The following is a 53,344-nucleotide window of genomic DNA, read 5'->3' on the forward strand; positions in this document are numbered from 1 at the left end:
ACCGGGGCCCTGGCTCAGGCCCCGGACGCCGGAACGCCTTCTCCTGATGCCGGCACCCCCACCGGGGTGCTCACCAAGGCTCCCGTCCTCAAGCGCCAGGTGGAGGCACAGTACCCACCCGAGGCCCTCGCGCAGCAGCTCGAGGGCACGGTGATCATGCTCATCGACATCTCCGAGACGGGTGCCGTCACGGAGGTTCAGGTGACGCAGTCCGCGGGCCAAGGCTTCGACGAGGCGGCTGTGGCCGCCGTGCGCCAGTTCGAGTTCGAGCCCGCCGAGGTGGACACCGTCCCCGCTCCGGTCCGCATCGAGTACTCGTACCAGTTCGTCTGGCGTGCCCCTCCGCCAGCCGAGGGTACCGAGCCAGGCCAGGCTCCCGAGCCTCCTGTGAACTTCAGCGGCCGCGCCTTGGAGCGGGGGACTCGCCGCCCGCTGATCGGCGCCGAGGTGGCCCTGCCGGAGCTGCAGCTCACCACCAGCACGAATGAAGAGGGCCGCTTCTCCTTCCGAGGCGTCCCCCTGGGAAACCACGAGGTGCTCGTCGTCCTCAGCGGGTACGACCGGTTCCGCACCCGGGAGACCCTCGCCGAGGGCCAGGAGACGCAGGCGACGTACTACGTGCAGAAGCGCATCTTCAGCCAGTACGAGACGGTGGTGCGCAGCGAGCGGGAGCGCAAGGAAGTCACTCGCACCACGCTCCAGTTGGCCGAGATCCAGAAGGTGCCGGGCACCCAGGGAGACACGCTGAAGGTGGTGCAGAACCTGCCCGGCGTGGCGCGGCCCGCCTTCAACGGCGGCCAGCTCGTCATCCGTGGCACCAGCCCGCAGGACTCGGGCGTCTTCCTGGACGGGCAGCGGATTCCCCTGCTGTACCACTTCGGTGGGCTCACCTCCGTGTACAACTCGGAGCTGCTGGACTCGCTGGACTACCTGCCCGGCAACTTCTCCTCCTACTTCGGCAACATCACCGGCGGCGTCATCAACGTGCGCAGCCGCGCCCCGAAGATGGATCGCTTCCACGGCACCGCGAGCGTCAGCCTCCTCGAGTCCAACGCCGTGCTCGAGGGCCCCATCACCGACAACCTGGGCATCGCCGTGGCCGGCCGGCGCTCCTACATCGACCTGGTGCTCAAGCTCGTCCCCGAGAATGAGGAGGGCCCCTCCATCCAGGTGGCCCCGCGCTACTACGACGCCCAGGTGAAGCTGCACTGGACGCCCCGCAAGCAGCACACCTTCACCCTGCAGGCGCTCACCTCCAATGACACGCTGGGGCTGCTGTTCGACCGGCCCGCGGACCAGGATCCCAGCATCAACGGCGACTTCAAGATCACCACCGGCTTCAACCAGCTGCGGCTCGGCCACCAGTACAAGGGCGGGGCGCTCACCGTGGACAGCCAGGGCCTGGTGGGCAACACCCTCATCGAGTTCACCCTGGGCGACCGCTTCCTGCGCATTGCCTCGCTGGACCTGGATCTGCGCTCCACCGCCGAGTACAGCCTGAGCGAGGCGCTCACCCTGGCGGGCGGTCTGGACATCCAGTACGCCAACGCCCACGTGAAGGCGCGTGTCCAGGCGCCACCCCGCGAGGGTGAGCCGGTGGGGCCGGGAGTCACGGATGAGATCCTCACCTCGGACGGCGCCTACTACCAATACTTCCCGGCGGTGTGGGCCGAGGCGCGCTGGCGCCCGCTCGAGGGCCTGCTGCTGGTGCCGGGCGTGCGCAGCGAGAGCTACCTCTTCGAGGAGCAGAGGGTGAACAAGCGCTCACTCAACCCGCGGCTGGCGGTGCGCTACGCGCTGACGGACACGGTGACGCTCAAGGGCGGCGCGGGCCTCTACCACGGTCCCCCGCTCCAGGAAGAGCCCAGCACCGCGTTTGGCAACCCGGAGCTGAAGGCCAAGCGCTCCTTCCAGTACGGCGTGGGCACCGAGTGGCAGCCGACGCCCGAGTACTTCATCAGCGGCGAGCTCTTCTACAATGACTTGCACCGCCTCATCGTCAGCTCGGACAGGCTGGTGGAGCGGGGCGGGCAGCTGGTGCCCGAGCGGCTGAACAATGTCGGCACCGGCCGCATCTACGGCTTCGAGCTGCTGGCCCGGCGCGTCCTCACCGAGCGCCTCTTCGGGTGGGTGGCGTACACCTTCAGCCGCAGCCAGCGGCGCGACACGCCAGAGGGGCCTGAGCGTCTGTTCGACAGCGATCAGACGCACGTGCTGACGGCCATCGCCAGCTACAAGCTGCCGGCCGGGTGGGAGGTGGGAGCGCGCTTCCGCTTCTCCTCCGGCAACCCGCTCACGCCCATCGTCGGAGCGCGGCGAGATGACTCCACGGATGTCTTCGTCCCCGTCTTCGGGGGGGTGAACTCGCAGCGGCTGCCCAACTTCCATCAGCTGGATGTCCGCATCGACAAGAACTTCATCTTCGACCAGTGGAACCTGAACGTGTACGTGGACCTGACCAACGCCTACAACAACCCGGCGAAGGAAGGCATCCTCTACAACTACAACTACTCCGAGTCGGCGTTCCTCGAGGGCCTGCCCCTCCTGCCGATCCTCGGCGCCAAGGGGAGCTTCTGACATGCGCGCGCCCGTTCTTCTCTGCCTGAGCCTGGCGGTGGCCGCGTGCGGTCCGGCATTCGAGCTGCAGCAAGAGATCCGCCGGGTCCGGGTGCTGGCCATCAAGGCCGAGCCCGCCGAGCTGACGCTGAACCCGGATGCCCCCGCGCTGCCGCCCCCCACCGTGTTCACCGCGCTGGCAGTGGCCCCGGATGACCGGACTCCAGACGTGGCGCTCGCGCTGTGCCGGCCGGGCAATGCCTACAGCAGTGAGCTGGAGTGTCCGGGCAAGGATGGCGCCTCGCTGCCGCAGGGTGAGCTGTCACTGCAGGATCCAGATGTGCAGCAGATCTTGCAGGAGACGGCGGACGCGGGTGGCGGCGGAGCGCCCCTCGACTTCAATGATCCGCAGACGCGTGCCGTGCTGGAGAAGGGCGTGCCGCTCTTCATCGGCTACAAGGCCAGCGATGGCACGGACACTCCCGAGGGTGAAGAGCTGGGCGTGCGCCGGTTGACGCTGCGGCTCACCGCCACGCCCAACCAGAATCCGCGCATGGAGGACATCCTCCTGGACGACGCGCCACTCGCAGGCCCGCTGGCGCTGAGCACCGAGCTGGTGCTCCGGCCCAAGCTCGCCGAGGGAAGCCTGGAGCGGTACGAGACGGAGGAAGGGCCTCGGACGGAGCAAGTCTTCTACAGCTGGTACGCCACCGGCGAGGGCGAGGTGAAGCAGCTGCGCTCGCTGGAGCCGGTGGATGGCAAGCCGGGCGAGCCCACGATCACGTACCTCACGCCTGGCACGGCCCAGCGCGTGACGATCTACGTGGTGGCCCGGGATGGACGTGGCGGTGTGGACTGGCTGTCGCGCACGTTGGACGTGGGGCCGTAGCTCAGGCGCCGGTCGGCTCCAGCGACTGGAGCTCGGCGGAGGCCCGGCCGAGGCCCTCGGCCACCGAGGTGAAGGCGTCCGCTGTGCGCACGCGCTCCTCGCCAAAGCGATCCGCGTAGAGCTTCCGCACCGCGGGAATCTGCGAGGAGCCGCCCGTGAGGAACACCGCGTCGATCTCTCCCGCCCCCGCGCACCGATCCAGCAACCCCTGAGTCACTTGCTCCAGCTCGGTGAGCAACGGCTGGCAGAAGGCGTCGAATTCCGCGCGGGTGATGCGCTCGTGCACCTGGATGCGCGCCTCCTCGAAGTCCACCGTGGCCTCCTCTTCCCGCGAGAGCCGCACCTTCGCCGCCTCGATGGCCCGGAAGAGCCGGTAGCCCAGGTTCTCCATCACCAGGTCGTACAGCGCCTCCGCCGTCTCCGGCTTGTCGCTGGACTCCAGCATCAGCCCCAGCAGCTCCTGCGTGGACTTCTCCCGGATGAAGGACATCTCGTGCCAGGACAGCAGCTTCGCCATCACATGCTGCGGCACGGGCAGTCGCTTGTCCGTAAAGCCGCGCACTTTGTAGGTGGTGCCTGCGCCGAACCAGGGCAGCAGCTTGTGGCGCATGATCTCCGCGTCGAACTTGTCACCGCCGATCCGAACGCCCGTGGAGCCCACCACATCCGGCCGCCGATCCAGCCGCCCCCGGCGAGAGGGCCCCAGCTTCATCAGCGTCAGGTCCGTGGTACCCGCGCCGAAGTCCGCCACCAGCACCAGCTCGTCGCGTGAGAGCTGCGCCTCGTAGGCGAGCGCCGCGGCGATGGGCTCGATGAGGAACTGGATGCGGGTGAAGCCGGCCAGCTCCGCCGCCTTGCGCAGCCGCTGCTCGGCCAGCGCGTCCGCCTCGGGCTCCGGAGAGAAGAGGGCCGGGCGCCCCAGCATGACCGCCTCGGGCGGGCTCCCCAGGTGCGCACCTGCTGCCTCGCGCACCCGTCGCAGCAGGACCGCCACCAGCTCCTCGATGGTCCACGTGCGGCTGTGCACCTGCGTGGCGCGGAAGGAGCGGCTGTGCAGGAAGGACTTCACCGACTGGATGAAGCGCCCGGCGTTGTCCTCCAGGTACCGGGTGATGGCCTCCTCGCCTGTGTACGTGGTGCGCTCGTCCTCCGGGAAGAAGAGCACCGAGCGGAAGAGGCGAGGCTCGGGCGTTCCCAGCGCGATGGGCAGCACCCGGCCGTCTGGCAGGGCCGCCGCTGTGTTGCTCGTTCCGAAGTCGAGGCCGCAGACGTGCATGGCTCTCGCGCCATACCGCTGAACCAGGCGTGAAGGTAGCGCCTTCTCGGGGGACAGCCAGCAGAGCGGGCCGAGGGTACCTGCCCGGCTCGGGTTGGCGCTCGAAGCCCAGGCTCCATCTTTGCCCTGTCCACCTGATGACAGGAGAGAACATGAGAGTCGGAACAGGAGGGTTGTTGGCCGGGCTGGCCGCCTTGCTCCTCACGGCGGGGTGCAAGGAGGGCCGACCCGTTGGAGAGCCGCGAGAGGGGGAGCAGGCCTCCGCGGCTCAGAGCGTGGAGCAGGCCCAGAAGCAGTCCGAGCAGGCGTTCGATCAGGCTGAGGAGGCTCAAGGGAAGGCCAGCGCTGAGCAGCGGGATGCCGCCCAGGCTCAGCGGGACGTGCAGGAGGCCCAGAAGAGCCTGGCGGAGGCCCAAGGGCGGGCTCGGACGGAGGCCCAGGAGGCGCAGACGGCCCAGCAGCAGGCCCAGCAGCAGACGCAGGCGGCCCAGCAGGCGGTGACCCAGTCTCAGCAGAACGCGCTGGATGCTCAACGGCAGCAGCAGAGCGAGCTGGCGCAGCCAGCCCAGCCGCAGGCAGGGGCGTCGCCGCCCGCGGTTCAGGCTCCGGCCCCCTCGACCCAGGCGCAGGGTGAGCAGGTCATCGTCGGCGAGGTGCTCACGGTCAACGATCGGGAGCTGCTGGTGAGCAGCCGTGGCGAGCCACAACGGCGGCTCCAGGTGCAGCCCGGGACCGTCATCCTCGTGGATGGCCGTCAGGCGCGCGCCGCGGACATCGAAGAGGGCAGCCAGGTGCGTGCGTCCTTCCATGACCAGGGCGGTGAGCCGACCGCGACGCGCATCGAGGTGACCACGTCCGTACGGCCGGCCATTCCCGCTGCGCCCGAGAGTGGCGAGTCCACGCCAGGGGCTCAGCCTCAGGAGGCTCCGTTCCAGGAGAACTGAGCAGGGGCGGCTTCAAGCTCGTGGGGTGAGCCCTGGCAGCTCACCCCACCGCATGCACTTCGAGCAGCTTCTCGGCCACCGCCGCTCCCTTCCATCCCAGGACACGGGCGTCCTTGTTCGCGAAGGCCACCACGGTGAGGAAGAAGTGCTCCAGCTCCTCGCGCTCCCGGCGGGACAGATCCTGGTGGCTGCGCAGGTGCTCGGCCCGTGCTGCGGACACGGGCACCATGAGGAGCCTGTCGTTGCGCTCGCGGCCCTTGCCCTTCTTCTTCTTCTGATCCACCTGGAGGACGCCGAGCGCGCGGCACGGCAGCACCACCCCGGGCCAGGTGGCCACGTCCCAGTACACCATGGCATCCATCGGATCGCCGTCCGGCCCCTGGGTGCTGGGGATGAAGCCCCAGTCGAAGGGGTAGCGCAGCCCCCGCGTCAGCGGCCGGCTGATGGTGAAGGCCCGCAGCTCTGGCTCGTACTTCAGCTTCACCGTGGAGCCGCGGGGGGACTCGACGACGACATGAAAGGCGCCCTCTTTGCCGCGCAGGGGCAGCCGCGAGAGATCCGAGACCTTGTCCACCTGCGGCTCCAACATGGGAACAGAGCCTCCGGGGGAGAGGTGGACACGGCCGTACCGTGGAGCCAGCCATCTCTCAGGAGAGTCGCGGTGTCCCTGCGCCTGCCCGCTCGGAGGGCACTCAGGAGCTGCAGCTGACCGCCAGGTGCTTGCCCCAGGCGGGCGGGGGAGCCGCCAGCGCCTCGTGCTCGGGCTGCTCATCAAAGGGATGGGAGAGCACTGCTCGCAGCCGCTCCACCTCGCTGAAGTCGCCCTCCTGCGCGCGGGTGATGGCTGTCTGGGCCAGGTAGTTGCGCAGCACGTACTTGGGATTGGCGCGCTCCATGCGAGTGCAGCGCTCGGCATCCTCGCTGCCCTCGGAGAGCAGCCGCGTGCGGTAGGCCGCTGCCCACGCGTCGAAGGCCGCCGTGTCCAGGAACAAGTCCCGAAGCGGCTCGTTGCGGGCCTCGGTGGAGGAGTCGAAGCGCCCCAGCCTGCGGAAGAAGCGCGTGTAGTCCACCCGGGCCTCGGTCATCCGGGCGAGGAGCGTCTCGAGGAGCTCCAGGTCCCCGGCGCGAGCCTCACGCAGGCCGAGCTTCTCTCGCATCCGCGCCAGGAAGTGGGTGCTGAAGCTGGGAGCAAAGGCTTGGAGCGCAGCCTCCGCCTCTTCCTGGGGGATGAGCGTGGCGAGCGCCTCGGCCAGACGGGCCAGGTTCCATACGGCGATCCGCGGCTGCTTGTTGAAGGCGTACCGCCCGAAGTCATCCGAGTGGTTGCAGATGAAGCCCGGCTCGAAGTCATCCAGGAAGCCGAAGGGCCCGTAGTCCAGGGTGAGCCCGAGGATGGACATGTTGTCCGTGTTGAGCACGCCATGCGCGAAGCCCACTGCCTGCCACTGCGCGACGAGCTGCGCGGTGCGCTCCACCACCTCCGCGAAGAAGCGCGCATGCCGGTCCTTCGTACCCTCCAGGTGCGGGAAGTGCCGCGCGAGCACGTAGTCCGCCAGCGTCGCGACGTGCTCGCGCTGCTTGGTGTGATGGAAGTACTCGAAGGTGCCGAAGCGCACGTGGGAGGGTGCCAGCCGGATCAGCATGGCGCCCGTCTCCACCTCCTCGCGGTACACCTTCTCGCTCCCGGCGATGATGCAGAGGGCGCGCGTGGTGGGGATGCCCAGCCCATGCATGGCCTCGCTGCACAGGTACTCGCGGATGGTGGAGCGCAGGACCGCGCGTCCGTCCCCCCTGCGCGAGAAGGGCGTGAGGCCCGAGCCCTTCAGGTTCAGCTCCCACCGCTCGCCCGTGGAGGTCTGCAGCTCGCCCAGCAGCAGGGCGCGCCCATCCCCCAGCCGGGGCACGTACACCCCGAACTGGTGACCGGCGTAGACGGCCGCGACCGGCTCCATTCCGGGCAGGGGCCGCACCCCGCCAAAGGCCTCCACGAACTCGGGGCGCTGGACCTCGGAGGCGTCGATCTCAAGCAGGCGGAGCGCCTCCGGACTGACGCTCACCAGGCGCGCGTCCTCGAGCGGCTGGGGAGGCACACGCACGCTGAACCCGGCAGGCAGGTGAGCATACGAGTTGTCGAAGCGGAGCTGCTCGAGCGAAGGCATGACAGGAGATTACAGCGAGGCTCCCAGCGGCGCATCCCGCAGAGGCTCCACCTGGAAGATCCCCAGGAGCGCGAGCACCCTAGCGCTGGAGGTCCAGCAGCCGGGCGGTGAGCTCTTTCGCGGCACGCTCGCCGGACTCCACGGCCCCGTCGATGTAGCCACAGCCCTCTACCGCTGTCTCCGTCCCCGCCCAGTGCACCCGGCCGCAGGGAGTCCGCAGTGCATCGCCAATGGCCGTGAGGGTGCCGGGCCGAGGCAGGCCTACGTAGCAACCGGTGCTCCAAGGCTCGGCAATCCAGTCCAGATCCGCGTAGGCGGTGGGCTCGAGGGCCTGGGGGCCGAAGAAGCGCGCGAAGCACTCCAGCGCTGCGCGGCGGCGTTCCTCGGCAGGGCGTCCTGTCCAGGCGCGCGCCGTGTCTCCCAGGAAGAAGCCCACCAGGGCCGGGTGGTGCCCGTTCTGCCCCGTGTCATCGAAGCACAGTCGCACCGGCCCTCCATCACTCACGGCCTCGCCCGACAAGCCGGCCTCGCGCCAGAAGGGCCGGGAATAGGTGGCCACCCCCTTGATGACACTGCCCATGGGCAGCTCCGCGTGGGCGCGGCGGCGAGCGGTGGGGAGCTCCGCCCCGAAGTCCATCCGCTCGGCGAGCGCGGGCGGCACCGCGACCACCGCATACCGGCCGCGCCAGCTCCTCCCCTCACCGTGCACCACCACGCCCTGCGCCTCCTGGAGCACCGCGCGCACGGGCGCGGAGAGCACCACGCGGGCGCCCAGGGGCTCAGCCAGGCGCAGGGCGATGCCTTGTGCGCCGCCCTCAATTCGTTCGGCCTGGGCGCCGTTCTCTATCTCGGCCAGCGGCATCAGCCCGCCATTGGAGTGGATGTAGAAGAGGAAGTGGAGGAAGGACAGCTCGCTGGGCTCGGCCCCGAAGATGGCGCGGGTGGCGACGTCCAGCGCCGCCCGGGCGCCCCAGCTGGGGACGTGGCGCTGCTTCCAGGCCTCGAGGGTGAGCGCGTCCCACTCGGCGGCCTTGGGTGCAGTGTGGGGGCGATCGCGTGGCACACGGCGGGCGAGCCTGTCCAGCCGCCAGATGTTGCGCTGCAAGTCCAGCAGGCTCAGCAGCGGCAGTGCCGGCACCTTGCCCCGGTACGTCCGGCGCTCGCCGCGGAGCTCTAGCACCTTGGTGCCGTGGTGGAACTGGGGGAAGCGTCTCAGGCCCAGCGCCTCGACCATTCGCAAGGCGTGGTGCTGGTGGGGCCCTACCCACTGCCCTCCGAGGTCCACCACATCCCCACCCACCGGCTGGCTCAGGGTGCGCCCCCCGACACGCTCACGGGCTTCGAGCACCAGGACGGAGGCGCCCGCCAGGGTGAGGGCTCGGGCGGCGGTGAGCCCCGCGATGCCCGCGCCGATGATGATGACGTCCGCATCCGGCTGCACCATGTTCCCTCCGGGGGATGCACTGTAGACGGTTGCCGGATTGACGGGGGGGGCCAGGAACTCCTAGGGAGAGGCTCGTGCAACCCATGGACCTCATCGAACGGCTGCGTCAGCTGTCTCCCAGTGCGGCGAACGTGCTCCTGAGCGCCGCGCTGCCACAGATCATCCCCTCTGCCAGCGGGCTGGGCATTCGGGTGGAGGAGGTGACGGACACGCGCGTGCGGCTGTCCGTGCCGCTCAAGCGACGCACGCGCAACCATGTGAAGGGGCTCTACTTCGGCGTGCAGATGACGCTGGCGGAGCTGACGGGAGGGTTGCTGCTCCTGCGGCGGTTCCCGCCCACGGAGTATCGCTCGCTCGTCAAGCGGGTGGAGGCGGACTTTCGGGCCCAGGGGAGGAGCACGGTGTATGCCGTGTGTGAGCCGCCTCCGGAGGTGTTCGGGACGCTGGCAGAGGCGCTGCGGCAGAAGGGAGACAAGGCCGAGGCGTGGGTGCCCGTGCAGCTGCTGGCCGAGGATGGCACCGTCGTCACCGAGGTGCGCTTCCTGGACTCGGTGAAGAGGTTGTGAGCCGGGCTGTGAGCGGTTTAGTGGCCCTCCGCGATCCATCTCGGACGCTCCAGCGTCATGAAGCAAGGCGGCTCGTGTCAGCGCTGCTCGCGTTGGTGGCGCTGACGTGGATGGCTGGCTGCGCGACCAGTGGTGCCGGGGGCCGACACTCTGCCTTCCAGACCACAATGGTCCCGTCCGACCTCTCCCAGGATGGCGGTGGCGGTGGCTTCTGGGCGGAGAGGGATGACTTTCAGCTCCTGCAGCAATCGGCGGGACTGGAGGAGGACTCCTGGCACGAGGCGGGAGAGGAGCTGGAGACCGAGGATGCGCAAGCGCTGTGGGAGGCGCTGGCTCGCACGGGGACGACCCTCCAGAGCTTCGGCCCGGGCCGCTCCCTTGCCTTCGTGCTGCGTCAGGTGCGCACCCAGGATGAGGACGTGCCTTATGCCGAGCTGTTGCAGCGCCTGCGCCCCTTTCGCTTCCTGGTGGTAATGAGGCCAGACGGCTACCTGGTCAGCGCCCTCACGGGAAGGCCCCTCCAACGCATGTGGAAGGGCCGCGTGGAGCTGCGCGGAGGCAGGCTCATGGTGGGCACCTTCGAGGTGGGTGCCTTCTACCGGGACAAGGGCGGCGTCTTCTATACCGTGGACGACTCGCTGAGCCAGCCTGGAGCCATGGTGGGAGAGCTGGGCCTGGAGCGGGACTGGTTCAACGCTGCTCTCGATGGCGGCGGGGATGCGCTGGGGGAGATGGCGCAAGCCCTGGCCCACTTCGTCAACGACCCCATTCGAAGCCTCGAGGGGCTTGAGCAACTGCCGTCGGCGGTGGCCGCCCTCATTGCGTCCTCGCCCGACTACTTCGCCCGCTACTCCGCCCTGCCGGTGCAGGAGCAGATTCGGGAGGCCGCCCGGCTGGCCACGCACCTGATGATGCTCTACGGCAGCGCGGCTGGTACAGCCACGCGCATCGGCACGGCGGGGACAAAGCTGCCGGTACTGTCCCTCAGTGCGGAGGGGGCCTTGGCGATAGAGCAGGTGGCGGTCCCCGTGGGCGCCACGGCGGCGGCGGTGGGGACAGGCGCTGGGGCCGTCTACGTCCTCATGGAGTCCACGAAGGATCCAGGTGAGGGCGGCGGGGCTCAGGCCTCCGGTACTGCGAAGGGGGCAGGAGGTGGCTTCAAGCCCTTCGTGGAAGGCAACTTCCGTGAAAACCTCGCGCGCCTGACGGGAAGAATGCCCGAAGACGCGCACGCCCACCATGTGTTCCCTCGGGCGCTCGAAAAAAATTTCAAAGAGGCGGGGATCAATATCCACGATCCGAGGTTCGGTACATGGTGGGAGAGGTCCAGCCACCTCAAGAAGGCACACGACTATACTCAGCGTTGGCGGGAGTTCCTTTTCAGGAGGCCCCCTCCCTCGTTCGAGCAGATCCTTCAGTTCGGAAGAGAGCTGGCACGTGAGTATGGATTCCAAGTCAACTACTAAGGTTTTCCCCGGCTTCGACAAGCTCTTCTGGTTTATCGAGGCAGGGAGCAGGAGGCCATTCAGGGGAGAGATGGCCCTAGGGACGGATGTCCGCGGCTTGACTCGTGCTGAAGTGCACCCATCCCACCCAGTCACAGTGGAATGGGCGATGGGGAGTGCCAAGCCGGGTGAAGTGATGTGGACGACGCACGGAGAACCTATCGTTGTCTCCGATTCTGTCGTGCAACTTCTGCGATCACACGGGTTCACCGGGTGGTCTCTCTATGAGGTCTCCGTCCGGGACAAGCAGGGTCAGTTGAGCCCAGGCTATAGCGGCCTCGCTGTCACAGGCCGGTGCGGAAACATCGAGTGGGAGCAAGGAATCGAGGTGCCGCGGATTCGCCCTGCCGGCATCTTCCCCGTGTGGAAGGGGCTCTTCTTCAATCCTGCGTCGTGGGATGGCTCCGACTTCTTCATGGACGCGGAAGGCGCCGGGTATGTGTTCGTGGTGGAAGGCGTGAAGAAGGCGTTCGAACGGGCGAAGATCCGGAATGTGAAGTTTGAGTCTCTGGATCAATTCGAGAGGTCGTGGAAGATCTGAGAACCACCACGGGGCGGGTGTATGGGGACGGCAGATCAGCTCCATGTTGGACGTCGTGCGCGAATGGCTCCGTCGTCACCGAGGTGCGCTTCCTGGACTCGCCGAGTGTTGACTCCGCCACCGCCAGTGCCTTCAGTTTGACAGGGTGGACCGTCTAACACTCCTGCGTCACATCACATCAAAGACCACGCTATGGGTGAGATCAGGATTTGACTGGCTACGCAGCCGGATACACCAGGAAGTGGGAGACTGTTGGGGCTCAGGCCACCCGCTGGAGGAAGCGGGTGTAGCGCTCCTCCAGGAACTGCTCGCGAGGCCACTGATCGCGCCGGGTCGGCTTGTGGAGGGGCCGCCCGTCAAAAGACTTCAGGGCGTGCTCCAGCGTGGGGCCATCGTGTGCCTCTCGCAGCTCGCGGGACAGTTCAATGTGTCCATCCGGGCGGATGCCGAGCAGATCCGCGTCGAACGCGCCGTGATGGAGATGGCACAACGCAAGCCCATTGGGTACTTCGGGGACGCCACGCTCGTCCCGGTCCGGGAGGATGTGTGCGCCCTGAAGGAGCTCTGAGCGAGGCAGGCGGCAGATGGCACAGCGGTGCTCGTAGGCGTGGAGCACGTGAAGCCGGAAGGTCTCCTGATGGAGGCGTTTCTTGGCCTGGACCGTGATGTAGCCGCGCCGGATGCGATCCGCCGTCGCATCGTGGAGGGCCGTGCCGGGAGGTTCCACGCTCAGCGCTTCGTCCGCGACCACCTCGCAGGTGAGGGTTCGCGCGTCGAAGCGGGAGACGTAGGCCGGCCAGATGGGCCGGTACATGCCGGGGTCCACACCATAGAAGTAGATGAGGGGAGCCTCCAAAGCCAGGGCCTGGGCGAGGAGCTGGTTGGAGTGGTTCTCGGGATCTTCTCCCTTGAAGCGGTAGAAGAAGGCTCCGTCCTCCGAGGCAAGGTCATCGTAGCGGGCGAACCGACCTTGGCGCGGAACGATGGTCTTGATGGACAGCGCGCCCCCGCGCATCTGCCGCGGACGGAAGATGCCTTGGGCCTTCGTGGCGAAGTAGAGGAGCTCTCCCCGGAAGGAGAAGCCTTGCGTCACCACCTCCCATGGGAGCACCGCGCCGTGGAGCCGCGTCAGCTCCGCGAGCCGCTGGAAAGCGGCCTGCCGGATGGGCCAGTCAGGATCGGAGCTGGAGAACGCGGATGCGGGCATATGCAGGAGATGGACACAGCATACCTCTTCACCAGCACGTCCTGCACGGTCCACCAAGGAGCCGTTCTCCTGCGGCATGGCGATAGGTTAGGTATGGGGCCCAGCTTGTCCCGCGCGCGCTTGAAGTTGGCAGCCTTGGCGTTGGGCCGCAGCGAGGGCAAGATGAGGCAGGAAGCCCATCTCGCTTTGGGCTCGTGGGCGAGGCCGCATCTCGTGTACCAGCAGCGTTCAAGATAGAGCCGAAGCGCACTGCTCCGGGATATGGAGCGCTCCCATGATTGAGCGCTATCCACGGATCCGTTTCTATTGGGAGGTTGAGGGTGAGCGCCATCCCTGCATCCGGGAGAGCCTCAGCATCTGCTTCTACATGCGGCGCCCCCATCTGGAAGTCGCCCCAGCGGTCATGCGCGCGCTGGAGACCTACCGCAGAGCCATTGCTCCCCAAGCGCTCTCCTGGTACCCCAATCGAGAGGGTGACTGGCAAGAACTCAATGAAGATGGCTGGGAGCTCAGTCGCCGGAAGATGTCTCACCCGTTGGGGGCCCACCTCTGGTTGCGCAGCGCGCCCCAACTCATCACGAACTACGAGTTCAGGTATCACGGCCTGGCATTGGAGGCTTCATCCTGCGCCGTGGCGTTCTGGTTACCTACCGAGTACCTGGAGGACCGCGGCCCTGAGCAGGTGAAGAAGCTGGCCCTTGAGCTAGGTTCGGAGTTGCCCTTCAACTCGGGCCATGCTGGCCTCTCCTTCTACTTCATCGAGGACATGCCCGGTGTCTCCGATCCCTTGCGGAGCCTGTGTTTGCGCTATCCAGGCATGGATATGCCTGCCATGGAGAGGCTTCCCATGAGGCTCGGCACACGTCTCAAGGGCGTCTCCTGGCTGACGTTTCTTGGCTCGTCCGTGTTGGACAGCCTCGAAGGCGCAGCGGGACTGCGCGCCCGCCTGAAGTTCCCAGGAATCCAGGTGGAGGAGCTGAGCTCGGGCAGGGCCGCGGTGGCGCTGGGGGAGTGGCCCGAGGCGGGAGACGTAGAGCATGGGCACACCCTCCCCGCATACCGCGAGCTGGCACGGGTGCTGGAGCCGTGGCTCTATCAAGCCCCTCGGTCCCCTTGGAGTGGCTTTACAGATGAGGACGCTCTGAAGTGGGAGCGCCGCTTCCTCTGACAGGATCTTGCAGGGTCAGCACCTCGCAGCCCTCCCGAGTGACCAGGACGGTGTGCTCGAACTGGGCAGAGAGGCTCCCGTCCTCCGTCACCACCGTCCACTTGTCCGGCAGCACCCGCACCTCCGGGCGGCCGAGGTTCACCATGGGCTCGATGGTGAGGACCATCCCCGAGCGCAGCGTGATGCCTGTTCCTCGCTTTCCCACGTGGGGCACGTGGGGGGGGCCGTGCATAACGCGGCCGATGCCGTGCCCGCCGAACTCGTGCACCACGCTACAGCCCTCTTTGCGCGCCAGTTCCTCGATCGCTGCCCCAATGTCCCCCAGCCGCGCGCCGTGACGGACGACGGCGATGCCAGCGTCTCGGCATCGGCGCGCCACATCCACCACATGCCGCGCCTCGGCGGACACCTCACCGATGAGGAACGTGGCCGAAGTGTCCCCGTGGAACCCGCTCAGGCACGTCGTCACATCTACGTTGATGATGTCTCCAGGAGAGATTCGCTCATCCGCGTGCGGGATGCCGTGGCAGACCACGTGGTTGCGGCTGGTGCACACCGTCGCGGGGAAGCCGTGGTAGCCCAGTTGGCTCGGTGTGCCGCCGCGCCGGGCCGTGTCCTCCCGCACCCACGCGTCGATGTCGGCCGTGGAGATGCCGGGCGCCAGGCGCGCCGCAACGTACGCCAGAGTCCCGGCTGCTGCCTGTCCAGCCAGGCGCAGCCGATCAATCTCGGTCCCCTTCAGCAACGGAATTCCCATGCGAGCCAAGGTGGCACCCGCTCAGCCGCGGCGTCCAATGCTGTCTCGGTATGGAGTCCGCTCCCCGCCCTGAGCTAACCTCTCCCGCCGTGAGCCTGACGCACATCCAGTCCTTCGTAGCTGTGGCCGAGGAGGGTCACGTGGGGCGTGCCGCGCTGCGGCTCCACCTCACCCAGCCTCCGCTCAGCCGCCACATCCTCGCGCTCGAGGAAGAACTCGGCACGCCGCTCTTCGAGCGGACCCCCCGCGGCATGCGCCTGCTGCCCACGGGCGAGGCGTTCCTGCAGCACGCGCGCCGCATCCTCTCCGAGGTGGACGCAGCGGTGCACACCGTTCGGGGTGTCGCGGTCAGCGCGGCTCTTCCAGCAGGAAGTCCGCCACGTCCTTCCACAGCTTCTCGAACTGAGGCCGCCGGAAGCCCGAGCCGGAGATGAGCCAGTCCACGTGCGGCGGCTGGTGGGTCGGCTGATCGAAGTGCCCAATGGCATCCAGGTGGTCCGCCCGCACGGCCCCAATCACCCGTCCGTGCACCTGTGAGCGCGTGGGCACGATGCCGTCACACGCCTGTGGTGCGGGCAGTGCTCCAAAGGCCTGGATCAGCGCTGCCGTCTGCTCCGCCGTGTGCAGGGGCGTCTGGTTCAGCGGCAACCGGTGGGTCTGGTTGTAGAGGAACGCGTAGACCGTGTGGGTGAGCTGCGCGTACGGATCCAGCCCCACGGACAGGCGCGTGCGGAACGAAGGCGGGCGCGCCTGCGTCACCACCGAGCCGTAGCGCACCCCGGGCCGATCCGTGCACCCGGCGTTGAACAGGTCGATCCCCTCGGGCGTGAGCTGGGGAATGAGGGAGGTGTCGTTGCCCACGTCCCCCAGGAAGCGCGAGACGGCCTCGCGCCGATCCGCCGAGAAGTCTCCCAGGAGCTGATCGAAGAGTTGATCCAGGATCGTCTGCTTCCAGCCCAGCTGGTTGTCTGCCCGAGACAGCAGGTGCCCCAGCCGGAAGGCCACCGTCAGCGGCAGCCGCCCGAAGCGCAGCACGTACACGGTGAAGAGGGAGAGCAGCTTCAGGATCTGTTGCCCGAAGAGCCCCAGGAAGAAGGACGCCAGGGGCGTGCCCGCGTGGGGCGTGGACACTGTTACCACCGAGCGGACCCGGCTCGCATAGGGCTCCAGCTCCAGCCCCTCGCGCAGAGAGGCGCCCGGGTTGACGAAGAGCCGCGCGTCCAGGCCCCCGGTGGAGTGTCCCACCAGGTGCAGGGGCCCGTCGTCCGCGCTGGCCGTCTCCTGCACCCCCTTGAGCAGATCCGCGGCCCGCTGTCGGATGGAGGCGGTGGGGTGGGAGAGGATGGCCACCACCTCGGCCTCGATTCCCCGCCGGGCGAACTCCGCCTTCAGGAAGTCTCGGACGTGGCCGAAGTAGAGCAGATCCCCCAGGTTGGTGAAGCCAAAGAAGCCGGGGACCAGATAGATGTGGTGCTTCACGGACATTCCCATGAACCTTCCGGCCTCTTGGGCCGCGACTCAAGTCCCTTGTCTTCCCGGCTGCTTGTTGACGTGGGCTCCATCTCACGAAAGAACGGGCTCCTCCTCACATTTCACGCAAGGACGCCTACACGTGGACCGCCTCCTGCTCGCCCTCGGACTGCTCCTGGCCCTCCCCGCCCGCGCGGAGGAGGGGATGTGGACCTATGACGGCTTCCCTTCCGAGGCCGTGAAGAGAGCTTATGGCTTCGCTCCGACGCAGGCGTGGCTGGACTCGGTGCGGCTGGGCTCGGTCCGGCTCGCGGGCGGGTGCTCGGCCAGCTTCGTCTCTCCCACCGGGCTGGTGATGACCAACCACCACTGCATCCGCAGCTGTGTGGAGGACCTGGCCTCGCCGCAGAAGGATCTGCTGGCCGCCGGCTTCTTCGCGCCCGAGGCCAAGGACGAGCTGCGCTGCCCCAAGGTGGAGGCCAACCAGCTCATGGAGATGACGGACGTCACCGCGCGGCTGAACACGGCGACGAAGGGGCTCACCGGCGCGGCCTTCAACACCACCTTGAAGAAGGAGACGGCGAAGGTAGAGGCCGAGTGCGCCACCGGGCCGGATGTGCGCTGCGACGTGGTGACGCTCTTCAACGGTGGCAAGTACCACCTCTACAAGTACCGCCGCTTCCAGGATGTGCGCCTGGCCTTCGCCCCCGAGTTCCCCATGGCCAGCTTTGGCGGCGACCCGGACAACTTCAACTTTCCCCGCTTCGGCTTCGACGTGGCCTTCCTGCGCGTGTGGGAGAACGGCCAGCCGGCCAGGACGCCCCATTACCTGCCCTGGGCGAAGCAGGGGGTGAAGGAGGGAGAGCTCGTCTTCGTCTCCGGCCACCCCGGTGGCACCGAGCGCAAGAGCACCGTGGCCGAGCTGGAGTTCCAGCGGGACGTGGCGCTGCCCTACACCCTGCTGCACCTGGCGGAGCTGCGCGGCATGCTGCGCGAGTTCACCCAGGGCTCGCCGGAGCGCTTCCGCATTACCCGCGCGCCCCAGCGCTCGGTGGAGAACGCCCTCAAGGCGCTACGAGGCCGGCACCAGGCGCTGGCGGATCCGGCGCTGCTGGCGCAGAAGCGCAAGGCAGAGGCGGAGCTGCGGACTCGGGTGATGGCCCACTCGAAGCTGAAGGCCTCCACCGTGGGAGCCTGGGAGGAGGTGAGCCAGGCGCTCGAGCTGTACCGCCCCCTGCTCCCCGAGTACCGGATGAAGGAGGCGGGGGATGGCTTCATGTCCGAGCTCTTCACCCTCGCGCGCCACCTGGCGCGTGCCGCTGAAGAGCTGCCCAAGCCCAACTCCGAGCGGCTGCGTGAGTACACGGAGGCCCAGCTCCCCTCGCTGCGCCAGCAGCTGTTGCGCGATGCCCCCATTCCCCCGGAGCTGGAGGTGGCGACGCTCACGTTCAGCCTCAACCGGATGCGGGAGACGCTGGGCGCGGATGATCCCTTCGTCCAGAGGGTGCTCGGCCGCGAGGCGCCAGCGGATCTGGCGCGCGCGCTGGTGACGGGCACGAAGCTTCACAACCCGAAGGTGCGCCAGGCGCTGCTGGAGGGGGGGAAGGCCGCGGTGGAGGCCTCCCAGGATCCGATGCTGGTGCTGGCGCGCAAGGTGGACGCCGAGATGCGGGTGGTGCGCAAGCGCTATGAGGACATGGTGGAGGCGGTGCTCAAGCGCAACGGAGAGCGGCTGGCCCAGGCGCGTCTGGCGGTGTACGGCACGAGCGGCTACCCGGATGCCACCTTCACCCTGCGGCTCAACTACGGCGTGGTGAAGGGCTGGGAGCAGAACGGCCGCACGGTGGCGCCGTTCACCACCTTCGGCGGCGCGTGGGCACGCCACACCGGCAAGGATCCCTTCAAGCTGCCGGACTCATGGCTGGCTGCGCAGAGCAAGGTGCCGCCAGAGACGCCGCTGGACATGGCCACCACCAACGACATCATCGGCGGCAACTCCGGCTCGCCCATGGTGAACAAGGACGGGCACGTGGTGGGCCTCGTCTTCGACGGAAACCAGCCCTCGCTCGGGGGTCGGTACGCCTACGTGCCGGCGATGAACCGCACCGTGTCCGTGAATGGGGTGGGGATCCTCACCGGGCTCGAGCACGTCTACGGCGCCCGGCGCCTCGTGGAGGAGCTGCGCGCCTCCCAGGTTCCGTAACGGCCTGGCAGGAAAGCCGCGCCGCGTGGAACGGTAGCAGTGAGCGGGCCCTGTCCCGTGTCTTCTCTTCGCCGTGCACCATGCCTGCCTCTCGCCGCCTTGGACGGGGCCTTGTCATCCACCTGATGGGTTGCTGCGGCGTGTGTGAAGCCCCGGACACCGAGGGTTGTGCACTGCGTTAGCGATGATCACCTCTGATGGAGGTCAGCAGCAGCGGTTCATTGGAGCGGGGGAGGGAGGCTGTATGGCGGAGTCACCCGAACCCGAGAGCCCTCAGGTCGTCGCCATCATGTTCACGGCGATGGCGGTGGTCGGTGCACACACCCTGGGGGATGAGTCCCTGGAGCTGGCGCTGGGCGAGGAGCACGGCCGACTCGTCCGGGAGCTGCTGCCCCCTCAGGGCGGGCGCGAAGTGAAGGTGCTGGAGGATGGCTTCCTGCTCGAGTTCGATTGCGGGCTGCCCGCCGTCCGCTTCGGATTGGCGCTCCAGCAGGCCGTGGCGGAGCGCAACCAGCTGGCTCCTCCCGAGCGGCGCATGGAGCTCCGCATTGGCGCCCACCTGGGCCCGGTGCTGCACCGGGATGGTGATGTCTTCGGGGAGGGCGTGAATCTGGCGGCGCGAATCGAGGCGCTCGCCCAGCCCGGCTCCCTCTATGTCAGCGAGGCCGTTGCCCGGGAGGTGCAAGGCCACCTGCTCCCCTCTGCCGTGCGGCTGGGACGTGCGGCGCTCAAGAACATCCACCTCCCGGTGGCGGTGTTCCGTGTCGAGCCCCGCGCGAGGCGCCACCGCGCCACGCTCTTCGCTCGCGTCCGCTCATTCGTGGCGCAGCTTCATCGTAGGAGTTGAACGCCCCTCCCCCAGCGATAGGGTAGAGCCATGTCCGAACTCACGCCCGAGCTCACACTCATTGTCGCCTCGAAGAACTACTCCTCCTGGTCGCTGCGGCCGTACCTCGCGCTGGCCCACACCGGGCAGCCCTTCCGCGAGGTGATGGTGCCGCTGGATGAGCCCGACACCGCCGCGAAGATCGCCCAGCACTCGCCCAGCGGGCGCCTGCCGGCCCTGCGCCACGGGGCAATCTCCATCTGGGATTCGCTGGCCATCTGCGAATACCTCGCGGAGACGTTCCCCCAGGCGCGGCTGTGGCCGCAGGACAAAGAGGCGCGCGCGGTGGCACGCTCGGTGGTAGCGGAGATGCACTCGGGCTTCTCCAACCTGCGGCAGAACATGACCATGGACATCCGAGCCCGGAAGCCGGGCAAGGGGCGTGCGCCGGGCGTGGCCGAGGACATCGCCCGCATCCAGGCCCTGTGGAACGAATGCCGCACCCGCTTCGGCCAGGGGGGGCCGTTCCTCTTCGGGCACTTCACCATCGCGGATGCCTTCTACGCCCCCGTCGTCAGCCGGTTCGTCACCTATGAGGTGGAGCTGGATGCGGTGAGCCGCTCCTACCGCGATGCGGTGCTGGAGCTGCCGGCGCTCAAGACCTGGACGGAGGCCGCGCTGAAAGAGCCGCCCGTGAAGCGCTACCAGTAGCCCAGCGCTCTACAGTCCGAGCGCCTTGAGCTGCGTGTCGAAGGCAGGCGCATCGGTGAAGAGGTGGCCGCGGATGCCGAGCGCGTTGGCGGCCTCGACGAACTCGGGCAGATCGTCGAAGAAGGCGGCCTCGTGCGGCGCACAGCCAGCCCGCTCCAGGGCGAGCTGGTAGAAGGCGGGCTCCGGCTTCACGTGCCCCACCTCGCAGCTCATCAACAAGGCGTCGAAGCGCTGGAGCAGCGGCAGTTGAGGCCGCACGTACGCCACGTGGAGCGCGTTGGTGTTGGACAGCAGCACCAGCTTCACCCGCCCGACCAGCCCCTCCACGCGAGGCAGCACCGCCTCGTGCACGGTGAAGTGGCTGCTCCACAGCGGGGCGAACTCCTCCATGGGCAGCTCCACCCCCAGCGCCCCACACACGTCCCGGCGGATGCCCTCCGCGTCCAGCAGGCCCCGGTTGGCCGCCGTCCAGCCCGCGCCCGTGAGCCGCTGGGCCACCTCGTGCGGCGGCAGCCCCGCGCGCTGCCCCAGCCGCAGGAAGAGCCGCGCGTTGTCGTGGAACACGAGGACGTTGCCCAGATCGAGGATGATCGCGCGCGGCGGCGGCATGGCCCCTTCTATATCCGGTAGCTGCGCGCCACCTGCTGCATCTGCTCGGCGACTTCCTGCAGCGCGTGCGTGGCCTTGGTGGTGGCCTGCAGGCTGAGGACGGTCTCGTTCATCATCGCGGACAGGTCCGTCACCGCGCTGAAGATCTGGGAGATGCCCGCGTTCTGCTGGCTCACCGCGGCCGCGATCTGCCTCACCGCCGACGAGTTGTCCTGGACGATGGTGGTCAGCTCCTTGAGGTTCTCGCCGCTGGCGCGGACCTGCTCCAGCCCCTCTTCCATCCGCATGTAGCCAATCTCCGTCATCTTCGCCGCGGAGAGCATGGCCTGACCGATGTCGCCGAGGATGTCCCGCACGCGCTCGGTGGCCTGGATGGACTGGTCCGCCAGGGAGCGGATCTCCCGCGCCACCACCGAGAAGCCCTTGCCGTGCTCGCCACTGCGCACCGCCTCGATGGCGGCGTTGAGCGCCAGCATGTTGGACTGGTCCGCCAGCTCCTTCACCGTCTGGGTGATGCCGCCGATCTGCTGGCTGCGCTCGCTGAGCTGGGCGATGCGGTGGGCCATCTGCTCCACCTGGACGCGCAGCTCCTCGAAGCCTCCCAGGCCGCCGGTGATGGCGGCCTCACCGACACGGCCTACCTCCTCGGCTCGGGCGGCCACGCTCAGCACCGCGTCCGCTTTCTCCGCGGCCACCAGGGACGTCTGTTTGATCTCCTGCGCCGTCACCTGCGTCTGGTGGAGCGCGGAGGCCTGGCGAGCGATGTTCCGCTCCTGCTGGCGGTTGGCCTGCTCGAGCTCGGACACGGTGGCCTGGAGCACCCGCATGCCGTGCTGAAGGCCCGCCGTCGTGCCCCGCAGGTGGTCCACCATCCGGGCGAAGGCATTCGCGAGATCTCCCACCTCGTCGTCCCGCTGGCTGGGCGGCAAGGGCTGCGTCAGATCCCCCTGCTGGATGATGCGGCCCACCATGGCACTCAGGGCCCGCAGGGGCCGGGTGATGCGGCGGGCCAGCAGGTAGGAGCCCCCGGCCGCCAGCGCCGTGAAGAGGGCCGCCAGCCCCAGCCCCAGCGCGTCCGCGTTGGCCAGCACCCGGTACGCCTCCGCTGGATCCACGCGCGCCACGAACCGCCACCCATCTCCCACGTCCCGGACCTCGGTGCTGTTGAGCACCTCCACGGTCACCATGCCCGAGCCGCTGCGAGGGGGCCCACCCTTCGAGTCGAAGATCAGCGTGCCGTCCGGTCGCCGCACCTCGAGGACGAAGCTGTTCTGGGAGCGCTTCCGGGCACGCGCGAGCGCTGGCTCCACCACCTTGCCGAGCCGCTCCCAGTCATAGGCCGCCAGCAGCACGCCGAGCTTCTGGGGCGCGGTGAGGCCGTAGACAGGCAGCGCCAGCGGCAGCACCCGGGCCTGGAAGGCCGGATCCTCCGCGGCGGAGAACCCCTCGCCCGTCACCTGCTCCTCCTGGGCCGCGCGGAACCAGGGGCTGTTGAGCACCTGGAGCTCCCGGCCCTGCCAGGCCTCGCGCAGCTCGGGGAGGCTCGCGGAGACGGCCTGTCCTTCCATGTTGAAGAGGACCAGCCCTCTGAAGGTCGGCGAGCGGCGGGAGAAGGAGGCAAGCTCCAGGTCACTCCGGGTGAAGTCGCTCTGCTCGAGCGACTCTCGCAGGGTGTGGTCCTCCGCCCAGCTCCGGACATCTGACTCGCGCTCGACCAGCGTGGCCTCCACCAGATCCTTGAGGCCCGCCGCCTCCCGATCCAGGGAGTCCTGCACCTGCTGCTTCATCCACCGGTGGAACTCGGAGGATTCGATCCAAGCAAAGGCGAGCAGCGGTACCGCGGCCATCAGGCTGCAGTAGAGCGTCAGGTGCCCGCGTAGCTTGAGAGTGCCAAGGAGGGGGAGTTTCATGGTGCTCAAGCCCGGAGGCGGCTGCAGCGCCGCCCCCGGCATGCGTCCGGGACTCCACGTCCAGGATTCCACAATGGAGCCCCCGAGCGTAGCAGAGCCCCACAGTCTCCCCGCTATCCCCGTCTAAAGTACTGGGACACGGCCGGGGAGCTCTCGGGCCGGCACGTTGGAGAAGTCGGCGTCCAGATCCAGCACCAGGCGCTGGAGGGCTCGCTTGCTGAGCGCCTTTCGCAGCCGGCCGAGGAACTCGGGGGGCGCGGCGATGATCAATCGCTCGAAGGCATGGGAGTCCACGCCGCGATCCAGGCGCCCGGACAGCTCCCGGGCGAACCGCTCATGCTCCAGCTCCCGGCGCCCATCCGGCTCCGTCTCGGGAGGGGGGCCGTGGAGCGTGCCCGCGTTGGGGTTGTCCCGTTGCTCCTGGAGATCCGAGTTGTGCGCCCGACTCTCGTCATGGCGGAACTCCTCCAGCAGAAGCCAGTCCTCGCCCCGCTCATCCGCCGAGAACAGCCGCATCCGGCTCGCATTGCCCACCAGGATCCAGAGCTTATCCGCCATCGTCTTCCTCCTTTGGTAAAGATGGGATGCGGAGTGCCGCGGCGCCCGGCAAGCTTCCGGGCGCCAGTGGCGCCTGTGTCGGGTGCCGGGGGAGCGACCACACAGGGCCTTTTCCGTGCCCGGCCGCCTGGCATATGCCCAAGGGGCCGGGGGGTAGGCCCCCGCCGCTGGAGGCCTCATGCGTGAGATGGCAGAAGCAGCGGCCGGTTGGTTGGCAGGCAGGCTGGGGGAGATGGAGGAGGCGCTGGCGGCACTCGTCGAGGTGAACTCCTACACGGAGAACCCCGAGGGGGGCCGGAAGGTGGGCGCGCTCCTGCGCGAGGTGTTCTCGCTGCCGGGGCTGTTCGCGGAGGTGGTGTTCAGCCGCCGGTATGCGGACCACCTGGTGTTCCGCTCCCGGGGCCGGGACGGGCTCCCGCCGGTGGCGCTGGTAGGACACCTGGATACCGTCTTCCCTCCCGGCAAGTTCGAGGGCTACCGGAAGGACGGGGCGCTGCGCCGGGGCCCGGGCGTGCTGGACATGAAGGGAGGGCTCGTCGTCATCGCCTGGGCGCTCAAGGCGCTGGCCGCCTCGGGGGGGTTGGAGGTGCTCCCCCCTCTGCGGCTGGTGGTGGTGTCGGATGAGGAGGTGGGCTCGCCCGAGGGCGCGGGCGTCATCCGCAGCGCCATTGGGGGAGCCCAGGCCTGCCTCGTCTTCGAGTCCGGCCGCGCAGGGGATGCCATCATCACCCGGCGCAAGGGGACTGGCGCGGTGAAGGCGGTGGCGCATGGCAAGGCCGCTCATGCGGGCAATGCCCACCAGGAGGGAGCCAATGCCCTCTGGGCCCTGGCACGGTTCATTGATGCGGTGCAGCAACTGACGGACTACCCACGTGGGTTGACGGTGAATGTAGGCAAGGTGGTGGGAGGGCAGGGGAAGAACACGGTGCCGGACCAGGCCGAGGCGGATGTGGACCTGCGCTTCTGCACGCGCAAGGAGGGGGAGGAGCTGCTGCAGCGCTTCCACGAGGCGGGAGTGCAGGCGGCCTCGGGCATCTCCGGTACGCGCATCGAGCTGTCCGGCGGCGTGTCCCGTGAGCCCCTGGAGCGCTCCGAGGCCTCCGCGGCGCTGATGGGGGCCTATGGCACCTGCGCTCATGCCTCTGGACTGGGGACGGCCGAGGCCCCGCTGATTGGAGGAGGCTCGGATGCCAGCACCTCGTCCGGTATGGGGATTCCCTCCATTGATGGGCTGGGGCCTCGCGGCAAGGGCTTCCACACGGTGGAGGAGTACATCGAGGTGGACACGCTGATCCCCAAGGCCCAGGCCCTGGCGAGGTTCCTGGCCTCGCGAACTGCGTAACCTTTCCTCTGGGTAATTCCTTGGAAGGGCGCGGCGGGGTAGAAACGGGGATATGCGTACCTCAGGCGTCCCTCTCTCCGCCCTGCTCGCGCTCGTGCTCGCGCTGGCTGCCCCGTCCGCCCGTGCCCAGGAAGATCAGGGCGGCATGGGGCTGGATCTCTCTGGTGGCGACACCTCCGATCAAGAGACTCCCGCCGAGGGCGAGGAGCAGCCAGGTGCCATCGGCCTGGACCTGAGCAGCGACACGGCGGGCTCGGAGCTGCTGCCGCGCGTGGTGCTGCTGGGGCTGGCTACGCCGGAGCGGGCCGGGGCCGCGGTGGCTTCCCGCTGGCTCAGAGGGCTCTACCTCGCCATCCGGACCAACGAACAGTGGGTGCTGAGCGCCCCGCTGAAGGAGGTGCGCGAGAAGCTGTCAGACGGCTACGCGGCGGCGCTGCGCTGCGGAGAGGCCTCGTGCCTGACGGAGGCCGCCGACACGCTCGATGCGGATCTGCTCGTCACCTCGCGCCTGGCGCTGGAGGATGACGGGTGGACGCTGCGGCTGTGGACGTATGATCGCGACCGCAACAGGGTGGAGACGGACGTGCTCACGGGCCGCTCACCGCGGGACGCGAAGTTCCAGAAGGCGGGCGCGGAGCTGCTGCGAGATCGGATCCGGGGACTGGCACGGCAGCGCGCCATCCTCCAGGTGAAGGTCAACGTGCCTCAGGCGGTGGTGCGCGTGGGTGAGAAGACGCTGGGCGTGGGCAACGTCGAGGCCCGCGTGGGGCCAGGCGACGTGAACCTCATCGTGGAGGCGGAGGAGTTCTCCACGTACGCGAAGACGATCACCCTCAAGCCGGGCGAGAAGAACACGGTGGAGGTCTACCTGGAGTCCTCCGGCCCGGCGCCTGACGGCCCTTCGGAAGTCGTGGCGGAGGCGAGGAGGGAGAGGGAGGGCCCCTCGAAGCCGACCGTCTTTGGCCGGCCCGCGCTCTACACGGCGGTGGTGGGGGTGCTCGCGATGGGCGCGGGCGTCATGGTGGGCATGCAGGCCAAGAAGATCGCTGACCGCGCTCCGGACGCGGACGGTAACGGCATCGCGGACATCACCCGGCGCGAGCGCCTGGACGGGCGGGACAAGGCCAACCTCTCCACGGCGTTGCTGGCCGGCGGCGCCGCGGCGGCAGGCGGCAGCGTGTTGTGGCTCGTCCTGATGCCCACCCGGAGCGAGCCTGCGAAGGCGGCGGCCCCGAGCGTGGCGCCCGGCGCGTCCAGTGGTGGTACTACGTCGCTCCATCTCATCGTTGGCGGGAACTTCTGAATATGAAGGCGCTCTACTTCTCCTTGGCTCTGTTGCTGTGTGGCGTCCTCTTCGGAAGCGCCTCAGGTTGTGTCGTCGACTTCCCGGATGAGCTGCCCTACGCCTGCGAGGCGAACGAGGACTGCGGCGTGAGCCCTCGCGTCTGCGCGGCGCTCCCGGATGGGCGGAAGTACTGCTGCCTGCCCGAGGCGGAGCTGTGCAACCGCCTGGATGACGACTGCAACGGCGCGGTGGACGATCTGACGAACGAGTTCTGCTACACGGGGCCCGAGGAGACGCGCAACGTGGGCGCCTGCCGCCAGGGCAAGGCCTCGTGCGGCAGCGGCAACATCCTCTGCGGGGGCGAGGTGCTCCCCACGGAGGAGCTGTGCAACGGCAAGGACGACGACTGCGACGGCACCGTGGACGAGGGCTTCGACTTCCAGACGGGCCGCAACAACTGCGGCCGGTGTGACCAGGTCTGCACCGATGTCCAGGACTGCGTGTCAGGCCAGTGCGTGCGGCGCCGGGAGACGACGTGCGCCGACACCATGGACAATGACACGGACACGCTCGTGGACTGCGAGGATCCGGACTGCAACAGCCTGCCGTGCGGCGACGGCTGCACCTGCCTCGGTGGCAAGAAGGCGGAGACGAGCTGCGCCAACGGGGTGAGTGACGAGGGGGACGCCCCCGTGGACTGCGCGGACACGGACTGCGACTCGCGCTCCTGTGGCGACGGCTGCCTCTGCCTGAGCGGCACGCGGGGCGAGGGCGACTGCCTCAACACCGTGGATGACGAGGTGGACGGCCAGACGGACTGCGCGGACTCGGACTGCGCGGACAAGTCGTGCGGAGATGGGTGCGTCTGCCGGGGCAATGTGAAGGCGGAGGACCTGTGCGACGACGGCCTGGACAATGACGGGGATGGGACGATGGCGGCCCCGAAGACGGACTGCCAGGACTCGGACTGCAACACCAAGGTTTGCGGCCTGGGCTGCGTCTGCGCGAACCTCGTCAAGAGAGAGGTGGTGTGCTCGGATGGCCTGGACAATGACGTGGACGGAGTGCCGGGGACCCCGAGGACGGACTGCCAGGACTCGGACTGCAACAACCAGACCTTCTGCGTCGCGGGTGAGCCGGGCTCGCAGTGTCTGTCGAGCAGGTGCCAGGAGATCTTCTGCGGCGACACGCGCGACAACGACGGGGACGGCATGACGGACTGCGCGGACGCGGACTGCAACGGCAAGTCGTGCGGCTCGAGTCCTCCCCGCACGTGCAACGCAGGCACGTGCCAGTAACGGGCCTGCAGCCATGAAGATCCTCCTGGCCGTGGTGGCCCTGCTAGGGGCCGTGCTCCTCGTCAGCCAGCTTGTCTTCCGCTCGCGTGGGGCGGTAGCAAGGCGGTGGGTGGCCCAGGAGGGCGCGCTGCTGCTGGATGTGCGCTCCGAGAATGAGTTCGCTGCCGGACACCTGCCGGGAGCTGTGAACGTTCCCGTCACACAGCTCTCCACGCAGCTGGGAACCCTGGGCGACAAGGGGCGCCCCATCGTCGTCTACTGTGCCAGTGGAATGAGGAGTACGCGCGCCTCCTCCCTGCTGCGCGACGCGGGCTTCTCCCGGGTGCTCAACCTCGGAGGCATGTCCGCCTGGTAGGGCATGTAGGTGTTCGGCCACGGACGCCCTGGGTGCTGGCTTGCCTCCTCTTGAGAAAATGAGGGGATGATCGGGTTGCTGGATCGCCAGCCGATGGAGAGCTTCGCCTCCCATGGGTGGCGAAGACCCTATTGCGCAGACGGTGCTGTCCAGCGTGGCCTCCCCAGGTGACGCGATGCGGAGCCTTCAGGAAGCTCAGGAAGGAGAAGTGCTGGGCAACTACCAGCTCGAGCGGCTCCTGGGCGAGGGCTCCATGGGGAGCGTCTTCCAGGCCCGCCATGTCCGGCTGGGCCGGCAGGTGGCGCTCAAGGTGCTCCGCCCCCAGCACGCGCGGGATGTGAGCTTCGTCCGGCGCTTCTTCCAGGAGGCGCGCTCCGTCAACCAGATCAACCACGAGCACATCGTGGAGATCTTCGACTTCGTCGAGGATCCGAGGAGCGGCCACGTCTACTGTGTGATGGAGCTGCTGCGGGGACAGAACCTCGCGCAGGTGATGAAGGAGGAGAAGCTGACGCTGATGCGCATTCAGCGCATCGGCGTGCAGGTGTGCGCGGCGCTGGGTGCGGCCCACAAGGTGGGGGTGGTGCACCGCGACGTGAAGCCCGACAACCTCTTCCTCATGCACCGCGGCGGCCAGGCGGACTTCGTGAAGGTGCTCGACTTCGGGGTGGCGAAGATCCTCACCTCCGAGGGCACGGGCAACACCCTGGACGGCACCATCATCGGCACGCCCACGTACATGGCGCCCGAGCAGGCCGCGGGGCTGCCCGTGGATCAGCGCGCGGACATCTACGCGGTGGGCAACCTGCTCTACGAGATGCTGGCTGGGCACCCGCCCTTCCAGGCCCCTGCCTTCGGTCAGCTCGTGGTGCAGATCATCACCCAGCAGCCGCCGCCGCTTCCCAAGTGCCTGGCCTCGGGCGAGCCGATGCCGCCAGCGCTGGCGGAGCTGGTGCTGCGCTGCCTGGCCAAGGAGCCCGAGGATCGGCCTCAGCAGCTCGAAGAGGTGACGACGGCGCTGCTGACGCTGGGCGCGAAGGCACCGGCTCCTGTGTCCGGGGACGAGGAGGAAGAGATCCCCACTCGGCGCACGTGGATGAAGCCGGAGGCGTGGTGGCTGCGTCCGCGCCTGCCGGTGCTGGTGGGGAGCATGGCCATGGCGATGCTGGCTGGCGCGCTCACGTGGAGCGGGTTGGAGCGGCTCCTGCGACCGGACGAGGTGCAGGCGTCGGCTCCGGTGACGCTCACGGTGCGTACCGTCCCCGAGGGGGCGAAGGTGATCCGTGCGGACACGGGCGAGGCGCTCGGCGTCACACCGCTGGTGAGGGAGCTGCCGCGCTCGGAGGCTTCCCTGGGGTTGCGGGTGGAGCTGGCAGGCTACGTTTCCCTGGAGCGAGAGGTGCGGCTGGACTCGCCCACTGTCATCGACGCTCCGTTGGCCAAGGCGAAGCTGACCCTGCCGGCACCTGCCCCGGCAAAGGCAGCCCCGCGCAAGGAGGTGAAGCGCGATGAGCTCATTGATCCATTCGCGCAGTGAGTGCTGGCGTCTGTCCGTCCTGCTGTGCGCGCTGTGGGTGCTGGCACCCTGGCCCGCGGCAGGCGCGGAGCCCGCCGCGGAGGCGAGGGCGCAGGCGCGCGTGAAGTTCAACGACGGCAACGCCGCCTACGAGCAGGGCGACTTCCGCAGGGCGCTCGAGGCCTTCGAGGCCGCCTATGAGCTGGTGCCGTTGTCCGGCTTCCTCTTCAATGTGGCGCAGTGCCACCGCCAGCTCGGAGACTTCGCACGCGCGGCCTCCTCCTACCGGCGCTATCTGGCTCTCTCCGAGAAGGAGCCTGCGAACGCAGCGATGGTGAAGGAGCTGATCGCGGAGATGGACGCCAAGGCGAAGCAGCAGACCGCGAGCCGAGCCGCGCCCAGGAAGCACGTGGCGCAGGCGAAGGCCGTGGCGAAGGATCGCCCTGAGGCCCACCCCGCCAGGCCTCTCGAGGAGCAAGGGGGGGTAAAGAAGGAGGGCGGCGGGCTGAAGGAAGCCGAGCAGAGAGCCCTGGAGCCCCGCAGGTCCCGCTCGGTGGGGCAGAAGTCCTTGCCCCCAGCAGCAGTGCCCAGCACCTCTGTGCAGGAGGAGCGGGAGCCGCTGACGCGCAAGTGGTGGGTCTGGGCGGGGGCAGGGGCTGCAGCGGTCGTAGCGGGAGGAATCATCTACGCCGTCACGGCGCCAGATCCGCGGCCGACGACGCTGGGGACCATTCCCGGGCGGTAGACTCGGCCGCACGCCAGGTGGCAAGTCCGTGCACCCGTTCGTGCGAGGGGCTCCCCTCGCACGGGTATGGGGAGCGCGCGGTGCTCAGCTCGCCTGCGCGGCCGCGACCCGGGAGCTGAGGCTGGCGCCGAGCCGGTCGATGCGGGCGTAGAAGCCAGCTGCATCATGGAAGGTGAGCCGCACGTCTCCCAGCTCGAGCCGAGCACCTGGCATGAGAGGCGTGGGACGGCCGGGCTCCAGCTCCACCCCGTCCAGCTTCACTGGAGTGGACTTGGGCACGGCCTCCACCATCCACTGCCCATACGGGCTGGTGCGCAGCACCAGGTGCTCGCGAGAGACGGTGGCATCATTGATGACGAAGGCGTTGTGCGAGGCGCGCCCCAGCGGCAGCACGCTGGCCGTCTCGCTGATCGCCACCAGCTCGAAGCAGAGCGCATCCCCCGCGGGGAGGCAGTCGCGCAGATCCGACACCGGGAGCTGGGTGGCCGCGACGTTCTGCCGGCCAGTCTCCGGCACGTTCCACGCACCGGCCTCCCAGACGAGCCAGGGGTGCGGGTAGCGGGCCCGGAACTTTTCTTTGAGCACCAGATGCTGACGGACCAAGAGGGAGAGGAGCAGGGAGCGCGCCATGAAGGAATGGTAATCACCGTCCCCCACGTTCGCGCAGATTCTCTGGCACTCAGGTGTCAACGAATGGTCGAAGTGCAGCGACCGGGCGAGCATGTGGGCGTGCGGAAGTGCACAGAGCTACAGCTTGCGAGCAATGGCCTGGGCGAGCCGTGTAGGTGCGGCCGGATCGAGGCTGAGGAAGAGGCTGGGCTCGGTGGCCTCGAGCTCCTGCAAGCGGGTGCGGCCCTCATTGTCGGTGGCCACATCCACGCGAGCGTAGAGCAGGGGCTGGCCCACGGCGGCGAGCACGTCCTCGGCCAGCCGCAGCTCCTCGGGCACGGGCTCGAAGAGGTGGGGCGCCTGGAAGCTGCGGGGAGAGTCCTTGAGGCCCGGCGGGCGGCGCACGGCATGGCTGAAGGCGCCGTCGAAGAAGAGGTAGGCGCGCTCGCCCTCGGTCTCGAAGGCGGTGAGGTAGGGCTGCACCATGAGCTCGGCTTCCGCGGCCAGGGTGTCCAGGCAGGCCTGTGCGGCCTCGAGCTCGGAGCGGTGGAAGCGGTACGTCTTCAGCGCCCCGGCGGAGACCACGGGCTTGAGCACCACGGTGTCCCAGCCGCGCTCGCGCAACACCGCGTCGAGCGCCACGGTGCTCCCTTGGGGGACCCAGACAGTGGGAGTGAAGGGGATGCCACGGGCCTCCAGCTCACGCAGGTAGGCCTTGTGCGTGTTCCAGCGCAGCACCTCGGGCGGGTTGTAGAGCCGGGTGAGCTTGCCCACCTTGGAAGCCCAGGCGACGAAGGCCTCCCGGCGCAGGTGGCTGTCCCAGGTGGTGCGAATCACCGCCACCTTCGCGGTGCGCCAGTCCATGGCCGGGTCGTCCCAGATGCAGGGGCGAGCGTCGAGCCCCAGCGCCGTGAGGGCGGAGAGGATGGGTGAGTCGTAGGCGTCGAGCTGAGGCAGACCGGCGTAGGTGACGATGGCGACGTCCAAGGGGCGGAGCTCCGGGGGCACGCAGTGGGCGGGGGCGCTTCTTAAGCATCCGGCCCTGGGCGTTGTCCACCGCTCTGGTGTCGTGCACGGAGCTTCATGGGCAGCCCATGCTTGGGGCGCAGGGTGACGGAGGGCAGCAGCTCCACCTCACGCTCCGAGGTGCGCTCCAGCCGGAAGTGCCTGGCCAGGGTGGCCAGCGCGAGCCGGGCCTCCATCATCGCGAAGCTCTGGCCGATGCACAGCCGGGGGCCGCCTCCAAAGGGGAACCAGGCGAAGCGCGGCAGCCGTCGCTCCAGGCCGTCCGCCCAGCGCTCAGGGCGGAACGCCAGCGGCTCTTCGTAGAAGCGCGGATCTCGATGCACCGTCCAGGGGTTCAGCCACACCATGGCGCCCGCGGGGATGTGCCAGCCCCCCAGCTCATCTTCCTCCACGGACTCCCGGCTCAGCGACCAGGCGGGGGGAAAGAGCCGCAGGGACTCCCTCACCACGCCTTCGGTGAAGGGCAATGCCGGCAGGTCCTCCACCGTGGGTGCTCGGCCGCCCAGCACGGAGTCCAGCTCCTGGTGCAGCGCGGCCTCGGCCTCCGGGTGCCGGGCCAGCAGATCCCAGCAGAGGGTGAGGGTGATGGACGTGGTCTCATGGCCGGCCAGCATGAGGGTGAGGGCCTCATGGCGGATCTGCTGGTCACTCATCCTGCTCCCGTCCTCATCCTGGACCTGGAGGAGCATGGACAGCAGGTCTCCCCTGTCGCCCCCGGCCTGGCGCCGCTGGTGGATGATGCCGTCGACGATCCGGTACAGCTTCCGGAGCGCGGTCCGGTAGCCGAGGTTCTCCGGTGTGGGGATCCAGCTGGGCACCACCAGCGTCTGCACCTTCGAGAAGTGATCAATCACCTTCGCGAACGCCGGCCCCACCCCCTCCGTGGCCTTGTCCTCCACCTCGAGGCCGAAGAGGCACCGGACGACGATGCCCAGCGTGAGCTCCATCATGTCCTCGGAGATGTCGCGGGAATCCCCGTCGCGCCAGCGAGCCAGGAAGCGCTGGGAGTGCTCGCTCATCACCTGCCCGTAGGTGGCGAGCCGCTGACGGTGGAAGGCGGGCTGCATGAGCCGCCGCTGCCGGAGCCAGAACTCCCCGTCGCTGGCCAGCAAGCCATTGCCAAGCGATTCCCTCAGGAGCACGCGCTGGAGCTTGTCCTTGATGTAGTTCCGCTGGCGGGTGACGAGGACGTGCTCGATGTGCTCCGGGAGGTTGAGCACGTAGGTGGGCTGGCGCAAGAAGGAGAGGTACGCCACGTCACCGTAGCCGCCCCAGGCGCAGTCCTCGAGGAAGGCGAGCGGATCCTTCGCGTAGGCGAGAATGCTCCCCAGCAGGGGCAGGGGGCGGGGACCTTTGGGGCGCGGCTGGGGCATGGATCAGCTTACCGGCTCGCCCGCGGTGAGGGCGGCGCCTCGGTCCTCGCAGGCTTCCCACATCCGGAGGAAGGCCTCGGCCGAGGAGAAGAGCGGGTCGAGCTGCGCGTCCGTCATTCCCACGTGGACGAGATCGCGGATGAAGTCCGGCAGCAGGCCGATGTGGGCGAGCCCATCGGTGTTGAAGTCAAAGGTCCGGGAGCCAGCGCGCGAGGGCTCGAAGGGCACGCGCGAGCGGTACATGTTCCCCGTGTAGGGCAGGGGTGGCCGGTTGCGCTGCAGCTGCTGCTGCACGGGCCGTCGCTTGGCACGGCGCTTGTCATCGTGCAGGCCGAAGGCGGCGTTGGGGCCGTAGCGGGGGCCGGGCTGCTGGTTGAGGCCGTTGAAGTCGGTGCCCACGGCCACGCCGCCGGAGCCCACCTCGCGCAGCAGGGAGAGGGCGTACTGGTAGGACTGGGCCCACGTCTTGGACGAGCGCGCGCAGTCGTTGGGGACGGTGCTGCCGGGGAAGTCCTTGAGCTCGTGCTGGTTGGTGATGGGGGCCAGCAGCCCGCCCAGCGAGAGGATGCGCCGCACCTGCTCGCGCGTCTTCATGTACTCGTTGGCGCGCTTGGCCTTGATGCTCGTGTCTTCGGGGGCCAGGGCCTGCTCGCGGAAGGCGCAGTGCGAGGCGACGACGGGGTAGCGGGACTGCTCGGCGAGGGAGAGGACGTCGTCGGTGCAGTGCTCGGACATGTGCTCCACATCGAGGATGAAGCCCTGGCGCATGGCTGCGTTCAGGAAGGACTTGCCGGTGGCGGTGAGCCCGAGCTGGTTGGCGTGGCCTTTCCCCGGGGCGTTGAGGGAGTAGCCCTTGGGGTAGTGGGCTCGCTGCGTCACCTCGTAGAAGATGATGGCGGCCTTGGTCTGGGTGTCCAGGTCCTGTCCCAGCCGGAAGCTCAGGCCGGAGTGGCCCTCGACGTTCAGGAAGGAGCCTCGCAGGAAGTGGTTCACGAGGTTGAACTTGTCGTCGTAGACGGCGGCACCGCCGAAGCTGTTATTGGCCAGGTGCAGCGGGGTGATCATCCGGAAGCCCTGGTCTCGGAGCCACTGGAGGATGCGGGGGAGCTGCTCGGGGGCGAGGGGCTTCTTGTTGAGCGCGGCGCGGTCACCGAGGAGGCTGTCCAGCGAGTCCACCTCCACGCCAGCGATGACGGCGAGCTTGCCGGACTGGATGAGCTGGCGGGCGTGAGAGGCGCTGAGGGCCAGTCCCATCCAGTCGGAGTGGCGCTCGGTGAAGCGGCGCAGCTCGCGAATCTGCTTCTCGATGGAGCTCTCGTCCTTGTCAGGGTGGTGGGTCTGCTCGGCGAGCATCTCGTTGTTCACGGCCACGCTGCACAGCAGGCGCAGGCCCCCGTCGTGGGCGCGCTTGAGCCAGTCCACGAACATCTGCTGGTGGACCATGGTGGTGAACTGGGGCCAGTGGGCGTAGGAGTCATGGCCGCAGGGCCCGTGGCCGAGGCCGCCCTCGATGAAGAGCTGGATGAGGGACCAGTTCTTGCCGAAGTGGCCAAGTCCCCAGGGGCCATGAAGGTGGACGTCACAGCGGGCGAGTGCCCGCTCGATGTCACCATCGGGGAAACCGGAGAACAGGTGCCCGCCGAAGCCGAGGTGCGCCGTGGTGTGGCAGTGCAGGTCGGCGAGTCCGAACACGGATGAGGGCATGGGAAGCTCCAGGGCCGGTTGCGAGAAGCTCCAGCATGCCCCGGAGGGTTCAGGGCATGCCAGCCATCTCGGACAGGGGGGCGCGCGTCGGATGCCTCCAGCTTGGCCCATGGAGGCTGCGACGACGGTGAGCCCTTGGTGAGCACCGAGGCCGCATGGGGACGTGGCGAGCATCCAAGCGTCAGCGTCGGGCGGGAGCCTACCCCCGCAGGGTGTCCGAGGGTGAAGGATGGGCGCCACCCGGCGGCTCCTCCTCTTCCCCGTAGCAGCCCTCTAACCTCCTCCTCGCAAGAAGGAGTGACACATGATTCTGAGGCGGATGTTGCCGCGATAAACGGAGTCCATGACCAAGCGGTTCTTCAGACTGGCCGACGACGTGATGTTCCCGAACCGTTGGCACTTGGCGATGCCCCGGAACACCCAGGGCGTCAAAGTGGACGATTACGAGTTCTGGAGGGGAACGCCCGTCCACATCAAGAGCCGCTTGAGAATCCCCATCGAGATTGAGGGCACGCCGCTGGACTACACAGAGGCTGGCCTAAACATCCCGGTGGTTCATGTCCGGGTCGCTTCCATGTTCGCGGAGTTGGCCCCGGACGACGTGCAACTGATCCCCGTGGATGTGGCGGGCCAACCGGATCAGTACCTCATCCTCGTGGCCACACGCCTCATCCGATGTATCGACGAACAGGCGTCCCGGATCGAACTCTGGACGCATGAGGACGGAGTGCCTCACAAGGTCGGTCAGTATGCCTCCGTGCGTGACATGCGTATCGACAAGGCCAAGGCGGGAAGCGCCCAGGTGTTGCGGTGCGAGGGGTGGAGCAGCCCGCTGATCGTCTCCGAGGAGATCAAGGATGCCTTGGAGGGCATGGGCGCCACAGGCACAAGGTTCGAGGAGGTCTAGTCCAATGGGCGGCCGCGTGAGTGGGTGCCCTGGGGCTCATGAGTTGGGCGACCGCGGTCAGCGGAAGGCATCAACGATGTAGACGCCCGCCCTGGAGAATTCGAGCACTGCGCTTCCTGGGCGAGGGCCTGGATTCTTTCGCAGCCCACCACGGCCCAGGCGGGCCACGGCGCAGATGGGAATCGTCTCGCCGTCGGGTGGACGCGCTTCGTAGTACCGAATGACGACGTTCGGACCGCCAGTCCAGATCTGGCCGTACAGCCGGGTGATAGGAGGGAGCGGTCCAAGCTCCTCCTTCAAGTAGCTCTCAACGGGGCCATCGTTGACGATGATCGAGTTCTGGCTGCTCTGGTTGGCGTCGATCTCCACGGTCGAACTGTCGGCTGGCCGAAGCTGTAGAATCCTCATCGCCGCCAGAGCCTCCTCGGGGCACTCCTGGGGTCCCGGGCCTCCGTCCGGGCGAATGGAAACGCCAGTGCCTGTGCAGCCCAGGCACGACACAACGATGAGGGGCAAGAGGAACGTCGCTTTCATCGGGAACATGTGGGGCGCTCTTACTTCCCGCGCTCTTGTTCGCCAAGCCGGGCGAGCGCGCATCGCGCTGACCGTGCCAGTTAACGCCGGTCCTTGAGCACCAACTCGACGTAGGCTTGCCGGAGCCCGCCATCCCTGAAGAGCTCCAGGACGAGTCTGTCGTCTATCTTGTTCGAGTCGAAAGAGGACAGGTCGGTGACGACGGCGATGCGGCCTGTTGCACCTGGCTCGATGGCGGACCGGGCTGTGCGCAGAGCCAGGGGGCGTGACTCTCGGGTCGTCCATGTGGTGAGCCGTGCCTCCTGCAACTTCCATGGCTTCACCGGGTCCTTGTTCGTGATCTTGAAGACGACGGCTGCCTTCGTATTCGCCACCTTCCCCTTGGGCACGAGAACGGAGATCTCAACCTCGATCCCTTCCTCGCGGAGCAGCCAGCTATGGTCCTCCTTGAAAGGGGTCATCTTGAGCTCGTTGTTGGCCAGGAGTGCCGCGAGGGCGTGGTCCACCGAGCTCTCCTCTTCTCGCTGTCGCCGGTTCGCAGCCTTGAGCGACCGAACCTCCTTGCGCTTCTCCTCCAACTCCTTCCGAACCGCCTCTGGGGCTTCAGGATCGGGATAGACGTTGATCTGGCCGTCGACCGCAGCAGCGGCAGAGGCGACGGTGAAGGGAAGCTCTGTCCCGTCTTCGAGTGTCACCAGCAGCATGAAGCGATCTCCGGGCGCAAGGTCCCGGAGCGGGACGATGACCACGGACTTACCGCCCATGAGCAAGGGCTCGAACCTGCCTTCCCAACCCAAGAGCTTTGTCCGGCTTGAATCGACCGGAACTGGCAGCCGGAGAGTGGTCGCCACGCCTCCAGCAACGTAAAGCTCTGTCACGTCATCATTGGGGTCCTTTGAGAAGTAGATGCTCCTCTGCATCGGCAGCCCGGTGAGGTGCGGCTGGCAAGGGTTCTCCTGAGCTTTCACGGCCATGGACACCCATAGGAGGGCGGCCAGGGTGGCCTGCTGCATCCGGCTGACGTGGAAGGTTGCCATGAAGAAGGGCAACCTATCAGGTTTTGGGAGCCTGGGCGCCCCGTCACCCGGAGCGAATGAGGATCTGTCCCGGGGCGCTGGGGGCCGCATGTGGACCCGACGCCGGCCCGGCGGCCTGCTGAACATGGGCCATGGCCACCTGCGTCGCCCGAGCCAGCGCCAGCTGCCCCTGTGGGTAGGGCGCCACCTCTCCCGTCAGCGCCAGCAGCTGCTGCCGCACCTCCGCGCCCGTAGCCGTCCGCTGGTTCATGTCCCGCTCCAGCAGCCGCATCACCACCGCGTCCAGCTCCGGCGGCACGTCAGGGCGGATCTGCGAGGGCGGCGGCAGCTCCTGTGACACGACCGCGGCCATCAGCGACGCCTCATCGTGCCCCATCAACAGGCGCCTGCCCGTGAGCGCTTCGTGCAGCGTGAGGCCCAGCGCGAACAGGTCCGTCCTCCCATCAATCGGCTTCCCGTATGCCTGCTCCGGGGACATGTACCCCAGCTTGCCGCGCACGTTGCCCGCCACGGTGAGCTGCGCACGCGCCGTGTCCCGCGCAATGCCGAAGTCCGACAGCTTCACCTCTCCTCCCCGGGACACCAACACGTTGGGCGGGTTCACATCCCGGTGGATCAGGTGCAGCGGCTCGCCATATTTCCCGGTGCGCCGGTGCAGGTAGTCCAGCGCCGCGGCCAGCTCCGCTCCCAGGAACGCGGCGGCGCCCAGCGGCAGCCCCTGCCAGCCCAGCCCCCGCAGCACCGTGCTCAGCGGCAACCCATCCACGTACTCCATGGCCAGGAAGTACGTGTTCCCGTGCCGCCCCAGGTCAAACACCTGGACGATGTTGGGGTGGTGCAGCGTGGAGCACAGCTCCGCCTCACGGCGGAACAGCGACACGAACTCCGCGTCATCCGCGTACGAGGGAAGGATCCGCTTCAGCGCCACCTGCTTCTCGAAGCCTCCCTCCGGGCTGTACGTGGCGCGGTACACCTCGGCCATGCCACCCGAGCCAATCCGCTCGTGCAGCATGTACTTGCCCATCACCTCCTGCTCTCGCAGCGCCGCCAGCGCCTGCGCCGTCTTCTGCACGAAGTGCCGCGCGAGGATGGCGGTGGCCACCCCCGAGCTCAGCAGGAACACCGAGCGCATGATGATGAAGGGCGGGGTGAGGGTGAGCAGCGGCTGCTCGGGAAGCAGCGGCCGGACGAAGAAGAAGTACAGCAGCAGGTACTCGCCGCCCGCGAGCGCCCCGGCCACCAACGCCAGCAGCGGCTGTGTGCGCAGCGCCGCCAGCACCACCAGCGTGCCCCAGATGACGAGCGTGGGCGCGGTGAGCGCGTACGCCGCCCCCTGGAACTTCAGGTCGAAGGCCAGCACCACCGAGGGGATGCTCACCTCGATGGCCACGTTGAGCCAGTGGATGGCGGGGTGGAACCACCCGGCCCGCAGCGCTCGCCACAGGACGGTGTAGTAGACGCACAGCACCCCCACCAGCGACAGCAGCGCCTGGGTGAGCCCCCAGCCGATGTGCGGCCCCAGGGCCCCTACCGCCACCAGGCACGCCGCGGCCAGGCCCGCCATGTACCCGGCCACGGACGTCTCTCGCGCCTGGGCATCTCGGCGCATGTGGTTCTGCAGGAAGCGGGAGACGGCGTTGGTGCGCGGAGTCATGGCAGCCCCAAACCATAGTGCGAACAGGGGTTTGGCTGGCAGGGGGGCAACAGAGGGACCTATCAGGTACTCCCAGTGTGCGCCCTCTCCGCTTCCTTGGCAGGTTGGGTCCAGGGTAAAGTGCTGCTGAAATGTTGCACAAGGCCCCCCGTGCTCTGCCAGGACGGAGGCCTCTTCCTCGCTCTCCCAGGACATCCGCATGCGTCAACCCACACGCCTTCTTCTGGCCGTGCTCGCCACGGGACTTCTCGCGCTCACCGGCTGCTCCGGTGACGACAAAAATGTCTGCGGCAACGGCCTCAAGGAGGGAGCTGAGCAATGTGATGACGGCAACCTCACTGTAGGGGACGGCTGTAGCAACACGTGCTCCGTGGAGACCGAGGTACAGGCCTGTGGCAACGGCGTCCGGGATGTCGAGGAGGCGTGTGACGACGGGAACGTGCAGGACGGGGACGGGTGCGAGAGCAGCTGCTCGCTGACGCCCAAGCCCATCACCCAGTGCGCGAGCCTGCCGGCGGTGCCCAGTGGGTCCACGTGCGCGGTGACGAAGGCGGGCACCAGCGGCGCGCGGCTGTTCCAGGGCGTGGTGCTCAAGGACAGCGGGGTGCTCAACGGCGGCCAGGTGCTGGTGGACGCGCAGGGCATCATCCAGTGCTCGGAGTGTGACTGCTCCTCCAAGGAGGGGGCCGCGGAGGCCACTGTCATCTCCTGCCCGCAGGGCGTCATCTCCCCGGGCCTCATCAACGCGCACGACCACATCACCTTCCAAGGGCCGCCGGGCGCGGGCAGCGCGGAGCGCTACGAGCACCGCCACGACTGGCGCCGCGGCAATGACGGGCACACACAGGTGAGAAACAACGGCTCGACGAACATCCTCATCACCTGGGGCGAGCTGCGGCAGGTGATGGCGGGCACCACCTCGGTGGCGGGCAGCGGCGGGCAGCCGGGCCTGCTGCGCAACCTGGACAAGGACAGCGTCACCACGAGCGGGGGCAACCAGCAGGGGCTGGACGAGCCGGCGCTCCTCTACCAGACGTTCCCGCTCGGGGACTCGGGCGCCGGGGAGCTGACGAACAGCTGCGCCTACCCGGGCATCGACAGCCCGTCCGTCATCCCCCAGCACTCCGCCTACTTCCCCCACGTGGGCGAGGGCATCGAGGAGTCCGCGCACAACGAGTTTCGCTGCACCTCCACCACGGCCAACGGCGGGAGGGACTTGTTCCAGCGGCAGACGGCCGTCATCCACGGCATCGCGGTGACGGCGAAGGAGATTGGCACCATGGCCAGCAAGGGCACGGACCTCATCTGGTCTCCGCGCTCCAACCTCTCGTTGTACGGGGACACGGCCATGGTGCCGGCGTACAAGACGATGGGCGTCACCATCGCCCTGGGGACGGACTGGGTGCAGTCCGGCTCCATGAACGTGCTGCGCGAGCTGCAGTGCGCGGACTACCTGAACGCCACCTACTATGCGCGCACCTTCACGGACGAGCAGCTGTGGCGCATGGTGACGGCCAGCGCCGCGGATATCACCGCCACGCAGGAGAAGCTGGGCCGGCTCGAGCCGGGCAAGGTGGCGGACCTGGCCATCTTCCGCCTGCGCACCTTCGCGGCCTCCCCGTACCGGGCCGTCATCACCGCCAACTCGGAGGACGTGGTGCTCACCATGCGCGGGGGCAAGCCGCTGTATGGCGATCAGGCGCTGGTGGCCACGCTGGGCCAGGGCGGCTGTGAGTCCGTGGAGGTGTGCGGCGCTCCCAAGGTCCTGTGCGTGAATGACGAGATGGGGCAGACGTTCACCGCGCTCCAGACGGCCAACGCGAGCGCCTACCCGCTCTTTTTCTGCAACCAGGCGCCGAAGGACGAGCCCACGTGCGTCCCCCAGCGCACCTCCACCAACGCCTCCTTCCCCGCCAGCGTGAACCAGTCCACGGCGTACAACGGCGCCCGCTCGGCGGATGACAAGGACGGGGATGGTGTTGCGGACGCCCAGGACAACTGCCCCATCTTCTTCAACCCCATCCGCCCCATGGACAATGGGGCCCAGGCGGACGCGGACAAGGATGGGGTGGGCGATGTGTGCGATCCGTGCCCGCTGCTGGCGGGTGCCTCGAGCTGCTCGGTGCCGCCTCTGGAGGACGAGGACGGGGACAGCATCAAGGACTGGCAGGACAACTGCCCGTATGTGGCCAACGCGGACCAGGCGGACGCGGATGCGGACAAGCGCGGCGACGCGTGTGATGCGTGCGCCACGGCCAACCCGGGCGCCAAGGCCTGCGCGGTGTCCATCTATGAGGTGAAGAAGCCGGTGGATGGGGTGTACCGGCTGGTGAACGAGCCGGTGTCCCTGGCGGACGTGCTGGTGACGGCGGTGGGCAGCAACGGCTTCTTCATCCAGTCACACCCCTCGGAGACGGGGCGCTACCAGGGGCCGGACTACTCCGGGATGTTCGTGTACACCGGCGCGGTGCCCTCCGTGGCGGTAGGGGATCGCATCACCATCACGGCCGCAAAGGTGGCGGACTTCTTCGGCCAGATCGAGCTGACCGATCCTTCCATCACCAAGAACTCCGGCGGCAACCCGCTGCCGGCACTGGTGACGGTGAGCCCGGCGGACGTCCGAACCGGAGGTCCCCGCGCCGCGGCGCTCGAGGGGGTGCTGGTGGAGCTGAACAATGTCTACGTGACGAAGCAGGAGCCCTCGCTCGGTGCGGCGGACAGGGCACCCTCCAACGAGATCGTCGTGGACACCGCCCCTGGCACGGACGGAGAGGCAGTAGGCGTCCGGGTCAATGACTACTTCTACGTGGCCTCGACGCTGCCGGCCGTGGGCACGAAGTTCCGCCTCGTGCGCGGAGTGCTGGACTATCGCAACGGCAACTCCAAGGTGGAGCCGCGCAGCGCGCAGGACTTCGTGTCGCCGCCCGCGGCCCTCACCTCGTTCGGTCCCTCGGGCCAGTACGTGCGCGTGGGGCAGACGGGGACGGACGCGTTCCCGCAGGCCCTCACGGTGACCATGGCCGCCCCCTACTTCGAGGATGTGGCGGTGACTGTCGAGTCCAGCTCCGCGGCACTGCGAGCGGGCGACAACGGCACCGTCATCATCCCCGTGGGGAAGACCTCGGCGGTGGTGCCGCTGCATCCGCTGGAGCAGGCCACCAGCGTGACGCTCACCGCGCGGCTGGAGGACTCCTCGCAGACGACCACGGTGCGCGTGCTGGGTGAGATGGAGGAGCCCACGGTGGTGTCCGTCACCCCCACGCCCGTGGTGACGGCAGCGGGCCACTCGGTGCGCTTCACCGTGAAGCTGGATCGCCCCGCACCTGCGAACAGCACCCTGGACGTCACCGTGAGTCCGGCGACGCTGGGCACGGTGGATGCGCCGGCCCTCGCTGTTCCGCTCAACGCCACGGAGGCCACCTTCACCCTCACCGCGGATGCAGGGACGACGGACACGGGCGGCACCGTGACGGCTGCGCTGGGCACGGGCAACACCGCGAGCGCCACGGTGACGCTCACGACAGACCCCTTGCCGAAGCTCATCAGCATGACGCCTGCTTCGGCGTTGACGGTGGAGCCTGGCGCCACGCAGCAGTTCACCCTCACGCTGGACCTGCCAGCGCTGTACGACACGGCGATCGCCGTGACCGCGGCGCCGGACACGGCAGGGACGACGTTCGGCTCGGCGCCCACGGTGGTAGTGATTCCCACGGGCGCGACGTCGGCTCCCTTCTCCTTCGCCGCAGGCTCGAGGAACAACGTGAGCGGGAGTGTGACGGCTTCCTTCGACGGCGCCACCTTCACCACGCCGGTGACGGTGATCGCGGCGCCGCCGGTGCTGACGAGCCTGACGCCGGGCTCGGCGCGGGTGACGGTGGGCAGGACCCGGGTGTTCACGGCGACGGTGGATCGCGCGGTGCCGGAGGGCGGCATCTCCGTGGCCGTGTCCCTGGACTCAGCGAGCCTCGGCTCGCTCTCGCCCACGGGCACCCTCACCATTCCCCAGGGGGCGCTCAGCGGTCAGGTGACCTTCACCGCCGGGAGCGAGGAGCGCACCGGCCAGCTCTCGGCCTCATGGAACGGCGTGACGCTCCGGTCGGACATCTCCGTCACCCTGGCCTCCATCGCCAGCCACCTCGTCATCAGCGAGGTGGCGGTGCAGGGCCCCGGGGGTGCCAACGATGAGTTCGTCGAGCTCTACAACCCGACGAATCAGGACATCGACATCACGAACTGGAAGCTGCAGTACAAGAGCGTGTCGGGTGCCACCTACTCGGGCAACTTCAACATCGCCACCACTCCCAGCACCACCATCACGATCAAGGCTCACGGCTACTTCCTCCTGGCTCAGGGAGGCTACTCGCCCGGAGCGGGTGAACCCGCGGCGGACATGACGTACGGGTTCAGCATGTCAGCGGCCGTGAACGGAGGCGGCCACATCCGTATCGGTCCCGACCTGACGGCCAGCGAGCTGAATGACCCGGACACGGTGGACAAGCTGGGCTATGGCACGGGGGACTCGGCGGAGGGCAGTGCGCCCATTGCAGGGAATCCTCCCGCCTCGCCTGCCAGCTACGAGCGCAAGGCGGGCCCGGGCTCCACGGCCGCCTCGATGGGAAGCGGCGGCGCGGATGAGACGAAGGGCAACGGGCAGGACACCGACAACAACGCGGCGGACTTCATCATCCGCACCACGCGCCAGCCGCAGAGCAGCACCAGTCTGGTGGAGCAGCCGTAGCCCCACTCACCTGAGGGCCACCCCTCTCCCCGCGCGGGAGAGGGGGAGGGCACCCGAGGCCCTCGCGCCCGGGAGCGAGCGCGGGCCCGGGGGCCTACTCCTTCGGAGGGTTGAAGCCCGTCACGAGCAGCTTGTCCAGGGCGGCCAGCACGGGATCGTACGTCACCGTGGCTCGGAACAGGTTCTGGTAGGTGAGCAGGCCGATGTAGCTGCCCATCATTCCATGCGCGGTCTGCACGGGATCCAGGTCCGCACGGAACTCCTGCTTCTTCTGCCCGTAGCGGATGATGCCGGCCAGCACGTGGACGTAGAGGTTCAGCTTCTCGCGCAGCGCCTCGGCGACGCGCTCGTTGGAATCGGCGGACTCGGCCGCCACCATGCCGAAGAAGATGCCGTACTCGCGGTGGTAGCGCAGGAACTGCGCGGTTCGGTTCATGAACCGGACCAGCTGCTCATGCGCTGGCAGCTTGCGCTGCTCGGAGAGCAGGTCCACGAACTCCTTGAGGTAGCGCTCGTGGAGCTCGTCGATGGCCGCCAGCAGCAGATCTTCCTTGGTGGGGAAGTGCCAGTAGAGCGCGCCCGGCGTCATGCGGATGGCCTTGGCCAGCTCCGCCATCGTCGTTGCCAGGAAGCCTCGCCGCGCGAACAGCGTGATGGCCGCTTCGAGAATCTCTACCCGGGTGCGCGCCGCGCGCTCTTGCTTGATCTCCCGTTTCGCTGGTTCCTTGGCCATGGGAGGGCCATCCTACCTACCTCACGAGAGCAGCGTCACGTGGACAATCTCCGGAGGAGCCGCTACACGCACCGGCGGCCCCCAGAAGCCTGTCCCCCGGCTGACATAGAGGTGGCGCCCGTTCTCCTCGAAGTGTCCGGCGTCGTGCTCCCAGATGGCGGAGATGGCCAGGGTGAAGGGGAAGAACTGGCCGCCATGGGTGTGCCCGGAGAGCTGCAGGCCCATTCCGGCGCTTGCCGCCTCGCGCCAGTTGGCGGGCTGGTGGGCCAGGAGCACCGCCGGGCGCTCGGGATCCCTCCCCGCCACGGCCCGTGCCAGATCGTACCGCTTGGCGTAGCCAGAGCGGGACGCGCCCCAGTCATCCACGCCCACCAGATCAAAGGAGGCGCTCGGCTCACCGATGCGCACGTACCGGTTGCGCAGCACGGAGACGCCCATGCGCTCCAGGGCCTCGGTCCACGCCTCGTCGTCCGAGTAGTACTCGTGGTTGCCGGTGACGAAGAAGGTGCCGTGCCGGCTGCGGAGGTTGGAGAGAGCCGACACGGCGTGGCCCAGCTCGGACACGCTGCCGTCCACCAGGTCCCCGGTGATGCACATCAGGTCTGGCTTGAGCACGTTGCACTGCTCCACCAGGGCGTCCATGAAGCGGCGCTTGATGACGGGGCCCACGTGGATGTCGCTGAGCTGGACGATCGTGAAGCCATCCAGCGCCTTGGGCAGTCCTGGCAGGCGGAGCGCCACCCGGTTGACGACAGGAGGGTGGAAGGCACGCCAGGCGCCGTAGCCCACAGTGCCGGTGGTCGCGAGCAGGGCCCCGCCAGCGGTGGCGCGGGCGAGGAACAGGCGCCGCTCCTCGGAGACGGGGGACTTCTGCATGCGTCGGCGCTGGAGGAGGCGGGACAGGGCGCTCGCGCCGCCCAGGGTCCACAAGGCCAGGAGAAGGTAGATGGCCACCCCCATCCAGCCCCACCCCACGGTGGCCAGGGCGAGCACGGCGTTCTCGGGCAGCACGAGCGCCAGCAGCCGCGAGCCCAGCATGAGCAGGCACAGTGCCGCCATGGTCACCACCCCCGCCTTGCGCCAGCCCGGGTGCCCAGAGGTGTCGCGGAAGATGCGCCGGTACAGGTAGACGTGGGTCAGCACCGAGAGGGTGCCCATGAGGGTGAAGATGACCAGGTAGCGGACGATGGCGGCGGAGGGCATGGCGCCCCCATACTTACCGGATCCGCGCCCGCCGCAACCTGAACTGCATGTGAAGAAGCGTCAAGCGGTGTGGCCGCCCCGGATCAGGCCAGGATCGAGGAGGGCTGGCCGCGCTCCGCGAGCAGCCCCCGGAGGCGGGTGCGCAGCGTCTCTGGCTCGAAGGGCTTCTCCAGCCAGGGCAGCCGCGTGGTGTCCAGGAAGGCGCGCGCTGCTTCGGTGAAGGCGCCGCCGGTGAGGAACACCATGCGCTCGGCCTGCCCGGGCGCCTCGCGGACGAGCGTCTCGTGCAGCTCCATCCCCGTCATCTCCGGCATCATCAAGTCACAGAGGATGAGGGCGTAGCGCTCTCCGGCCCGCAGCCGCTCCAGCGCCTCGCGTGCGTGGGTGAGGGCCACCACCTCGTGCTCGGGTGCCAGCGTGCGAGAGAGGGCCGCGATGAGCAGCGGTTCGTCATCGATGACCAGCAGCCGGCCCCGGGGCGTGGGGGCTTCGGCCTCGGGCGTGACGGCGGCCTGCCTCCCGGAGGGGTGCGCCGGGGCCGGGGGCAGGACTACCTCGAACGTGGTGCCCCGCCCCTGCTCGCTGCGCACGTGGATGTCTCCGCCCATGTTCTGCACGTAGGAGTGGCAGATGGACAGCCCGAGCCCCGTGCCCACCCCCACCGGCTTGGTGGTGAAGAAGGGCTCGAAGATGCGCGGCAGCACCTCGGCGGGAATGCCCGTGCCGGTGTCGCTCACCGCTACGATGATCTGTCCCCGCTCGTCCGTGCGCGTGGTGACGCGGATCTCGTTGCGGTCCGCATGTCCCTCGGGGATGGCCTGGGCGGCGTTGACGAGCAGGTTGAGGAACACCTGCCCCAGCCGCGTCTCGTCCCCCAGCACCTGGAGTGGCTCGCCATAGTCCTTCACCACCCGGGCGCGGTGGCGGATCTCCGCGTCCGCGAAGGAGAGCGCCAGCTCCAGCACCGTGTGGACCTCCACCTTCCGCAGGCGCTCGGGCTGCATGCGGGAGAATGTCCGGAGATCCTGGACGATGCGGCGCACCCGGTCCGCGCCCTGCAACGCCTCGTCCAGCGCCAGCTCCACCTCGCCCCAGCGCTCCTGGGCATCCGCCTGCCGGGCGGTGCGCACCTCGGTGGCCGCGTAGTGCAGGTTGGAGATGATGAAGGCCAGCGGGTTGTTGATCTCGTGCCCCACTCCGGCGGCCAGGGTGCCCACCGCCGCCATCTTCTCCGCGTGGACGAGCCGCTCGCGCGTGGCTTGCAGCTCCTGGAGGCGTGCTTGGAGATCGCCGTTGACGGTGGCCAGCTCGGCGGTGCGCTGGTCCACGCGGGCCTGCAGCTGGTGCTCGCGCTGGCGCACCCGGAGCACGCGCAGCCACGCCAGGCCGGCCACCGCCAGCACGGCGGCCAGTCCGTAGGCCACTCGGAACCACCAGGTCTGGTGGAAGCGGGGCGCCAGGAAGAACGTCAGTGTCGCCTCGGAGGGCTCGCTCCTTCCATCCAGGGACTCCACCCTCACCCGAAACCGATGCTTCCCCGGCGCCAGGTGCGTGTAGTGGGCCACGCGCTCACCACTGGCCTGCACCCAGTCCGAGTCCACTCCCTCGAGCTGGAAGCGGAAGCGCAGCTGCTGCGGGGCGCGCAGGCCCGCGGCGGTGTAGCGCAGCTCCACGCGGCCCTCACCCACGGGGATGTGGTCCCACTGAGCGCGAGGGATTGGCTGGCTGTCCACGAGGATCTCCTCGAAGAGCACCGGCGGGAGGGGAGGCGCGCGCTGCTCCTCCGGGCTGTTCGGATCGTAGCTGACGACGCCGCGGATGGTGGGGAACCACAGCCGGCCATCGCGCGCCACGATTCCTGGAGGTGCTGCCATGCCGTTGCACTCATGCGTCCGCATCCCGTCTTCCATGCCGTACGCGCGGGAGGCGAGGCGGGAGAGCCGGCCCTCGGCGATGGCCTCCAGCTCCTCCAGGGACACGCGGAAGATGCCCTTGTTGCAGCTGATGAGCACGTGGCCGCGCCCGTCCGGGAGGATCTGGAAGATGCGGTCATCGAACAGGCCCTGCTCGCGGGTGAAGCGCTGGAAGCGCCCGGCCTTCCAGCGGTAGAGCCCCTCGTCGGTGCCCAGCCACAGCGTGCCGTTGGCCTCTTCGTGGATGGCCTGCACCTCCGTGAACATGGGCTGGCCCTCGGCGGCCACCAGGACGGGCCGGCCGTGGATGAAGTAGGCCAGTCCTCCCTCGGCGGTACCCACCCAGAAGCCCCCCGCGGGCCGCTCCTTCAGCAGGGTGATGTTGTTACCGGGCAGCCCGTGGTTCCGCGTGAAGAGCTCGAAGCGCTCGCCGTTCCACCGCGCCAGTCCCTCTGGAGTCCCCGCCCAGAGCGTCCCCTCCGGGTCGACGTGGAGGACTCGCACTGGGCCCGGGGGCAGGCCCTCGGCGGAGCCCAGCGAGGCGGTGATCTTCCCCTCCTGCCAGTGGCTCACGCCCGTCTGCGCGCTGATCCAGATGCTGCCGTCGGGAGCCTCGGCGATGGAGCGCGCGCGGTCGTGGATGAGCCCCTCGCGTGTCGTCCACGTGCTCATCGTCCCGTTGTGCCAGCGGGTGACGCCGCTCTCCATGCTGCCGAACCAGAAGCTCCCATCCCGTGCCTCGTAGATGGAGGCGACCATGTCATGCGGCAGCCCCTCGGGGCGGCCCAGGGGGGTGAAGGGCGCGTCCTTGAAGCGATGCAGCCCGCCCTCCGCCGCGCCGATCCAGAGGTTGCCCTCGTGGTCTTCCAGGAAGGAGATGACCGCGATGCTCTGCAGCCCCTGGGCGCCATCCATCGTGAAGCGCTTGCTGTGGGCCAGGCGCAGCATGCCTTGCCCCGTGCTCCCCACCCATAAGGTGTTCAGCCGGTCCACGAAGAGGGCTTCGATGGGAGCCCCGGGCATGCTCGCCGCGGGCACCGCCAGCAGGCGCCCTTCCTTCAGCTGGTACACGGTCCCATCTCCGGTGCCCACCCAGAGGATGCCATCCCTGTCCACCGCGAGGGACAGCACGGGCACGTGGCCCTTTTCGAAAGGAGGGCTGTCGCGCAGCGCCGTGCCATCCCAGCGCTGCAGGCCACCGGTGGTGCCTACCCAGAGGGTGCCGGCCGCATCCTCGGCGAGCGCATAGACCTGGGTGCTGGCCAGCCCGCTGTCGGGGGTCCACATCTGGAGCTGGCCCTTGAAGAGCCGCGCGAGCCCATAGCCGCCAGTGGCGATCCACAGGGCGCCATCCCGCGTGGGGAGCAGGGCCTTGAGGTTGCGCAGGGGAAGGTGGGAGGGCACCTCGACGCGGGAGAAGCTTCCTCCGCTCATGCGGGTGAGCCCCGCGTCGGTGCCGATCCAGAGCGTTCCCTCCGAGTCCGTGGCCAGGCAGCGGATGGAGCGGGCCTGGAGTGCGGGCGTGTTGGTCAAGTCGAACACGGTGAAGCGCACGCCGTCGAAGCGCACCAGCCCTTCCCAGGTGCCGCCCCAGAGGTAGCCATCGGGCGTCTGTGCCAGGGCCTGGATGGCGTTCTGCGGCAGCCCGTCCTCTGTCTGCCAGCTCTGGTGAGGGAACTGGAGCAGGGACTTGTCGGGATCCAGGGCCAAGGCAGGCGGAGCGCCCGCGAGCAGGCCCACGAGCACTCCCGCCACGAGGACACGCAGGGCGCTCCGGCCGAGTGCAAGGCGGGTGGGTGGCTCTTGGCTGGAACGACGTGAGACGGGGCACATATGGGAACCTGCCAGGCCGGCACCGTAGCGGGGCAGACGGCGATGGGCAAAGCCGGCCCCGGTGGCGCCTCAGGCGAGCAGCTCCCGCAGGGCCTCCTCCAGCCGAGGGAAGCGGAAGGAGAAGCCGGCCTCGGTGAGCCGCCGCGGCAGCACGCGCTGTCCCTCGAGCGCCACCATCGCCATCTCCCCCAGCGCCGCCTTCAGCACGAAGCCCGGCACGTGCATCACCGAGGGACGCCCCAGCACCGTGCCCAGCGTGTGGGCGAACTCGGCGTTGGAGACGGGCTCGGGCGCGGTGACGTTGATGGGCCCCTCCAGCTCGGGGTTCTCCACGAGGAAGCGCAGCGCCGCTACTGCGTCCGCGCGGTGGATCCAGCTCACGTACTGCTTGCCGCTGCCCACCCGGCCGCCTGCCCCCATGCGGAACGGTGGCAGCATGGTGTGGAGCGCACCTCCCTCCGGGTGCAGCACCACGCCCATGCGCGCCACCGCCGTGCGGAGGCCCACCTCCCGCGCGCGCTGCGCCTCCGCCTCCCAGCCCTGGCACACCCCTGCCAGGAAGTCCTTGCCGGGGGCACTCTCCTCCGTGAGCGGCTCGGCTCCGTGCGCGCCGCCGTAGTAGCCCACCGCCGAGGCGGACACGAAGCGCTGTACCGTGCCCGCAGCCCTCATGGCCTCCACCACGGCCCGCGTGCCCAGCACCCGGCTGTCCCGGATGCGCTGCTTCGCATCGTGGTTCCAGCGCTGGCTCACCGGCTCACCCGCCAGATGGATGACCGCCTGCGCACCACCCAGGGCTTCAGGCGCCAGGGGCTCCCCCGCCCGGAAGACTGCCCCCGTCACCCCCGTTGGCAGCTTCGCCAACGCTTGTTCAAGGTTTCGTCCCAGGATGTGGACCTGGTGCCCTGCCTCCAACAAACCCTGGACAAGGCCTGGCCCCAGGAAGCCAGTCGCGCCCGTCAGGGCCACCTTCACGGCTTCGGCTCCGCTCCCAGCTCCATGCCCAGCAGGCGGGACAGGGCGTCGAAGAACGTCTTTTGCTCGGCCGCCTCCAGTCGCCCCGAGTAGCTGTAGACGACCGCCCCCGTGGCATCCAGCAGCATCACCGTGGAGGTCTTCTTGGGCAGCGCCCACGGGGGCCCTCCCAGCGTTCCCTCCAGATCCACGAGGATGGGCACTCCCGCCTTCTTCTCCTCAGCTCTCACATGCGAGAGGGCAATCTGCCGAGCGGGGAAGAAGTTGAACTTCTCCAGGTTGGCCACCGCCACCACCCAGGCCGCCTCCAGCAGGCCGTGCTTCTTGCCGCGCTCGAAGAGCTCCTCCTTCAGCGCCAGGTTGAGCTGCGTGGAGTCCTTGTCCTCGTAGAAGAGGATGACGGGCTTGCCCCGCCACTTCGACAGCGGCGTCTGCACGCCAGCCGAGCTCTTGAGCGTCGCCTCCAAGGGACTGGACCGCAGTCCGTCGGCGTGGGCCCCGCTCGTAGCCAGGGTCACCGTCAATGCACCTGCCAGCCAGGTCTTCATGGGAGGGCTCCGTTGAAGAGGGTTCGAATGGGCAAGGTTTTGACAAACATTGTACATACTATTGACAAAGAACGTACGCGGGCACTACCAGTAGAGCAAGGTGCCTTGGAAGTCTGGAGGACGATGCGATGGCTTCTCCCTTCTCCGTGATGACTGCCCCGCCGCTGGCCCTGCCCCAGCCGCCAGCGCCCTCGGCCGATGAGGTCTGGCTGCGCACGGTGCAGCGTCAGGTCGAGTCTTCGCTCGCCGAGCTGTTCGAGCTGCCGGACGAGGCCTCGCTGGATCCGCGCTGGACGCGGGCCATGGAGCGCACGCGCCTGTACACCCTGCGGCCGGCCAAGCGGGTGCGCCCCGCTCTGATGATGGCCGGGTACGCCCTGGCGCGCGGCTCGCTGTCGGTGCCCGCAGGGCTGTGGCGCTTCGCTTCGGGGCTGGAGCTGCTGCACACCTTCCTCCTCATCCATGACGATGTGGCCGATCAGGCAAAGCTGCGGCGCGGCGGGCCCGCGCTGCACCACCTGCTGGGCCCTGGGCGGGCAGGCGAGGACCTGGCCGTGGTGGTGGGCGACCACCTGTTCTCCCGCTCGCTGGAGGCGATGCTCTCCTCGGGACTGCGGGGCGCGGCGGAGGCCTCGCGCTACTACCTCGGGGTGTGCCGGCACACGGCGGCCGGGCAGTACCTGGATCTGGAGCTGTCCCGCGCGCCGCTGTCGAAGGTGACGCTCTTGCAAGCGCTGAGGGTGGCCCACCTGAAGACGGCGCGCTACGGCTTCTGCGCACCCCTGGTGTGTGGGGCCATGCTGGCGGGCGGGGACGAGGAGCTGCGCGCGGCGCTGGAGTGCGTAGGCCGCCACGTGGGGCTGGCCTTCCAGCTGAGGGACGATCTGATCGGCCTGTTCGGGGATGTTCGCGTGGCGGGCAAGGCCTCGGACGGAGACTTTGTCGAGGGCAAGCGCACCGTCCCGGTGCTGGCGGCGTACACGCGCGCCCCGGCCGGCATCCGCGAGGAGCTGGAGCGGCTGTGGTCGCTGCCGCGGGAGGCCAAGGATGCCGAGGCGCTCGCTCGGGCCCGCGCGCTGGTGGAGGAATACGGCGGCCGGGCCGCGTGCGAGCGGCTGGTGGAGCGCGCCTCGCGTGCGGGGCGTCGAGCGCTGCACGCGCTGCCGGACGAGGGCGGCGTGAGGGACTTGCTGGACACCCTCATCACCCGGCTGGCGCGACGCGCGGCCTGAGGAAGCGAGCATGGCCATGGAGCAGGGCAGGCCGAAGGCAGTGGTGGTGGGAGCCGGCGTGGGTGGGCTCGCGGCCGCGGCCCGGCTGGCGCGCCAGGGCTTCGACGTCCACCTCTTCGAGAAGACAGAGGGGCCGGGCGGTCGCTGCAACCAGCTCCGGGTCGAGGGCTTCACGTGGGACATCGGCCCCACCATTGTCCTCATGCCGGAGGTCTTCGAGGAGACCTTCACCGCGCTGGGCCGCCGGCTCGATGACTCCCTGACGCTGCAGCGGTGCGAGCCCAACTACCGCATCCACTACCGGGACGGCTCGGCCATTACCTTCACCTCCGAGCTGACGGCCATGGGGCGCGAGCTGGAGCGCATCGAGCCCGGCAGCTTCCAGCGCTACCTGGCCTTCCTGGCGCAGGGGCGCGAGCAGTACCGCACGAGCCTGGATCACCTGGTGGGGCGCAACTACGCGGGGCTCTCGGACTACTTCTCGCCGAAGGTGCTGGCGAAGATCTTCAAGGTCCGTGCGCACCGGCGCATGTACGCGGACGTCAGCCGCTTCTTCCAGGACGAGCGGCTGCGCGCGGCGATGACGTTCCAGACGATGTACCTGGGCGTGTCGCCGTTCGCCTCGCCGGCGGTGTATGGGCTGCTGCCCTTCACCGAGCTGGGCGTGGGCATCTGGTTCCCGAAGGGAGGCCTGTACTCCATCCCCCTGGCGCTGGAGCGGGTGGCGCGCGAGGAGGGAGTGCGGCTGCACTACGGGCAGCCCGTGGAGCGCATCCTCACGGAGGGCTCCCGGGCGATGGGGGTGCGGCTGGCCAGCGGGCGGGTGGTGAGGGCGGACGTGGTGCTGTGCAACGCGGATCTGCCATACGCGTACGAGAAGCTGCTGGAGGGGGCTCCCACCTCGCTGCCGCGCAAGGAGAAGCTGCGCTACACCTCGAGCGGCTACATGCTCTACCTGGGGCTGCGGAAGCGCTACCCGGGGTTGGGCCACCACAACGTGGTGTTCGGGCGGGACTACAAGGGCTCGTTCGACGACATCTTCGAGCGCTTCCGCGTGCCGGAGGATCCCAGCTTCTACGTGAACGTGCCCACGCGCACGGACGCGAGCCTGGCGCCGGAGGGGCAGGACTCGGTCTACATCCTGGTGCCGGTGCCGCACCAGCACCCGGGCCTGGACTGGAAGGTGGAGGGCCCGAAGGTCCGGGCCAAGGTGTTCCAGCGGCTGGCGGAGCTGGGCTTCCCGGAGCTGGAGCGCGACATCCTCGTCGAGCGCGTCTTCACGCCGGATGACTGGGCGGCCTCGTACAACCTGATGCACGGCAGCGCGTTCGGGCTGGCGCAGAACTTCCTCCAGATCGGCCCGTTCCGGCCCTCGAATCAGGATGCGCGGGTGAAGAACCTCTTCTTCGTGGGGGCCTCTACGCAGCCGGGCACGGGGCTGCCCACGGTGCTGATCTCCGCGCGGCTGGTGGTGGAGCGGATGCG

42 protein-coding genes and 1 pseudogene are annotated in these 53,344 nt (G+C 68.6%); 21 read left to right on the forward strand and 22 right to left on the reverse strand.

Annotated elements, in window-relative coordinates:
- Nucleotides 1-2,577, forward strand: a 2,577-nt coding sequence (locus tag VD972_RS32535) for a TonB-dependent receptor domain-containing protein (protein ID WP_324992681.1), incomplete at its 5' end; no start/stop codon positions are given.
- A gap of 1 nt (nt 2,578) precedes the next feature.
- On the forward strand, nt 2,579-3,445 hold the full coding sequence (locus VD972_RS32540) for a hypothetical protein (protein WP_324992682.1): 867 nt from the start codon (nt 2,579-2,581) through the stop codon (nt 3,443-3,445).
- A gap of 1 nt (nt 3,446) precedes the next feature.
- Here the strand turns inward: VD972_RS32540 and VD972_RS32545 are convergent, their stop codons facing one another.
- On the reverse strand, nt 3,447-4,721 hold the full coding sequence (locus VD972_RS32545) for an Hsp70 family protein (protein WP_324992683.1): 1,275 nt from the start codon (nt 4,719-4,721) through the stop codon (nt 3,447-3,449).
- Between the two features lie 152 nt (nt 4,722-4,873).
- On the opposite strand from VD972_RS32545, the gene VD972_RS32550 reads away from it, so the two are divergent.
- Nucleotides 4,874-5,665 carry a hypothetical protein gene (locus VD972_RS32550; protein ID WP_324992684.1) on the forward strand — a complete coding sequence of 264 codons (792 nt, stop codon included), beginning with the start codon at nt 4,874-4,876 and terminating at the stop codon, nt 5,663-5,665.
- A 40-nt stretch (nt 5,666-5,705) separates the two neighbouring features.
- Here the strand turns inward: VD972_RS32550 and VD972_RS32555 are convergent, their stop codons facing one another.
- The 3 genes from VD972_RS32555 to VD972_RS32565 form a co-directional block, all read right to left on the reverse strand.
- Nucleotides 5,706-6,254, reverse strand: coding sequence for an inorganic diphosphatase (locus VD972_RS32555; RefSeq protein ID WP_324992685.1), 549 nt, complete (start codon nt 6,252-6,254; stop codon nt 5,706-5,708).
- Nucleotides 6,255-6,357: 103 nt separating this feature from the next.
- Nucleotides 6,358-7,824, reverse strand: coding sequence for a protein adenylyltransferase SelO (locus VD972_RS32560; RefSeq protein WP_324992686.1), 1,467 nt, complete (start codon nt 7,822-7,824; stop codon nt 6,358-6,360).
- Nucleotides 7,825-7,903: 79 nt separating this feature from the next.
- Entirely contained in the window at nt 7,904-9,268 is a 1,365-nt protein-coding gene (locus VD972_RS32565) for a flavin monoamine oxidase family protein (protein WP_324992687.1), read from the reverse strand.
- 83 nt (nt 9,269-9,351) lie between these two features.
- On the opposite strand from VD972_RS32565, the gene VD972_RS32570 reads away from it, so the two are divergent.
- The 3 genes from VD972_RS32570 (at nt 9,352) to VD972_RS32580 (ending at nt 11,880) form a co-directional block, all read left to right on the forward strand.
- Nucleotides 9,352-9,834 carry a DUF4442 domain-containing protein gene (locus tag VD972_RS32570; protein WP_324992688.1) on the forward strand — a complete coding sequence of 161 codons (483 nt, stop codon included), beginning with the start codon at nt 9,352-9,354 and terminating at the stop codon, nt 9,832-9,834.
- Between the two features lie 167 nt (nt 9,835-10,001).
- A complete protein-coding gene (locus tag VD972_RS32575) occupies nt 10,002-11,300 on the forward strand; it encodes a hypothetical protein (RefSeq protein WP_324992689.1) in 1,299 nt (432 codons plus the stop codon).
- Nucleotides 11,278-11,880 carry a hypothetical protein gene (locus tag VD972_RS32580; RefSeq protein ID WP_324992690.1) on the forward strand — a complete coding sequence of 201 codons (603 nt, stop codon included), beginning with the start codon at nt 11,278-11,280 and terminating at the stop codon, nt 11,878-11,880. Before VD972_RS32575 ends, VD972_RS32580 begins: the two co-directional genes overlap by 23 nt.
- A 259-nt stretch (nt 11,881-12,139) precedes the next feature.
- Here VD972_RS32580 and VD972_RS32585 read toward each other — a convergent pair whose 3' ends face one another.
- Complete coding sequence (locus tag VD972_RS32585) at nt 12,140-13,087, reverse strand: HNH endonuclease (RefSeq protein ID WP_324992691.1); 948 nt, start codon at nt 13,085-13,087, stop codon at nt 12,140-12,142.
- A 274-nt stretch (nt 13,088-13,361) separates the two neighbouring features.
- Here VD972_RS32585 and VD972_RS32590 point away from each other — a divergent pair, with 274 nt between their 5' ends.
- Entirely contained in the window at nt 13,362-14,255 is an 894-nt protein-coding gene (locus tag VD972_RS32590) for a DUF3396 domain-containing protein (RefSeq protein ID WP_324992692.1), read from the forward strand.
- On the opposite strand, the gene map is transcribed toward VD972_RS32590, so the two are convergent.
- Entirely contained in the window at nt 14,212-15,012 is an 801-nt protein-coding gene (map, locus tag VD972_RS32595; protein WP_324992693.1) for a type I methionyl aminopeptidase, read from the reverse strand. The two genes, VD972_RS32590 and map, sit on opposite strands and share 44 nt — an antisense overlap.
- Before the next feature lie 89 nt (nt 15,013-15,101).
- Between map and VD972_RS32600 the strand changes: the two are divergent.
- Nucleotides 15,102-15,359 (forward strand): annotated as a pseudogene (locus VD972_RS32600) (LysR family transcriptional regulator); the annotation flags it as partial.
- A 1-nt stretch (nt 15,360) separates the two neighbouring features.
- Here the strand turns inward: VD972_RS32600 and VD972_RS32605 are convergent.
- Complete coding sequence (locus VD972_RS32605) at nt 15,361-16,497, reverse strand: triacylglycerol lipase (RefSeq protein WP_324992722.1); 1,137 nt, start codon at nt 16,495-16,497, stop codon at nt 15,361-15,363.
- 127 nt (nt 16,498-16,624) lie between these two features.
- Here VD972_RS32605 and VD972_RS32610 point away from each other — a divergent pair, with 127 nt between their 5' ends.
- From VD972_RS32610 to VD972_RS32620, 3 genes are all read left to right on the forward strand, one after another.
- Nucleotides 16,625-18,685 carry a S46 family peptidase gene (locus VD972_RS32610; protein WP_324992694.1) on the forward strand — a complete coding sequence of 687 codons (2,061 nt, stop codon included), beginning with the start codon at nt 16,625-16,627 and terminating at the stop codon, nt 18,683-18,685.
- Nucleotides 18,686-18,929: 244 nt separating this feature from the next.
- Entirely contained in the window at nt 18,930-19,532 is a 603-nt protein-coding gene (locus VD972_RS32615; protein WP_324992695.1) for an adenylate/guanylate cyclase domain-containing protein, read from the forward strand.
- A 30-nt stretch (nt 19,533-19,562) separates the two neighbouring features.
- Nucleotides 19,563-20,222, forward strand: a complete 660-nt coding sequence (locus VD972_RS32620; RefSeq protein ID WP_324992696.1) for a glutathione S-transferase family protein — start codon at nt 19,563-19,565, stop codon at nt 20,220-20,222.
- Nucleotides 20,223-20,231: 9 nt separating this feature from the next.
- On the opposite strand, the gene VD972_RS32625 is transcribed toward VD972_RS32620, so the two are convergent.
- From VD972_RS32625 to VD972_RS32635, 3 genes are all read right to left on the reverse strand, one after another.
- The gene (locus VD972_RS32625; RefSeq protein WP_324992697.1) at nt 20,232-20,831 is read right to left on the reverse strand and encodes an HAD family phosphatase; all 600 of its coding nucleotides are present in this window, start codon (nt 20,829-20,831) and stop codon (nt 20,232-20,234) included.
- 8 nt (nt 20,832-20,839) lie between these two features.
- Complete coding sequence (locus VD972_RS32630; protein WP_324992698.1) at nt 20,840-22,741, reverse strand: methyl-accepting chemotaxis protein; 1,902 nt, start codon at nt 22,739-22,741, stop codon at nt 20,840-20,842.
- Between the two features lie 123 nt (nt 22,742-22,864).
- Nucleotides 22,865-23,299: a host attachment protein gene (locus tag VD972_RS32635; RefSeq protein ID WP_324992699.1), complete on the reverse strand. Its 435-nt coding sequence runs from the start codon at nt 23,297-23,299 to the stop codon at nt 22,865-22,867.
- A gap of 178 nt (nt 23,300-23,477) precedes the next feature.
- On the opposite strand from VD972_RS32635, the gene VD972_RS32640 reads away from it, so the two are divergent.
- The 6 genes from VD972_RS32640 to VD972_RS32665 all read left to right on the forward strand — a co-directional run bounded on the left by VD972_RS32640 (nt 23,478) and on the right by VD972_RS32665 (nt 29,840).
- Entirely contained in the window at nt 23,478-24,641 is a 1,164-nt protein-coding gene (locus tag VD972_RS32640) for a M20 family metallopeptidase (RefSeq protein WP_324992700.1), read from the forward strand.
- Nucleotides 24,642-24,693: 52 nt separating this feature from the next.
- Nucleotides 24,694-25,944, forward strand: coding sequence for a PEGA domain-containing protein (locus VD972_RS32645; RefSeq protein WP_324992701.1), 1,251 nt, complete (start codon nt 24,694-24,696; stop codon nt 25,942-25,944).
- A gap of 2 nt (nt 25,945-25,946) precedes the next feature.
- The gene (locus tag VD972_RS32650) at nt 25,947-27,224 is read left to right on the forward strand and encodes a hypothetical protein (protein WP_324992702.1); all 1,278 of its coding nucleotides are present in this window, start codon (nt 25,947-25,949) and stop codon (nt 27,222-27,224) included.
- Nucleotides 27,225-27,237: 13 nt separating this feature from the next.
- The gene (locus tag VD972_RS32655) at nt 27,238-27,579 is read left to right on the forward strand and encodes a rhodanese-like domain-containing protein (protein ID WP_324992703.1); all 342 of its coding nucleotides are present in this window, start codon (nt 27,238-27,240) and stop codon (nt 27,577-27,579) included.
- 112 nt (nt 27,580-27,691) lie between these two features.
- On the forward strand, nt 27,692-29,116 hold the full coding sequence (locus VD972_RS32660; RefSeq protein ID WP_324992704.1) for a serine/threonine-protein kinase: 1,425 nt from the start codon (nt 27,692-27,694) through the stop codon (nt 29,114-29,116).
- Nucleotides 29,088-29,840: a tetratricopeptide repeat protein gene (locus VD972_RS32665; RefSeq protein ID WP_324992705.1), complete on the forward strand. Its 753-nt coding sequence runs from the start codon at nt 29,088-29,090 to the stop codon at nt 29,838-29,840. Before VD972_RS32660 ends, VD972_RS32665 begins: the two co-directional genes overlap by 29 nt.
- A gap of 84 nt (nt 29,841-29,924) precedes the next feature.
- Here VD972_RS32665 and VD972_RS32670 read toward each other — a convergent pair whose 3' ends face one another.
- The 4 genes from VD972_RS32670 to VD972_RS32685 all read right to left on the reverse strand — a co-directional run bounded on the left by VD972_RS32670 (nt 29,925) and on the right by VD972_RS32685 (nt 34,552).
- On the reverse strand, nt 29,925-30,470 hold the full coding sequence (locus VD972_RS32670) for an FHA domain-containing protein (RefSeq protein WP_324992706.1): 546 nt from the start codon (nt 30,468-30,470) through the stop codon (nt 29,925-29,927).
- A gap of 117 nt (nt 30,471-30,587) precedes the next feature.
- Nucleotides 30,588-31,436 carry a hypothetical protein gene (locus VD972_RS32675; protein WP_324992707.1) on the reverse strand — a complete coding sequence of 283 codons (849 nt, stop codon included), beginning with the start codon at nt 31,434-31,436 and terminating at the stop codon, nt 30,588-30,590.
- A 41-nt stretch (nt 31,437-31,477) separates the two neighbouring features.
- Nucleotides 31,478-32,848, reverse strand: coding sequence for a cytochrome P450 (locus tag VD972_RS32680; protein ID WP_324992708.1), 1,371 nt, complete (start codon nt 32,846-32,848; stop codon nt 31,478-31,480).
- Nucleotides 32,849-32,851: 3 nt separating this feature from the next.
- Entirely contained in the window at nt 32,852-34,552 is a 1,701-nt protein-coding gene (locus VD972_RS32685) for a membrane dipeptidase (RefSeq protein ID WP_324992709.1), read from the reverse strand.
- A 343-nt stretch (nt 34,553-34,895) separates the two neighbouring features.
- Here VD972_RS32685 and VD972_RS32690 point away from each other — a divergent pair, with 343 nt between their 5' ends.
- Nucleotides 34,896-35,459 carry an imm11 family protein gene (locus VD972_RS32690; protein WP_324992710.1) on the forward strand — a complete coding sequence of 188 codons (564 nt, stop codon included), beginning with the start codon at nt 34,896-34,898 and terminating at the stop codon, nt 35,457-35,459.
- Between the two features lie 57 nt (nt 35,460-35,516).
- On the opposite strand, the gene VD972_RS32695 is transcribed toward VD972_RS32690, so the two are convergent.
- From VD972_RS32695 to VD972_RS32705, 3 genes are all read right to left on the reverse strand, one after another.
- Nucleotides 35,517-35,867, reverse strand: a complete 351-nt coding sequence (locus VD972_RS32695; protein WP_324992711.1) for a hypothetical protein — start codon at nt 35,865-35,867, stop codon at nt 35,517-35,519.
- A 206-nt stretch (nt 35,868-36,073) separates the two neighbouring features.
- The gene (locus tag VD972_RS32700) at nt 36,074-37,030 is read right to left on the reverse strand and encodes a DUF2381 family protein (RefSeq protein WP_324992712.1); all 957 of its coding nucleotides are present in this window, start codon (nt 37,028-37,030) and stop codon (nt 36,074-36,076) included.
- Nucleotides 37,031-37,073: 43 nt separating this feature from the next.
- On the reverse strand, nt 37,074-38,684 hold the full coding sequence (locus tag VD972_RS32705; RefSeq protein ID WP_324992713.1) for a serine/threonine-protein kinase: 1,611 nt from the start codon (nt 38,682-38,684) through the stop codon (nt 37,074-37,076).
- Between the two features lie 199 nt (nt 38,685-38,883).
- On the opposite strand from VD972_RS32705, the gene VD972_RS32710 reads away from it, so the two are divergent.
- Nucleotides 38,884-43,422 (forward strand): amidohydrolase family protein, encoded by a 4,539-nt coding sequence (locus VD972_RS32710; RefSeq protein ID WP_324992714.1) that lies wholly within the window; start codon nt 38,884-38,886, stop codon nt 43,420-43,422.
- Nucleotides 43,423-43,516: 94 nt separating this feature from the next.
- On the opposite strand, the gene VD972_RS32715 is transcribed toward VD972_RS32710, so the two are convergent.
- The 5 genes from VD972_RS32715 to VD972_RS32735 form a co-directional block, all read right to left on the reverse strand.
- Nucleotides 43,517-44,155, reverse strand: coding sequence for a TetR/AcrR family transcriptional regulator (locus VD972_RS32715; protein WP_324992715.1), 639 nt, complete (start codon nt 44,153-44,155; stop codon nt 43,517-43,519).
- A gap of 21 nt (nt 44,156-44,176) precedes the next feature.
- Nucleotides 44,177-45,358: a metallophosphoesterase gene (locus VD972_RS32720; protein ID WP_324992716.1), complete on the reverse strand. Its 1,182-nt coding sequence runs from the start codon at nt 45,356-45,358 to the stop codon at nt 44,177-44,179.
- A gap of 83 nt (nt 45,359-45,441) precedes the next feature.
- A complete protein-coding gene (locus tag VD972_RS32725) occupies nt 45,442-49,026 on the reverse strand; it encodes a two-component regulator propeller domain-containing protein (protein ID WP_324992717.1) in 3,585 nt (1,194 codons plus the stop codon).
- Between the two features lie 147 nt (nt 49,027-49,173).
- The gene (locus tag VD972_RS32730; protein WP_324992718.1) at nt 49,174-50,079 is read right to left on the reverse strand and encodes a TIGR01777 family oxidoreductase; all 906 of its coding nucleotides are present in this window, start codon (nt 50,077-50,079) and stop codon (nt 49,174-49,176) included.
- Nucleotides 50,076-50,627 (reverse strand): hypothetical protein, encoded by a 552-nt coding sequence (locus VD972_RS32735; RefSeq protein ID WP_324992719.1) that lies wholly within the window; start codon nt 50,625-50,627, stop codon nt 50,076-50,078. The genes VD972_RS32730 and VD972_RS32735 overlap by 4 nt, the downstream gene beginning before the upstream one ends.
- A gap of 128 nt (nt 50,628-50,755) precedes the next feature.
- On the opposite strand from VD972_RS32735, the gene VD972_RS32740 reads away from it, so the two are divergent.
- Both VD972_RS32740 and VD972_RS32745 read left to right on the forward strand, forming a co-directional pair.
- Entirely contained in the window at nt 50,756-51,859 is a 1,104-nt protein-coding gene (locus tag VD972_RS32740) for a polyprenyl synthetase family protein (protein ID WP_324992720.1), read from the forward strand.
- Between the two features lie 10 nt (nt 51,860-51,869).
- On the forward strand, nt 51,870-53,344 hold a 1,475-nt coding region (locus VD972_RS32745), incomplete at its 3' end, for a phytoene desaturase family protein (protein ID WP_324992721.1).

Source organism: Hyalangium sp. (genome assembly GCF_035629615.1).
Lineage (GTDB): Bacteria > Myxococcota > Myxococcia > Myxococcales > Myxococcaceae > Hyalangium.

Bases quoted from the DNA above. Each gene is read 5' to 3' on its own strand.
- VD972_RS32565 (WP_324992687.1), bottom strand. From the start codon at position 9,268: ATGGTGCAGCCGGATGCGGACGTCATCATCATCGGCGCGGGCATCGCG.
- VD972_RS32590 (WP_324992692.1), top strand. From the start codon at position 13,362: ATGATTGAGCGCTATCCACGGATCCGTTTCTATTGGGAGGTTGAGGGT.
- VD972_RS32545 (WP_324992683.1), bottom strand. From the start codon at position 4,721: ATGCACGTCTGCGGCCTCGACTTCGGAACGAGCAACACAGCGGCGGCC.
- VD972_RS32655 (WP_324992703.1), top strand. From the start codon at position 27,238: ATGAAGATCCTCCTGGCCGTGGTGGCCCTGCTAGGGGCCGTGCTCCTC.
- map (WP_324992693.1), bottom strand. From the start codon at position 15,012: ATGGGAATTCCGTTGCTGAAGGGGACCGAGATTGATCGGCTGCGCCTG.
- VD972_RS32690 (WP_324992710.1), top strand. From the start codon at position 34,896: ATGACCAAGCGGTTCTTCAGACTGGCCGACGACGTGATGTTCCCGAAC.
- VD972_RS32585 (WP_324992691.1), bottom strand. From the start codon at position 13,087: ATGCCCGCATCCGCGTTCTCCAGCTCCGATCCTGACTGGCCCATCCGG.
- VD972_RS32550 (WP_324992684.1), top strand. From the start codon at position 4,874: ATGAGAGTCGGAACAGGAGGGTTGTTGGCCGGGCTGGCCGCCTTGCTC.
- VD972_RS32635 (WP_324992699.1), bottom strand. From the start codon at position 23,299: ATGGCGGATAAGCTCTGGATCCTGGTGGGCAATGCGAGCCGGATGCGG.
- VD972_RS32645 (WP_324992701.1), top strand. From the start codon at position 24,694: ATGCGTACCTCAGGCGTCCCTCTCTCCGCCCTGCTCGCGCTCGTGCTC.
- VD972_RS32625 (WP_324992697.1), bottom strand. From the start codon at position 20,831: ATGCCGCCGCCGCGCGCGATCATCCTCGATCTGGGCAACGTCCTCGTG.
- VD972_RS32685 (WP_324992709.1), bottom strand. From the start codon at position 34,552: ATGCCCTCATCCGTGTTCGGACTCGCCGACCTGCACTGCCACACCACG.
- VD972_RS32715 (WP_324992715.1), bottom strand. From the start codon at position 44,155: ATGGCCAAGGAACCAGCGAAACGGGAGATCAAGCAAGAGCGCGCGGCG.
- VD972_RS32620 (WP_324992696.1), top strand. From the start codon at position 19,563: ATGTCCGAACTCACGCCCGAGCTCACACTCATTGTCGCCTCGAAGAAC.
- VD972_RS32670 (WP_324992706.1), bottom strand. From the start codon at position 30,470: ATGGCGCGCTCCCTGCTCCTCTCCCTCTTGGTCCGTCAGCATCTGGTG.
- VD972_RS32680 (WP_324992708.1), bottom strand. From the start codon at position 32,848: ATGCCCCAGCCGCGCCCCAAAGGTCCCCGCCCCCTGCCCCTGCTGGGG.
- VD972_RS32615 (WP_324992695.1), top strand. From the start codon at position 18,930: ATGGCGGAGTCACCCGAACCCGAGAGCCCTCAGGTCGTCGCCATCATG.
- VD972_RS32710 (WP_324992714.1), top strand. From the start codon at position 38,884: ATGCGTCAACCCACACGCCTTCTTCTGGCCGTGCTCGCCACGGGACTT.
- VD972_RS32705 (WP_324992713.1), bottom strand. From the start codon at position 38,684: ATGACTCCGCGCACCAACGCCGTCTCCCGCTTCCTGCAGAACCACATG.
- VD972_RS32555 (WP_324992685.1), bottom strand. From the start codon at position 6,254: ATGTTGGAGCCGCAGGTGGACAAGGTCTCGGATCTCTCGCGGCTGCCC.
- VD972_RS32735 (WP_324992719.1), bottom strand. From the start codon at position 50,627: ATGAAGACCTGGCTGGCAGGTGCATTGACGGTGACCCTGGCTACGAGC.
- VD972_RS32575 (WP_324992689.1), top strand. From the start codon at position 10,002: ATGGTCCCGTCCGACCTCTCCCAGGATGGCGGTGGCGGTGGCTTCTGG.
- VD972_RS32605 (WP_324992722.1), bottom strand. From the start codon at position 16,497: ATGTCCGTGAAGCACCACATCTATCTGGTCCCCGGCTTCTTTGGCTTC.
- VD972_RS32560 (WP_324992686.1), bottom strand. From the start codon at position 7,824: ATGCCTTCGCTCGAGCAGCTCCGCTTCGACAACTCGTATGCTCACCTG.
- VD972_RS32630 (WP_324992698.1), bottom strand. From the start codon at position 22,741: ATGAAACTCCCCCTCCTTGGCACTCTCAAGCTACGCGGGCACCTGACG.
- VD972_RS32580 (WP_324992690.1), top strand. From the start codon at position 11,278: ATGGATTCCAAGTCAACTACTAAGGTTTTCCCCGGCTTCGACAAGCTC.
- VD972_RS32650 (WP_324992702.1), top strand. From the start codon at position 25,947: ATGAAGGCGCTCTACTTCTCCTTGGCTCTGTTGCTGTGTGGCGTCCTC.
- VD972_RS32740 (WP_324992720.1), top strand. From the start codon at position 50,756: ATGGCTTCTCCCTTCTCCGTGATGACTGCCCCGCCGCTGGCCCTGCCC.
- VD972_RS32570 (WP_324992688.1), top strand. From the start codon at position 9,352: ATGGACCTCATCGAACGGCTGCGTCAGCTGTCTCCCAGTGCGGCGAAC.
- VD972_RS32660 (WP_324992704.1), top strand. From the start codon at position 27,692: ATGGGTGGCGAAGACCCTATTGCGCAGACGGTGCTGTCCAGCGTGGCC.
- VD972_RS32700 (WP_324992712.1), bottom strand. From the start codon at position 37,030: ATGGCAACCTTCCACGTCAGCCGGATGCAGCAGGCCACCCTGGCCGCC.
- VD972_RS32695 (WP_324992711.1), bottom strand. From the start codon at position 35,867: ATGAGGATTCTACAGCTTCGGCCAGCCGACAGTTCGACCGTGGAGATC.
- VD972_RS32540 (WP_324992682.1), top strand. From the start codon at position 2,579: ATGCGCGCGCCCGTTCTTCTCTGCCTGAGCCTGGCGGTGGCCGCGTGC.
- VD972_RS32665 (WP_324992705.1), top strand. From the start codon at position 29,088: ATGAGCTCATTGATCCATTCGCGCAGTGAGTGCTGGCGTCTGTCCGTC.
- VD972_RS32640 (WP_324992700.1), top strand. From the start codon at position 23,478: ATGCGTGAGATGGCAGAAGCAGCGGCCGGTTGGTTGGCAGGCAGGCTG.
- VD972_RS32720 (WP_324992716.1), bottom strand. From the start codon at position 45,358: ATGCCCTCCGCCGCCATCGTCCGCTACCTGGTCATCTTCACCCTCATG.